The 57671-nt window shown below is 32.0% G+C and carries 49 protein-coding genes; 14 read left to right on the top strand and 35 right to left on the bottom strand.

From position 1 onward, the window contains the following. Positions 1–75: 75 nt before the first annotated feature. The 12 genes from RCH18_RS04345 to rplU all read right to left on the bottom strand — a co-directional run bounded on the left by RCH18_RS04345 (position 76) and on the right by rplU (position 9378). Positions 76–309 carry a hypothetical protein gene (locus RCH18_RS04345; protein WP_326935526.1) on the bottom strand — a complete coding sequence of 78 codons (234 nt, stop codon included), beginning with the start codon at positions 307–309 and terminating at the stop codon, positions 76–78. After that, positions 309–620, bottom strand: a complete 312-nt coding sequence (locus RCH18_RS04340; RefSeq protein ID WP_326935525.1) for a hypothetical protein — start codon at positions 618–620, stop codon at positions 309–311. The genes RCH18_RS04345 and RCH18_RS04340 overlap by 1 nt, the downstream gene beginning before the upstream one ends. A gap of 190 nt (positions 621–810) precedes the next feature. Beyond that, on the bottom strand, positions 811–1275 hold the full coding sequence (locus RCH18_RS04335; RefSeq protein WP_326935524.1) for a hypothetical protein: 465 nt from the start codon (positions 1273–1275) through the stop codon (positions 811–813). Between the two features lie 20 nt (positions 1276–1295). Further along, positions 1296–1778: a hypothetical protein gene (locus tag RCH18_RS04330; RefSeq protein ID WP_326935523.1), complete on the bottom strand. Its 483-nt coding sequence runs from the start codon at positions 1776–1778 to the stop codon at positions 1296–1298. 63 nt (positions 1779–1841) lie between these two features. Further along, positions 1842–3638: a DUF6371 domain-containing protein gene (locus RCH18_RS04325; RefSeq protein ID WP_326935522.1), complete on the bottom strand. Its 1797-nt coding sequence runs from the start codon at positions 3636–3638 to the stop codon at positions 1842–1844. A 112-nt stretch (positions 3639–3750) separates the two neighbouring features. Further along, a complete protein-coding gene (locus RCH18_RS04320; protein WP_326935521.1) occupies positions 3751–5136 on the bottom strand; it encodes a DUF3987 domain-containing protein in 1386 nt (461 codons plus the stop codon). Positions 5137–5140: 4 nt separating this feature from the next. Further along, a complete protein-coding gene (locus RCH18_RS04315; protein WP_326935520.1) occupies positions 5141–5410 on the bottom strand; it encodes a helix-turn-helix domain-containing protein in 270 nt (89 codons plus the stop codon). Positions 5411–5520: 110 nt separating this feature from the next. Then, complete coding sequence (locus tag RCH18_RS04310) at positions 5521–6390, bottom strand: hypothetical protein (RefSeq protein ID WP_326935519.1); 870 nt, start codon at positions 6388–6390, stop codon at positions 5521–5523. Continuing rightward, positions 6383–7690, bottom strand: coding sequence for a phage integrase SAM-like domain-containing protein (locus RCH18_RS04305; protein ID WP_326935518.1), 1308 nt, complete (start codon positions 7688–7690; stop codon positions 6383–6385). The genes RCH18_RS04310 and RCH18_RS04305 overlap by 8 nt, the downstream gene beginning before the upstream one ends. Positions 7691–7931: 241 nt before the next feature. Further along, entirely contained in the window at positions 7932–8414 is a 483-nt protein-coding gene (locus RCH18_RS04300; protein ID WP_326935517.1) for a hypothetical protein, read from the bottom strand. A gap of 278 nt (positions 8415–8692) precedes the next feature. Next, positions 8693–8959, bottom strand: coding sequence for a 50S ribosomal protein L27 (gene rpmA / locus RCH18_RS04295; protein WP_072990347.1), 267 nt, complete (start codon positions 8957–8959; stop codon positions 8693–8695). A gap of 23 nt (positions 8960–8982) precedes the next feature. Next, a complete protein-coding gene (rplU, locus tag RCH18_RS04290; protein ID WP_326935516.1) occupies positions 8983–9378 on the bottom strand; it encodes a 50S ribosomal protein L21 in 396 nt (131 codons plus the stop codon). Between the two features lie 226 nt (positions 9379–9604). On the opposite strand from rplU, the gene RCH18_RS04285 reads away from it, so the two are divergent. After that, positions 9605–10930, top strand: a complete 1326-nt coding sequence (locus RCH18_RS04285; protein WP_326935515.1) for a M16 family metallopeptidase — start codon at positions 9605–9607, stop codon at positions 10928–10930. Positions 10931–10941: 11 nt separating this feature from the next. Next, the gene (locus RCH18_RS04280) at positions 10942–12990 is read left to right on the top strand and encodes an insulinase family protein (protein ID WP_326935514.1); all 2049 of its coding nucleotides are present in this window, start codon (positions 10942–10944) and stop codon (positions 12988–12990) included. Between the two features lie 371 nt (positions 12991–13361). Here RCH18_RS04280 and RCH18_RS04275 read toward each other — a convergent pair whose 3' ends face one another. Continuing rightward, positions 13362–14228 (bottom strand): DMT family transporter, encoded by an 867-nt coding sequence (locus tag RCH18_RS04275; RefSeq protein ID WP_326935513.1) that lies wholly within the window; start codon positions 14226–14228, stop codon positions 13362–13364. Between the two features lie 105 nt (positions 14229–14333). Between RCH18_RS04275 and RCH18_RS04270 the strand changes: the two genes are divergently transcribed. After that, positions 14334–14720 carry a heavy-metal-associated domain-containing protein gene (locus RCH18_RS04270; RefSeq protein ID WP_326935512.1) on the top strand — a complete coding sequence of 129 codons (387 nt, stop codon included), beginning with the start codon at positions 14334–14336 and terminating at the stop codon, positions 14718–14720. Between the two features lie 60 nt (positions 14721–14780). Here the strand turns inward: RCH18_RS04270 and gldD are convergent, their stop codons facing one another. Genes gldD through mutY form a run of 4 tightly spaced genes read right to left on the bottom strand, consistent with a single transcriptional unit; the run spans position 14781 to position 18196 of the window. Further along, positions 14781–15344, bottom strand: coding sequence for a gliding motility lipoprotein GldD (gldD, locus tag RCH18_RS04265; RefSeq protein ID WP_326935511.1), 564 nt, complete (start codon positions 15342–15344; stop codon positions 14781–14783). 6 nt (positions 15345–15350) lie between these two features. Next, complete coding sequence (locus RCH18_RS04260; protein ID WP_326935510.1) at positions 15351–16646, bottom strand: gliding motility-associated protein GldE; 1296 nt, start codon at positions 16644–16646, stop codon at positions 15351–15353. Between the two features lie 23 nt (positions 16647–16669). After that, entirely contained in the window at positions 16670–17110 is a 441-nt protein-coding gene (locus tag RCH18_RS04255; RefSeq protein WP_326935509.1) for a single-stranded DNA-binding protein, read from the bottom strand. 45 nt (positions 17111–17155) lie between these two features. Continuing rightward, the gene (gene mutY, locus RCH18_RS04250; RefSeq protein WP_326935568.1) at positions 17156–18196 is read right to left on the bottom strand and encodes an A/G-specific adenine glycosylase; all 1041 of its coding nucleotides are present in this window, start codon (positions 18194–18196) and stop codon (positions 17156–17158) included. A 103-nt stretch (positions 18197–18299) separates the two neighbouring features. Between mutY and RCH18_RS04245 the strand changes: the two genes are divergently transcribed. Next, positions 18300–18620: an HU family DNA-binding protein gene (locus RCH18_RS04245; protein ID WP_262706551.1), complete on the top strand. Its 321-nt coding sequence runs from the start codon at positions 18300–18302 to the stop codon at positions 18618–18620. A gap of 397 nt (positions 18621–19017) precedes the next feature. After that, on the top strand, positions 19018–20562 hold the full coding sequence (locus tag RCH18_RS04240; protein WP_326935508.1) for a ribonuclease E/G: 1545 nt from the start codon (positions 19018–19020) through the stop codon (positions 20560–20562). A 623-nt stretch (positions 20563–21185) separates the two neighbouring features. Here RCH18_RS04240 and RCH18_RS04235 read toward each other — a convergent pair. From RCH18_RS04235 to RCH18_RS04210, 6 genes are all read right to left on the bottom strand, one after another. Then, positions 21186–21812, bottom strand: a complete 627-nt coding sequence (locus RCH18_RS04235) for a metallophosphoesterase family protein (protein WP_326935507.1) — start codon at positions 21810–21812, stop codon at positions 21186–21188. A gap of 143 nt (positions 21813–21955) precedes the next feature. Continuing rightward, positions 21956–22717, bottom strand: coding sequence for an ABC transporter ATP-binding protein (locus RCH18_RS04230; RefSeq protein WP_326935506.1), 762 nt, complete (start codon positions 22715–22717; stop codon positions 21956–21958). Continuing rightward, complete coding sequence (locus tag RCH18_RS04225; RefSeq protein WP_326935505.1) at positions 22714–23463, bottom strand: MlaE family ABC transporter permease; 750 nt, start codon at positions 23461–23463, stop codon at positions 22714–22716. Before RCH18_RS04225 ends, RCH18_RS04230 begins: the two co-directional genes overlap by 4 nt. Positions 23464–23531: 68 nt before the next feature. Next, complete coding sequence (locus tag RCH18_RS04220) at positions 23532–24380, bottom strand: glycosyltransferase (RefSeq protein WP_326935504.1); 849 nt, start codon at positions 24378–24380, stop codon at positions 23532–23534. A gap of 109 nt (positions 24381–24489) precedes the next feature. Next, entirely contained in the window at positions 24490–25014 is a 525-nt protein-coding gene (locus tag RCH18_RS04215; RefSeq protein ID WP_326935503.1) for a methyltransferase domain-containing protein, read from the bottom strand. Between the two features lie 283 nt (positions 25015–25297). Continuing rightward, positions 25298–26356 (bottom strand): 3-oxoacyl-ACP synthase III family protein, encoded by a 1059-nt coding sequence (locus tag RCH18_RS04210; protein WP_326935502.1) that lies wholly within the window; start codon positions 26354–26356, stop codon positions 25298–25300. A gap of 372 nt (positions 26357–26728) precedes the next feature. On the opposite strand from RCH18_RS04210, the gene RCH18_RS04205 reads away from it, so the two are divergent. Further along, entirely contained in the window at positions 26729–27226 is a 498-nt protein-coding gene (locus RCH18_RS04205; RefSeq protein ID WP_326935501.1) for a hypothetical protein, read from the top strand. Positions 27227–27292: 66 nt separating this feature from the next. On the opposite strand, the gene gcvP is transcribed toward RCH18_RS04205, so the two are convergent. Beyond that, a complete protein-coding gene (gene gcvP, locus RCH18_RS04200; RefSeq protein ID WP_326935567.1) occupies positions 27293–30142 on the bottom strand; it encodes an aminomethyl-transferring glycine dehydrogenase in 2850 nt (949 codons plus the stop codon). A 146-nt stretch (positions 30143–30288) separates the two neighbouring features. Here gcvP and RCH18_RS04195 point away from each other — a divergent pair, with 146 nt between their 5' ends. Further along, entirely contained in the window at positions 30289–31101 is an 813-nt protein-coding gene (locus tag RCH18_RS04195; protein WP_326935500.1) for a hypothetical protein, read from the top strand. 61 nt (positions 31102–31162) lie between these two features. On the opposite strand, the gene RCH18_RS04190 is transcribed toward RCH18_RS04195, so the two are convergent. The 4 genes from RCH18_RS04190 to RCH18_RS04175 form a co-directional block, all read right to left on the bottom strand. Further along, positions 31163–31624, bottom strand: coding sequence for an SRPBCC family protein (locus RCH18_RS04190; RefSeq protein WP_326935499.1), 462 nt, complete (start codon positions 31622–31624; stop codon positions 31163–31165). A gap of 5 nt (positions 31625–31629) precedes the next feature. Then, positions 31630–32337 (bottom strand): YqjF family protein, encoded by a 708-nt coding sequence (locus RCH18_RS04185; RefSeq protein WP_326935497.1) that lies wholly within the window; start codon positions 32335–32337, stop codon positions 31630–31632. Positions 32338–32473: 136 nt separating this feature from the next. Further along, positions 32474–36142: an SNF2-related protein gene (locus RCH18_RS04180; protein WP_326935496.1), complete on the bottom strand. Its 3669-nt coding sequence runs from the start codon at positions 36140–36142 to the stop codon at positions 32474–32476. A 24-nt stretch (positions 36143–36166) separates the two neighbouring features. Continuing rightward, entirely contained in the window at positions 36167–38194 is a 2028-nt protein-coding gene (locus RCH18_RS04175) for a M3 family metallopeptidase (RefSeq protein ID WP_326935495.1), read from the bottom strand. A gap of 226 nt (positions 38195–38420) precedes the next feature. On the opposite strand from RCH18_RS04175, the gene RCH18_RS04170 reads away from it, so the two are divergent. After that, a complete protein-coding gene (locus tag RCH18_RS04170; RefSeq protein WP_326935494.1) occupies positions 38421–39092 on the top strand; it encodes a hypothetical protein in 672 nt (223 codons plus the stop codon). A gap of 128 nt (positions 39093–39220) precedes the next feature. Here RCH18_RS04170 and purE read toward each other — a convergent pair whose 3' ends face one another. The 6 genes from purE to RCH18_RS04140 all read right to left on the bottom strand — a co-directional run bounded on the left by purE (position 39221) and on the right by RCH18_RS04140 (position 43579). After that, positions 39221–39706 carry a 5-(carboxyamino)imidazole ribonucleotide mutase gene (gene purE / locus RCH18_RS04165; RefSeq protein WP_326935493.1) on the bottom strand — a complete coding sequence of 162 codons (486 nt, stop codon included), beginning with the start codon at positions 39704–39706 and terminating at the stop codon, positions 39221–39223. Positions 39707–39715: 9 nt separating this feature from the next. After that, on the bottom strand, positions 39716–40312 hold the full coding sequence (locus RCH18_RS04160) for a hypothetical protein (protein ID WP_326935492.1): 597 nt from the start codon (positions 40310–40312) through the stop codon (positions 39716–39718). Position 40313: 1 nt separating this feature from the next. Continuing rightward, positions 40314–41615 carry an AAA family ATPase gene (locus RCH18_RS04155; RefSeq protein WP_326935491.1) on the bottom strand — a complete coding sequence of 434 codons (1302 nt, stop codon included), beginning with the start codon at positions 41613–41615 and terminating at the stop codon, positions 40314–40316. Positions 41616–41686: 71 nt separating this feature from the next. Further along, positions 41687–42844: a 5-(carboxyamino)imidazole ribonucleotide synthase gene (locus RCH18_RS04150; RefSeq protein WP_326935490.1), complete on the bottom strand. Its 1158-nt coding sequence runs from the start codon at positions 42842–42844 to the stop codon at positions 41687–41689. 71 nt (positions 42845–42915) lie between these two features. Continuing rightward, the gene (locus RCH18_RS04145; protein WP_326935489.1) at positions 42916–43338 is read right to left on the bottom strand and encodes a type II toxin-antitoxin system VapC family toxin; all 423 of its coding nucleotides are present in this window, start codon (positions 43336–43338) and stop codon (positions 42916–42918) included. Next, positions 43328–43579 carry a DUF6364 family protein gene (locus tag RCH18_RS04140; protein ID WP_326935488.1) on the bottom strand — a complete coding sequence of 84 codons (252 nt, stop codon included), beginning with the start codon at positions 43577–43579 and terminating at the stop codon, positions 43328–43330. Before RCH18_RS04140 ends, RCH18_RS04145 begins: the two co-directional genes overlap by 11 nt. A gap of 442 nt (positions 43580–44021) precedes the next feature. Here RCH18_RS04140 and hpt point away from each other — a divergent pair, with 442 nt between their 5' ends. The 4 genes from hpt to obgE all read left to right on the top strand — a co-directional run bounded on the left by hpt (position 44022) and on the right by obgE (position 47715). Next, complete coding sequence (gene hpt / locus RCH18_RS04135) at positions 44022–44552, top strand: hypoxanthine phosphoribosyltransferase (protein ID WP_326935487.1); 531 nt, start codon at positions 44022–44024, stop codon at positions 44550–44552. Positions 44553–44564: 12 nt separating this feature from the next. Beyond that, positions 44565–45137, top strand: coding sequence for an adenylate kinase (locus RCH18_RS04130; protein WP_326935486.1), 573 nt, complete (start codon positions 44565–44567; stop codon positions 45135–45137). Between the two features lie 272 nt (positions 45138–45409). Further along, positions 45410–46630, top strand: coding sequence for a hemolysin family protein (locus RCH18_RS04125; protein WP_442788143.1), 1221 nt, complete (start codon positions 45410–45412; stop codon positions 46628–46630). An 83-nt stretch (positions 46631–46713) separates the two neighbouring features. Continuing rightward, a complete protein-coding gene (gene obgE, locus RCH18_RS04120) occupies positions 46714–47715 on the top strand; it encodes a GTPase ObgE (RefSeq protein ID WP_326935484.1) in 1002 nt (333 codons plus the stop codon). A 61-nt stretch (positions 47716–47776) separates the two neighbouring features. Here the strand turns inward: obgE and RCH18_RS04115 are convergent, their stop codons facing one another. Beyond that, positions 47777–54361, bottom strand: coding sequence for an MG2 domain-containing protein (locus tag RCH18_RS04115; RefSeq protein ID WP_326935483.1), 6585 nt, complete (start codon positions 54359–54361; stop codon positions 47777–47779). Between the two features lie 256 nt (positions 54362–54617). Here RCH18_RS04115 and RCH18_RS04110 point away from each other — a divergent pair, with 256 nt between their 5' ends. Both RCH18_RS04110 and RCH18_RS04105 read left to right on the top strand, forming a co-directional pair. After that, entirely contained in the window at positions 54618–56762 is a 2145-nt protein-coding gene (locus RCH18_RS04110) for a S46 family peptidase (protein WP_326935482.1), read from the top strand. A 122-nt stretch (positions 56763–56884) separates the two neighbouring features. Further along, positions 56885–57562, top strand: a complete 678-nt coding sequence (locus RCH18_RS04105) for a tetratricopeptide repeat protein (RefSeq protein WP_326935481.1) — start codon at positions 56885–56887, stop codon at positions 57560–57562. Positions 57563–57671: the final 109 nt, after the last annotated feature.

Here is a 57671-nt window from a genome sequence, read left to right as displayed (position 1 = left end):
TTAACCCAGCTATTTGTTCGGAATTTACGACTATCTGTTCACGCACGAACAGATAGTAATGAACTTTTATTTTTATTAAGATTCATATTCTATCTGATCAGGATTGATGCCTTTACCTAAAATAATTCTTTTATTTTCGTTTTGGCTATTGTCATCAATTGTTTCTATTAATTCAGCTACGGTGTCAAAGTTACCAAGTATTGCAACATTTAAACATCGGTTGATAATTGTTATTTTATCGCTTATGCTTACATCTGAATTTAATATAAAATCTTTTAATTCGTCGATATCGTTTATTTGAATTTCCATTAATACTGATCGTTAAACTCGTTAATCATTCGCTTCACGTCTTCAGGTGTTGTAATATTAACAACAATAGGAATAAATGCGTTTTCAGTTGTTGTACTTAATTCTGTTGCCTTTAATGTAGGTAGTACAAATTTTGATAATTCTAAAATAACTTTAATTCGCTCAAATGGTTTGAGTTCTTTTAAATCGCTTTCTAACTGTTCGAGGTTGTTCTCTATAAGATATTGAAAACTGTTTCTTATTTCCGCTGTATCTTTGTTTGTTACTCCTTTGGTTCTCCCTCCAAACTTTTGTCCTGTGTTGTTTGCCATTTGATTCTATTTTAAACTATAATAGGTTAAACAAATTTAATATTTATTTTCAATAGATAATACTTATAGTTATATTTGTTAAGGTTTTACGCATTGCCTGTGGAAAACTATTTGAACAAAAAAAAAGGCGTTCCGTTATGGTTCGCCTTTTTAGATTAAATTCTCAAACTAAAACTTGCTTTAGTAAATTTTAATTCACTACAAATTCAAGTTCATTATCTGCAAATAGTTTTGCAAAAGAAAACATAGAATTAAATTGATCTTTGAAAATCGACCCTTTCATTCCTTTGTTAATTATTTTTTCATATTCCTCTGGTATGTTTGCAAAATTTGAATTTATTCTTGACTTTGCAAATCCAGTTAAGACAATCAAATTATCTTTAGCAACCAACTTCAAAATATAGGTGCTCGTTTTATCATTACTTAGCTTTGGAGCTGTTTCGATAATAAAAAATTCATTGTCTTTTTTATCAATTGAAAAATCATTATCAATAATAGTCTGTGCTATTAAATTAAAGTTAGAAATTTTATCACTTGAATTTTTGATAATTATTTTAACCGTATTTTTAGGCGGAGTAATGTTTGATTTAGATTGACTTGAAACAATTCCATAAACAAAAAAAATGCAAAGTAAAATAATGTATTGTGCTCTCATAGACGTTTTATTTTTAAAAATTACCAATTTTTACTTTCTTGTTTTTTGATGGTAAATAAATTTACTAAATGCGGATTTAATGTTTCTGTTAAATTATAGCCCATATAGGTCTTTCTTATTGAACCGTCACTTTTAATTAGTGATTGTTCAATTGAGTATTCTGTCACTGTTTGCATAGACAAACCACCTCCATATAAATTCATTGGTTCAGCATAAAATTTGACATTAAAAACTGTAACTCTATACTTATTTTTCTGCGTTTCAATTTTAAATTCAGCAGTCAATTGCCTTAGTTTTTTATCATTAAAATTTGTCTTTTTTACAAAACCTGTCGAATCGGTTTTAAATTCCAACAACTGATTATTTTTAAGCTGTAGTGTATTCAATGAATCAGAATAAACATTTTTCCAATTTATTAAACCATTATCAATTTTAAAGTTTACATTCTGCGATATAGCAAAATTAGTAAATGACATAAAAATAATAAAAAGTAATTTTTTCATTTGGCGTAATATTAAATTTACTCAAAGATAATTTTTACTTTCAGGAAAACCATAAGTAAATACTTATTTAACATTTAGCGTTTTTCTTATTTCATTTCCATTTGGATCAGTTAAATCAAAAGTTTCAATCAATAGCAATATTTCGGGCGTGTGTTCCGCTATTCTATTAACTGTTATTTCGGTGGGTGTTTGTTCTCTTATTGTTTCGGGTGCTATATTTGCAACTTCATCAATTAAAACGTCTGCGAGGTCTGTGCCGTCCTTATAATCTGTTTGCTCCAGCCAATCGCTTACATTAATCTTAAACCCTACTGCATTTAATTCTATTGCTTTATCGTGCCAATCGTTAAACTCACTTTTATCTGGAAACGCTATAATTTTATAATCTTTGATAGGCTTCAAATTTTCGTATTTAAACCCGCCTTTCATTCCTGTTGCAACCCAAATATATTGAGGTTTAAAAACACTCATTATAACGGCTGTTTTCTCGCTTTCAACTACTGCAATAGTCTTTTGGTTACATTCATTAATAAGGTGCAAACCAAATAAGCATTGATTAAGATGAAAATTTTCAAGTTTCAAAATACTACGAACACTATTAATATACGCTTTGCCGTCTGCTCGCTTTTGCCGTTTGCCTGTTTCAGGATCGTATAACATAACTTTTCCATGCCTTACCTTCTCGTTGTTATCAATTTGCCAAAATACAGTTGCACCGCTCCAATGTTTTGAATTACCTATAAGATATTTCAATATTGCATTTTTTACTTCATAATCAGTAAAGTATTTTCTAAGAAATTGAATAAAATTATTTTCTTTGAAATTCTGACCGCTTTGGCTCACAAGTTCGTAATTGTGAAACGAGGGTTCTGGTGGTGCAATATATTTGACTTCACAGGAATTATTATAATTTCTTTCTAATATAAAATTTATAGTATCGTTTTGAATTGCCTCCGCATTTTGCCAAGCGTGTTTTAAAGACTTGTAAGCGTTACTTATTTTAGCTTGTGTACTACCTCCATACATTCCAATTATACTGCTTTCAAGTGCGTTGTATACTTCGCTTTCAATAGGTAGATTATATGCTTTTATCATTCCAGCAATATTTTTAACTTTTGCGATTGTATCATGCCTTGCTCCTGTATGATTTCCGTAAAATTTACAAAGGTTTTCGGTTGCTTTCAGAACGTAATTAATAACTGCTTTTAGTTTGTCATCTGTTACCTTTTCATTCCAAACTATTGAAGGAAATATATTTTTAATATTTTCGGGTTCTTTATACATTTCGAGTTTTATCTCCAGCGGTACGGCTTGAAAATTATAATGTATTTCTGCATCATAACTTATAAACATCGGTTGACTTAATACAAATTGGCGCAAATCCAAATAAGGTTTAAATTCAGCTACACCAATCAAATTAAGTAGATTGTCTGCATTGTGTTTTAACGTGTCGTAATGCTTATTTAATGGTATTACATCGCTTAGTAAAAAGAAGGCTTTAACGCCTTTCTGACTGCCTGAAATTGTAGCGAGCATACAACTTTTATTGTTAGACAATATTTGTTTTAAGTCTTTTGCTTTGTTCTGCTCTAGTTTGTCAAAATCAAAGGCTACTAAATTACTATTGTGATTAATTATGCTTTTATTCTCTCGATACGAAAATGTTCCATAAGGTGTGATAAACGGCTGTTGGTTTTTTAAAATTGTCTTTTCAATCGGATCTGTGCATTTTATCATTTTTGCCGTTAAATTTTTTATGTAGTTTGATCTGTATAATTCTATCAAATCATTAAAATTATAAACGGCTGTTGGTGTTACTATTTTTGAACCTCCAACAAAATAAGAGAATTGTATATTCATCGCTATAAGATTTTATAGTTTTGCACTTTGCATTTTCGTCACTTTCGTCACTTTCAAAATGACAATAATGACAATAGTGCAAAGTGCAAAAACTTAATTAGTTTAAATTATCTCATTCGGGTTTTATGGTTTTCTCATACTTTCCGTGTTTTACTTTCTTAAATAGTACGGTATCTTTTAAAAAATCCATTACACGTCGTGGTATAAATTCAAATCTTAATCCGACCGCTAAAGCTTCGGCTGTTGTGAAATTTTCTGCAATAGCTCTATAAAAATCTTTCTTATTTTGGTTTAATGTTTCCAAATATTCAACGGGGTTTTGAATAACTGCCAAAACTTTAAAGGCACAATTCATATAATATCTACACAATTCTTTTGCACCTTTCACGGCTGTAATGTCAATACTTTCGCTTTGCGGGTCAAACATCAATTGAAGCAATAAGGACAAACGAATAAAATGATTATCATATTTTGAAGCAATTTCGCCCTTAATATTGTTTTGAAATTCATCGACTACATCGCAATTTTCAGCTTGCCAACTATAGAAAAATGCTTTTGCTTCGGGCGTCCATTTTAAAATTTTGCTTTCAATTTTGCCGTCCACTTCATAAACCGAATAGGTGTTAAAATAATTTTGAATAAAGTCTTTGTATTTATTATACATTGCTTCATCGTTTTCAATATCATTAATTGGCTGTTTGGAATTGGATTCAGGAAACGCAAATAAAAATCTTTGAAAAAATCCGTTATTTAGTTTCTGAATAGGAAACGAAGTACTTAGCATTCGAGGTTGCAACCCGCCAATTATTGACAAATAAGGATTCGTAATAAATAACGGTATCGGGTTTCCTACACGGTCAATGGTGGTGGGTTGGTTGCTCCAAAATGAAAGATACACACTAACCTGATCGCCCTTTGAATATTGATTCATTCCCTCAAAAAAAGTAGCCATTTCATCACTTACAACCGTTAAACCTCTCAAATTTTCGTCTAATCTTTTGTATAATACTTCAGGTGTGAAATTGTTTATTAAACTTTTGCTTAAAATTGGTTTTGGTTTCGGCGGTTCTATTGATTCGGTTTTTTCTGCTTTACTTAAATTGCCATAAGCAACATATTCGTTAAATTTTTCAACATATTCATCGTGCCTTTTTTTATCGAGTTCTCGTATCGCTCCAAATATCAAATTTATCGGGTGGGTTTTATTTGCTCCAGCGTTGCCAATTACACAACTATAAATTGAAGCATATTCAAACCAATTATTTTTAACTCTTACTTTTGCCGTTGTTCCGACCGCTGTGGCTACGGCTGTTAAAATTGCTGTTCCTACATAGTCAATAGGAAATTTTAAGGACGTGTTTAAATCCGTTGCTAAATCTCTAAAAAGTAACGGGAACACTTCAATAGGAAACGGGTTTAAAGTTGCCGTTTGTTCTGTGGTCATAGCGTTATCAATTGCATCGCTTAACTGTTTCGCCTGTGGTTTACTATCTTTCATCTTATTAATGATTAATAGGTTTAACCGCTTGCAATACTTCATCTCTACGATACAAAACACGGTTGCCAATACCGTACGATTTTAACCGCCCGCTTTTGGTGTGTTTCCAAAGTGAAGTTTTATTTATTGAAAGTAATTCGCACGCCTGTTCTCTTGTGATAAATTCGTTTTCGGGTTCGGTGGGTGCTGTTGGTGTAGAGGTTACCAATAATGGTTTTAGTGCATCTGCCAGCTGTTCTAATGTGTAGCCTTGAATTAAAATTTGTGAAGTCATTGTACTTACTTTTAAAGTGAAGTCCAATATTCAAAAATGATTAGGGTGGCAAAAAAGGGTTGTAATAGGTATAATTTAGGTATAATTCAGGTATAATGTACTAATTTGAATTATCGACCGTCAAACTGCTGTTCGTGTGAATTTAAAAAAGGTATTTCATCGTATTCATAACCGTCTGCAACTGCATATTTTTTGATTTCAATTTTATAGTTTAAGAATATAAAAGCGGTGTATTTTTCTTGAGTAAATTTAAAAGCGTATTTCTTTTTATCAATTGATTTTTTCATAAATTCAAAGATATTGATAAATTTAATTTTGCCTTTTTTTTCGTAATTTTCTACTAAATACAAAAATAAATCATAGCCTTTTTGGTTAAAATGGTTCGGGTCAAACTTATTATTGTTTCGGTTCGGCTGTTGAGGTTCTGAAATTGCCGATTCTGTGGCTTTGGTATCTCTTAAATCTTTTCTTATGGGTTCCATTGCTTCAAGCTCGGGTTGCTTAATGTCTATTTCAAACAAACTTTTTATGTCTCTTAATCTTAAAACCAATAATCCAATATTAAAAGCGTTTATATATTTAAAGTTTGGTTCTTTTTCGTCAAAAGTTTTATTGTCTGATTTTAAAAAACTCCCTTTGACTACTAATATAAATTTAATTCCGCCGTTGCCAGAAACACACCCTTTGCCCTCGTACTCATATTTATAATTACAATCTTCAATAGGTAATTTTCTATAACTTTTTTCTAAATCTAAACAAGCATCTATTTTATTTATCAGGTTATCAATCTCTTTTTTCGCAAAATCATTTAATTTATTTTCAATCAAATAGTTTTTTAATAGTTCGATGTCTAGGATGCGTTTTTGCGATAAAAGTAAAAATGTTTTTTTATAGTCATTTAATACAATTGCCGACAATAAGTGGTGTTTGAAAAAATGAACTTCTTTTATAGTTTTAAGTACTATGTTATTTTTATTCATTCGTGCCTGTGTTGTGGATTACTTCTAATTGTGCCGTCTTTGGCTTCGGTGCTAATTTACTAAAATATTCTAGCATTTGATAAGCGTTATCGTATGTAGTTTTACCAATATAAGCTAAAAATACTTTTTCTGTTCCGTGAGCCGTTATATTCATCAAAACGGGTGTTGGAATACGTCCGTAGAAATTTGTGGCAAAGGAACGTCTGCAAACGTGGCTAGAAATGAAATTATACTTCGCTTTAGTTTCCATTTGTAGAGGATTTCGGCTTGTTACTTTTACTTTGGCTGTTGTTGGTTCATTTAGTTCAGCAATTTTACAAATATCTTTTAGGTATTCATTAAACTTCACTAATGAAATTTTATAAGGTAAACCACTTTCAACAATTTCAAGTGCATCAGGTAATAAAGGAATAGCAACTAATTTACCCGTTTTCTGTTGCTTTAATTCAATTATTTTAATGCCGTTAATGTCTTTTATATTATTGGCTGTAATGTTCAGCAAATCGCCTCCACGTTGTCCAATTAAACAACCTAATAACAACCATTTGCGAGCGTTTACTAATGCTGTACGTAATAGTATAGCATCTTTAATTTTATCCTGTTCCTGTTCCGATAAGGTTATAATTTGTTCAGCTGCTTTTTTCTCTGATATGCTTTTGATGTTTTTTAATTGTGTCGAGGTTTCAATATCATTTTTTGAAGCATCAAAACAAATAGTTTTTAGGTTATTGATATTTTTACCTACATAATTCACTGAATATTTTTGATCGAATAACCAAAGTTTGAATTTTTCAACAAACTGCAAATTAATATCTTTTATGATAATGCTTTTACCTTTTAGGTTTTGATCTTCATAGCGTAAAATTGTGTTTTTAAATAATTTGATATTTTGAACACGTCCCGAGCTTAATCCCGTTTCTTTTTTTTGGTTTTGTTTATAAGGTGCGTCGTCAATGTACTTTTGAATATAGGTAGTTAAAATATCTAATTCTATAACGGGCGTTTTATTATTAAAAATATCAATTTGAAGTTGCAACCATTCGCCCGTAAAATCTTCGCCTTTGTTAACTGAATTATTGTAGGCGGTTTCAAGTGACACGGATAATTTGTCAAGTTTAGATTTTAACGCTTTAAGTTCATCGTTCTTTTGGATTGGCTGTGCTTTGGGTTCGCTCCAGTATTTAAAGTCTATTACAAAACCCGTTTTTTGAATTAAACGTGTATTTCTGTCTATAGAATAACGAACAAAAATATTTGAATTTTCATTTTTTGCACGAAGTATATACTTTATAGTTGCCATAAGTTGTAAAATTTGAACAATCAAATATACAGCTATTATATAATCCGTGCAACATCCGTGCAACCAAAAGTGTATTTTAATGAATTTTGGCGAATTACTATAAATCTTATTTTATGTAAATCCTTTTGTTTGCAGTACTTTAAGAGTTTTATTGGTTTGTCAAAATACACGGGTTTAAGCCCTGTCGCGGTCACTTTAAAACGTTAAAGGCTTTTAAGCTTTTAACGTTTTTTTTATACTGTTACCAATCGTTTTTTGGTTCTTTATTCATTGTGAATAACTCAATAAAATGAGGGTTTAGGATTTCAGTTAAATTGTACCCAAATGATGAACCCTTTATCAGTCCTTTTCTTGATAATAATTTCTGCTCGATCGTATATTCATTAACAACTTGAAGTAATAAACTGTCTTTATTTATAACTGTTGGTTCTCCAATAAATTTTATATTATAAACGGATACTCGGTATTTATCCTCTTTGACTTCAATTTTGAATTCCGCTTCTAATTTTGCTAATTTTCGATTATTGAAATTTGTCCTTTTAATAATACCAGTTGAATCTGTTTTAAAATCTAACCTTAAACTATTTTTAAGGCCTAAAACACTTTGCTTATCACTATAAATAAATCGCCAAGTAATAAATCCTTGATCGATAACAAAATTTTTGTTTTGAGCTAATAATGAAATAGATGAGAAGATAAAAATAATAGGTAGAAGTTTTTTCATAAGTTAGATTTTAAGGTTTTAATAAGGTTTTATCTTGAAGGTTTAAATTATTATCCTTCTACATTTCATACTATATGAAATTTTCATAAAAAAAGTCAGCAAATAACGTTCCTAAAAGTTTCAATTTATAATAGCTTCTCTTGATAATTTGAATTAATAAGTTTTAAATGTTTATGATAGATTCTATTTTTAAATTTATGCAGCTATCGCATTTAGATCTTTCACAAAAAAAACCTTTAGATTTCTCTAAAGGTTTTTTTATGTTGAAAACAGTTTGATTATGCCTGAACTTCGAATGGAAGTATAGAAACATAAGATTTGTTATCTCTTTTCTTTTGGAACTTAACAACTCCATCTACTCTTGCGTGTAGCGTGTGATCTTTACTGATGTAAACGTTTTCACCTGGATTGTGTTTTGAACCTCTTTGTCTTACGATGATGTTTCCAGCAATAGCAGCTTGACCACCAAAAATCTTAACACCTAAACGTTTTGATTCTGATTCTCTACCATTCTTCGAACTACCGACACCTTTCTTGTGAGCCATGACGTATTAGTTTTATTTTGTTATTATTCTTGAGTATCTTCTTTTTTTGCTTTAGCTACCTTCTTCTTAGGGGCTTCAACTTCTTGTGCAGTTGTATCATTAGATCCAAGACCTGTAATACCTTCAATTACAATTTGAGTAAGATATTGTCTATGACCGTTTCTTTTTTTGTATCCTTTTCTTCTTTTCTTTTTGAAAACGATAACTTTATCTCCTTTTAAGTGTTGTAACACTTTAGCTTCTACTGAAGCACCTTCTATAGCTGGGGCGCCTAAAGTGATAGTCCCATTGTTATCTAATAAAAGAACTTTGTCAAAAGAAACTTTTGAACCTTCTTCATTAGTCAAACGGTTAACATAAACCTTTAAGTCTTTGCTTACTTTGAATTGTTGCCCTGCTATCTCTACGATTGCATACATACTGAATTGTTTTAATAATTTTTAAGGTTGCAAATATACAATTATATATTTAAATTGCAATTTGTTATAAAAAAAATAGTAGGTATTGTGTTTACATAAATCTAAAGCAAGAAAAGAATAACAATAGATAGGAAATCTGATAAAGTTTTACTTTTAGTTAGTCCATTTTTGTAACAATAATAAGGAATAAACTACTTACATTTATATCAACTAAATTATTAACCTTATGAAAAAATCTTTAATGGCTTTAAGTGCATTGATTATGTTAGGAGGAGTTGCCTCTGCTCAAAAAGTGGCATTTGAGGAATACAAATTAGATAATGGACTACATGTAATCCTACACAATGATTCATCAGCTCCCACAGTGATTACATCGGTAATGTATCATGTAGGCGCTAAGGATGAAAATCCTGAACGAACAGGTTTTGCCCATTTCTTTGAACATTTATTATTTGAAGGAACTGAAAATATTAAACGTGGTGAATGGTTTAAAATTGTAACTAGTAATGGTGGGGTAAATAACGCTAATACTACTGATGACCGAACTTATTATTATGAAGTGTTTCCTTCTAATAATCTTGAGTTAGGATTATGGATGGAAGCAGAAAGAATGTTGCATCCTATTATTAACCAAATTGGTGTTGATACGCAAAACGAAGTGGTCAAGGAGGAGAAAAGACTACGTGTTGACAACCAACCTTACGGAAACTTTTTAGCTGAAGTAAAGAAGAATATTTTTAAAAAACACCCTTATAGATGGGCTACAATTGGTTCTATGAGTCATTTAGATGCTGCTACTTTAGAGGAGTTTCAAGCTTTTAACAAAAAGTTTTATGTGCCAAATAATGCTGTTTTAGTTGTAGCCGGTGATTTTAAAAAAGAACAAGCTAAAGAATGGATTCAGAAATATTTTGGACCAATAAAAAAAGGAGCCGCTATTAAGAGAGAATCCTTTGTTGAAGATCCAATTACTACAACAATCAAAGCGCAATTCGAAGATGCTAATATTCAAATACCTGCAATTGTAGCTGCTTACAGAACACCTTCTATGAAAACTAGAGATGCACGGGTTTTAGATATGATTTCATCCATTTTAACGGATGGAAAAAGCTCAAGATTATACAAGAAGATTGTTGACGATAAAAAAATGGCATTACAAATAGGTGCTTTTAGTAATAGTCAAGAAGATTACGGTAGTTATATTATCTATGGTTTGCCACAAGCGCCTAACACTACAGAGGACATTCTTAAAGAAATTGACGCTGAAGTTGTAAATCTACAAACAGAATTGATTTCCGAAAAAGATTTACAAAAACTTCAAAATAAATTTGAAAATCAATATGTAAATAGTAATTCAACAATTGATGGTATTGCTGATAATCTGGCTACTTATCACTTATTATATGGTGATATAAATCTAATTAATACTGAAATTGAAATTTATCAATCAATTACTCGCGAAGAAATTAGAGATGTAGCTAAGAAATATTTGAATCCTAATCAACGATTGATTTTGGATTATATTCCATCTAAAGATAAAGCTCAAAACTAAGATATATCCCTATGAAAAAATCAATATTAATTTTATCAAGCGTGTTCTTTACAATTATTATGCAAGGACAAATCATACCTCAACCAAAGCCAGGAGTAGCTCCAGTAGTAAAAATAGGTAAGCCATTAACCTTTGAATTGAAAAATGGATTAAAAGTAATGGTCGTTGAAAATCATAAGTTACCAAGAGTTACTTTTAGTTTGACATTAGACAATGATCCGTATGCGGAAGGTGATAAAAAGGGCGTTTCAACCATGACCAGTACATTAATGGGTAGCGGAACAACCAAAATAGCTAAAAATGCTTTTAATGAAGAAGTAGATTTTCTAGGAGCAAATATTAATTTCAGCTCCAATGGTGCTTCAGCTAATGCATTATCAAAATATTCGGGTAGAGTGTTAGAATTAATGGCCGATGGAGCCTTAAACCCAAATTTTACTCAAGACGAATTTGATAAAGAAAAAAGCAAACTTATTGAAGGCTTGAAAGCCAATGAAAAAAGTGTGTCAGCAGTTGCAGCTCGACTGGTGAATTTTTTAACTTTTGGTAAAAATCATCCATCAGGTGAGTTTGTTAGTGAAACTACTGTTAAGAATGTGACACTTGAGGATGTAAAAACTAATTACAATACGTATTTTGTTCCAAGCAACGCTTATCTAATTATTATAGGTGATGTGAAATTCAAGGAAACTAAAAAAATGGTAGAAAAATATTTTGGTGCATGGAAAAAAGGAACTGCACCTACTATTTCTTACGAGGATCCAAAAGATGTTACAACCACTCAAATTAATTTTATTGACATGCCAAATGCAGTTCAATCTGAAGTATATGTTGGAAACATTTCTAACCTAAAGATGACTGATCCTGATTATTTTGCGGTGTTAATTGCAAATCAAATTTTGGGAGGAGATTTCAATAGCTACATAAATATGAACTTACGTGAAGTTCATGGATGGACTTACGGTGCAAGAACAGCGATTGGTGGAGATAAACGTGTTTCAAATTTTAGCGCTTCAACACAAGTTCGTAACGCAGTTACAGATAGTACAGTCGTAGAGATCATGAAAGAATTCAAAAAAATTAGAACTGAAAAAGTATCTGATGATATGTTAGCAAGCGTAAAAGCAGGTTATATAGGAAGATTTGTGATGCAAATTGAAAAACCACAAACTATAGCGGGTTATGCATTACGTATTCAAACTCAAGGTTTGCCTGCTGATTTCTTTCAAAATTATATAAAAAACATAAGCGCAGTAACTGCTGACGATGTTTTAAGAGTAGCTAACAAATATTTCTTAGCGGACAACAGCAGAATTATAATTGTTGGCAAAGCTTCAGATGTAGCAACAGGATTAGAAAAATTAAATTTGCCAGTGTCTTATTTTGATAAATATGGTAATTCTATTGATAAACCAGAATTTAAAAAGCCAGTTCCTGCAGGAGTAACCGCTAAGACTGTTATTGATAATTATATCAAGGCCATAGGTGGAGAAAAAGCAGCCAAGGCTGTTAAAACAATTGCAATGACTGGATCTACCACTATTCCTCAAGCACCATCGCCATTGAGTTTTACTTCCAAAATAGATGTTAAAGGCAAGCTTATGGTTGAACTAGCAATGGGAACTATGAGTTTAATGAAACAAGTAGTAAATGATAAAGTGGCTTATGTTATGCAACAAGGACAACGTCAAAACGTAGAAGGAACAGCGCTTACTGATATGAAGGCAGCTGCAACCCCATTCGAAGAACTTTCTCTTTCTAATAAACAAGATTTGACTTTAGAAAATATAGAGTCTATCAATGGAAAAGATGCCTATGCTGTTAAAAACGGAAAAACAACTTATTTCTATGATGTAACTTCTGGATTGAAATTAGCAGAGTCAAAAGTTATCGAGCAAGGCGGTCAAAGCATTACTCAAACAACTAATTACGGAGATTATAAGGAAGTAAAAGGAGTTAAAGTTCCTTTTAACATTATCCAGAATGTTGGTTTTGAACTAGATATCAAAATGTCCGAGATTAAAATCAATGAAGGTGTTTCAGACGCCGATTTTAAATAATAATAAAATCTTATTAAGTAACAAAGGCTATCTAATTTAGGTAGCCTTTGTTACTTCTCGCTGATTTTATAAAACTAAAAGTAATGCAGATTATCACACTATCTATTGAACTCTAATTACTAATTTATAAACACTTTTCAATAAGTATTTGCTACCCATCACCAATTACGCGTCACCAATCACCCATCACGCGTCACCAATCACCAATCACAGCTAACCAATCAGCAGTCACAATTCACGTTTCACGTTTCACGACTCGCGATTCACGACTCGCGATTCACGTTTCACGACTCACGACTCGCGATTCACGTTTCACGTTTCACGTTTCACGACTCACGACTCGCGATTCACGTTTCACCAGTCACTAATTACTACTTTCTAGCCGATAAATACACGCCAATTAAAATAATAAATGCTCCAAAAAACTGAACAGGAGTTAGCATTTCATTATCAAAAATTCCCCAACTAAAAGCAACTACTGGAATTAAGTATGTGACTGATGTTGCAAAAACAGGCGACGACATCTGGATTAATTTAAAAAACAGAATATTAGCAATTCCAGTGCCTACAACGCCAAGAATTATGATAAAAAGTAAAGAATGCTGAACCTTAATTTCATATATAACTTCAAAAAAGCCTGAAAAAAAAAGAACCAAAAGCGCTGGTGTAAATAAAACCATGAAATTACCTGTAGTAATACTCAAAGGACTTAAATCAGATAGATATTTCTTGATTAAATTTACATTGATAGCATAGCATATAGAGGCAATAATTACTAAAATAGCATAGTAATAATTTTGTTCAGGATGGTTCATTGCCCCATTCAATATTAGTAAAGCACTACCCAGTAAACCAATTAGAATTCCTATAATTTGATTTCTCTTAAACTTTAAACTAAAAACTAAGGCGCCTAAAATTAATGTATTCAAAGGAGTAAGTGAGTTTAAAATTGAACTGATTGAGCTGTCAATCTCTGTTTGTGCAATAGCAAATAAATAGGCTGGAATAAAGGTTCCAAATAATGACGTTATGGCTATATATTTCCATTTCTGAGTTGGAATTTTCGACAGTGTTTTAAAACCGATTATTAAAAGAAAAACGGCAGCAAAAATAATTCGTAATGATCCAACTTGAAAAGCACTCAAACCAACTAAACCCTTTTTTATTAAAATGAATGAACTGCCCCAAACTAAGGCAAGTATACTTAGATATAACCATTTTAATTGCTTTGATTCCATAATAAAGATTTTGACAAAATTGTAATTATTTTATGAATTACACCTTCTTTTTTTGATTATTTTTGCAGTTAAAAAGATCGATTATAAACCTTAAAAAATTATATTATGAATTTCAAAAAATCAATACTGACTCTAGCACTTGCAAGTATCTTATTTATAGGATGTAAAGACAAAGCAAGCAACTCAGTTTCTAATGAAAATGTAGAATCAACAGAAGTTGTGGCTCCAAAAATTAATAAAGAAATAGCTACTGCTAATCTTCAAACGGCCACATTTGCTGTCGAAGGAATGACTTGTGCAATAGGTTGTGCAAAAACAATACAAGAAGATTTAACAGCCTTAGATGGTGTTCAAGAAGCCAAAGTTGATTTTGATACTAAATTAGCCACTGTAACTTTTGACAAAACCGTTCAAGATTCACAAAAATTAACCAAAGTTGTGGAAGCTTCAGCCGATGGTAAGACCTATACAGTAAAAGATATGAAGATCTAAAATTGTGATAATTGATAAAAAAAAGCATTCGTTTGTCGCGAATGCTTTTTTTATGTGTTATTATTTCCATTTTAAGGTTTCCATAAGACGCTGCATATCGTTTTTTATATAACTAGCCGCTGGCATTATAGAGTCATAATTAGGCTTAGCATAGAAATATACAGATCCAGTTACAAAGTGTTTTGTGCTATCAGTAACATAAAATTGTGCATTTGTTGCTGCATTTCCCTCTACTTGATAGAACATTCCATAAACTTTTTTATTTGGATTAAGGTATGGTTGCTCAAGAATATCATCTGCCTTAATTACGTGCTCGTAAGTTAGTTTTTGTGCATCACGTAAAAGTTTGTCTATATTTTTATTGACAGGTTTGTAAGTTAAATAAATGGTTGCCTTCATTTTTGGGTAAGTAATAGTAAGATCGCAATCTTTTCCTTTTTTGACAATAGCATCTGAGTTCATTTCAAAAGCGTATGAACATTCATTATCAAAATTGGCATATTTAGCCTCTGGGTAATCAAGTCTCAAATAACTAGATGGTTTTGGTAATACGTCATCTTTACAGCCCCATGATGTGGTTATAAGTATAACTATGATCGAAAGAGAGAGCGTTTTTTTTATCATTTCTACTTAATCAATTGTTACTTTAATTTGTTTAATCCTTTTTTGATCTACCGTTTCAATAATAAAAACACAATTTCCTAATACAATTTTCTGGTTCTTTTTTGGAAAATTACCTAAAATTTCTAATATAAAACCGGCTAATGTTTCTGCCTCACCTTTTTTATCTTCAAATAATTCTTCATCCACTTCAATTATTCGATAAAAATCTTTTAAATTTATTTTACCTTCAAATACAAAGTTTTTCTCATCAATTTGAGAGAAACTGCTATTTTCATCGTCAAACTCATCGCTGATATCACCGACGATTTCCTCTATAACATCTTCTAGTGATACTAAACCTGAAGTACCACCATATTCATCTACCACTATAGCAAGATGACTTTTCATGCTTTGAAAATCTTTTAATAAGTTGTCTAATTTTTTATTTTCAGGAACAAAAAATGGTTCTCTCAGTAAAGAAGTCCAATTAAATTCAGTGGTATTAATATGTGGTAATAGATCTTTTACATATAACACACCTTCAATTTGATCAATATTATCTTTATAAACTGGGATTCTAGAATATCCGTTATCAATTATTTTAGGGCAAATAGAAATAAATGATTCTGATATTTCTAAGGCAAAAATATCAATTCTGGGGCTCATTACTTGTCGTGTATCTGTATTTCCAAAACTCACAATTCCCTCTAAGATTTTTTGTTCTTCAGTGGAAGTTTCATCTGAAGCCGTAAGCTCTAATGCTTGCGACAATTGGTCAACGGAAAAATTTGTTTTTTGTTTTCCAAATTTGTCATGTAAGTAAATCGTAATTGCTCTCATAGGAGAGCTGATTGGTGAAAGTGCTTTATTTAAAAACGCAATAGGATAAATCACCGCTTTAGAGAAATTACTATTATTTCGACTGGCATATACTTTTGGCACTACTTCACCAAAAAGCAAAATCAGAAACGTAATTACAATTATTTCTACAACAAATTTTAGTAACGGTATGTCTATTGTTGCAAAAATATTTTCACCAATAAAAGAGAAAAATAATATTATTGTAATATTGATAAAATTATTGGCAACCATTAAAGTAGCCAATAGCTTTTTAGGCTTTTCTAAAAGTTTAATTATGAGTTTGCCTTTTGAATTGTTCGTAGTAGTGATATCTTCAATGTCTTTTTGTGACAACGAAAACAAAGCAACTCCAGCACCTGAAATTAAGGCGGAGCAAAATAGTAATGTTACTATTCCTAAAATTCCAAATGCTAGATTGGTGTCAAAAGCATAGGTAAAAAGCAAACTGGGCTCTGGGTCCAAATTGATAAAAATTAGTTAAACAATTAAAATGGCAAGTCGTTTATAGGCAAGACATTTTTTTCTGGTTCAAAATTAGTGTTTTTTGTAATATCAGCTGCAGGAAATTGTTTGTTGTTATCACTCTCCTTTTTTGTGGTAAGAAAAGTAAATTCGGTAACTTGAATTTCGCTTGTGTACTTAGTACTACCATCTTCCGCTTGCCATTGTCGCGATTTAATTCTGCCTTCGACGTATATTTTATCTCCTTTAGTCAAGTATTTTTCACAAATCTCAGCTGCTTTATTGCGTACAACTAAATTATGCCACTCCGTAGAAGTGATTTTTTCATTGGTCGTTTTGTTGATATAAATTTCATTGGTAGCTAACTGGAACCTTCCTATACAATTGCCACCGTCAAAATAATGCATTTTGATATTGTCGCCTAGAAAACCGATTAGCATAACTTTATTTAGTGTTCCGTTCATTATAATTTTAAGTATTTTATCAAAGGTACAGTTTTTTGGAAATATTTAATTTAATTCCTTTTCTATGTAGTTATGAATCACAATAGGGAAAGGAAAAGTTTTTAATGTTTCTTGATCAACTCCGTTTTCAATTATTCCATTTACTGCTACTTTCCAAAATTTAATATGTAAATGTTGATGGGATAATTTATGGATAATGCCCTTATCGTTTGTTTCTAATATGCTTTCGATCCTATTGTCTTTAAAATATTCATTTTGTATTTGTTCAGAAACAAAATCAAAATTTTCTTCTTTTTTTGTTTCTAATAATGGAAATTCGTATAGATTCTGCCAGATTCCTTTTGCAGTACGTTTTTGAATTAGTGTGTTTTCATTTTCATCATTTGCTACTATATAATTAAAGTAGCGGTTACGCACTTTTAGTTTTTTAGATTTAATAGGTAATCTTTCTACTTTCTTCTTTTGTAAAGCGGCACAACTTTCATTAAAAACGCAAACGGTACAATTTGGACTTCTAGGAACACATTGTAAAGCACCAAACTCCATTATCGCCTGATTAAAAATAGCTGGATTATCTTTTGGCATTAATTCAAAAGCTAAAGCAGAAAATTCTTTTTTTGCGGAAGTCTGAGCAATATCGGTTTCAATATCAAAATAACGTGATAAAACCCGAAATACATTTCCATCTACCACAGGAACTGCTTCATTATAGGAGAAAGAAGCGATTGCGGCAGCGGTGTAATCACCAATTCCTTTTAGTTTAAGTAAGTCATTATAATTATCAGGAAATATTCCTTTTAATTCAGTTGCGACATATTGAGCGGTTTTATGCAAATTTCGAGCACGAGAATAATATCCCAAACCTTGCCATAATTTTAGCACTTGCTCTTCATTGGCTTTCGCCAAATCAAAAACGGTTGGAAAAGCGGTTGTAAAAGATAAAAAATAAGGTGTTCCTTGCGCTACTCGTGTTTGTTGTAACATGATTTCTGAAAGCCAAATAGGGTAGGGATCAGAGGTGTTTCTCCAAGGCAAATCTCGCTTATTTTGTAAGTACCATTTTATCAGTAAGTTAGAAAAATCCATCATTAAATATTAGACTACAAAAGTAAAAGTTTATGTGATTAAAATTTAATGAATTAGCTTGAATAATTGTTTTTTAAATTCCTATATTTGCAACCTCAAAAAAATAGTACAACATAATATAATAGGGAAGAAAATGACGAAAGCAGATATCGTAGCAAAAATTTCAGAGAAATTAGGTCTTGAAAAAGGGGATGTTCAGGCGACTGTAGAGACTTTTATGAATGAGGTTAAGAATTCATTAGAGACTGGCGACAATGTATATTTAAGAGGTTTTGGAAGTTTTATTGTAAAAACTAGAGCTGAAAAAACAGGTAGAAACATCTCAAAAAATACCACAATAAAGATTCCTGCTCACAACATACCTGCATTTAAACCTGCAAAAGTTTTTGTAGAAGGAGTAAAAACAAATAACGAAGCAAAATAATATATTAATTAATCATAAAATCGACAAGATATGCCAAGTGGTAAGAAAAGAAAGAGACATAAGGTAGCAACGCACAAACGTAAAAAAAGAGCGAGAGCTAACCGTCACAAAAAGAAAAAGTAGTTTTAAACTACTTTTTTCTTTTTAAAAGTTCATTGAAATTGAGATTGAAGAATGTTGATCAACGATTTAAGATTGCAGATTTCATAAAGCTGAAATCAAGAATCAAATTTCATAAATTTAAAATCTCCCCGGGTACAATACCTGTTAAATTATTGTTTAATCCATCCTTACAATTAGCCATGAGCCATTAGCCGCCAGCAATTAGCATTGTTATCTTTGCCAAAAGCCAAAAGCTAAAAGTCAGAAGCCAAAAAGTTCGGATAAAAATTTACAAATGAATAAAGAATTAATCATTAGATCTAGTTCTGAAGCAGTAGATTTTGCCTTATTAAAAGATGGAAAACTAATTGAATTGCACAAAGAAGAAGAAAAAAGCAATTTCCAGGTTGGCGATATTTTTATTGCCAAAATCAGGAAACCAGTTGCCGGACTTAACGCGGCTTTTGTAAATGTAGGATTTGAAAAAGATGCTTTTTTACATTATCACGATTTAGGTCCTAATTTAACTTCCCAATTGAAATTCATAAAACTTGTAAGCGCAGGTAAATTAAAAGATTTCTCCCTAAAAACCTTTCAGTTTGAAAAAGAAATAGACAAAGATGGTACCATTACTGATGTATTGAGTTCCAATCAATCTGTTTTAGTACAAGTTGTCAAAGAACCTATATCGACCAAAGGGCCAAGAATTAGCGCTGAGCTGTCTCTGGCTGGTAGATTTATAGTTTTGGTTCCGTTTTCTGATAGAGTTTCTATTTCGCAAAAAATAGAAGACAAAAAAGAAAAGGATCGTTTGAAACGTCTTGTGCAATCCATCAAACCAAAAGGATTTGGTGTTATTGTTCGCACAGTAGCCGAAGGCAAAAGTACAGTAGAATTAGAAAAAGATTTGCAGAACCTGCTTAGCAGATGGACTGCAATGTGTAAAAAATTACCAACTGCTCATCATCCGTCTAAAGTATTAGGAGAGCTCAATAGAGCTTCCTCCATTTTGAGAGACGTATTTAATGATACCTTTAGCGGTATTCAAATTGATGATGAAGAGTTGTACAATCAAACAAAGGATTATTTGCAAGAAATTGCACCGTCCAAACAATCAATTGTTAAGTTTTATCAATCAAAAGACACACCTATTTTTGAGAAATATAACATAGAGAGACAAATCAAAACTTCTTTTGGGAAAACAGTATCCATGAGTAAAGGTGCATACCTTATTATAGAACACACTGAAGCATTACACGTCATAGACGTAAATAGCGGAAACCGTTCTAATAAGGCCACCAACCAGGAAGATACAGCAATGGAAGTAAATATGATCGCTGCAGCTGAAATAGCTAGACAATTGCGTTTACGTGACATGGGCGGAATCATTGTAATTGATTTTATCGATATGTCGAATCCCGAAAACCGTAAGGTTTTGTTCGATTTCTTAAAAGAAGAAATGAGCGATGATAAGGCAAAACATAAGATCTTACCTCCGAGTAAATTTGGATTAGTTCAAATTACAAGACAAAGAGTACGACCTGAAGTTAATATCAAAACTAGAGAAGAAGATCCAAACAATGAAAGTGGCGAAATTGAAGCGCCAATTCAAATCATTGATAAAATCACTTTTGATTTAGAAAGAGCATTAAAAAACCATAAAGAAGTTGTGCTTAATGTTCATCCATTTGTGGCCGCATATCTTACTAAAGGATTTCCATCATTACGTTCAAAATGGTTTCTTGAACATAAAAAGTGGGTGAAAATTATACCTCGTGACGCTTACACGTATTTAGAATACCATTTTTACGATAAAAAAGAAAATGCTGTTATAGAATAAAACAAAAACCGCCTCTCATAAGATTGGCGGTTTTTTTATGGCTTGTCGTTATTATATCTATTAAAGTCATTACGATAGTGCAATAATTGTGATAAAATTTTAAGTGCGATCCTTACAGCCTTTTGAAGGCTGGAAGGATTAATAATAGGTATAATTAAAGTGTACTCAAGTATTACATTACTTTGTAATTGTAATGCTTCCAGCCTTTTTAAGCCTGGAAGCATTTATAATAGGTATAATTAAAATGAATTTAATATTGAATTACTTTGTACGTGCAATGCTTCCAGCCTTTTGAAGGCTGGAAGCATTAAAAAAGGAGTTACTAATATGACTTAATTATTAAATTATTTTTTAGGTGCATTTCTTAAAACCTTAATTTATAATGTATTTTAGATGCAGTTGATTGTAAATTTAAAGTTTTATTATTTAAAGTATTGTCGTAATAATTTATTTATTTCGCTGCTGCTTACTTTACTAAATAGAGTAAATTGAAAGGTTCAATAAAATAAAAGGTATTAAAAAACTATTATTATAAATATTGAGAACTATAGATTTCAAGGTGTATGGGAAATAAAATTATAGATTTTAGTATCTATAAAAATAATACATTTCTAACCCCAATCTCATATTTCTATTATAATTGGAGCATTCACCATTTGATATTTTAAATTTAATAAAGATGCATTAGCAAAAATAGTTTTACCTTTTTTAATCATTCCGTAATCCTCGTGGATGTGTCCAAAAACATGTAGTTTTGGTTTAATTTGATCCACTTTTTTTAGCAATATTTCACATCCAGCATTATAATCAGACGCTGTTTTATCCAATATACCGAGCGGTGGACCATGTGTAATTAAAATATCAGTGTCTTTTGGGATTAATTTCCAATGTTTGTTTATTTCAGGTCCTCGCTTTCTATTAAAAGCCCAATCATAAAATGTAGGTTGAATTGGTGAACCCCAAATTTTTAATCCTTCGATCTCAATACCTGAATCATTTAAGTAGTGAATGCTTGGCGGAATTATTTTATCTATAAAGGATTTACTATGTCCCTCGAAAAACCAATCGTGATTACCAGCTATAAAAATCTTGTGTTTATAAGGTTGTTCTTCAAACCATCTTAAAAAAGCTAATACTTCTCCCTCAGTGCCATGACCGCATAGATCACCTGAGTGAATTAGCATATCACCACCAGCCAGTTTTAATTGATTATGTTTAAAATGGGTGTCAGAGATTAAGGTTAAAGTCATTGGTTATTAAAAATTGTTTTTGCAATAATTAAATTAAAATTTCTTATGTATAAAATACAAAAACCAAATGCAATTAAATTTTTTTAATGACTATCACTTTGCTTTTATAGATTTAAAATGCAAATTAGAATAGTTCATGCTAGTTACTCTTTTAGATAAGCTTCTCTAACTTTTTTAAATAAATTTGAAGAATAAACAAAGTCAATGATATCTTGATTGTCAGTTTTAAAAATCTCTTCTTTTGTTCCCTGCCAAGCTTTTAATCCATCTTTTAAAAATAAAATATTATCGCCTATTTCCATAACCGAGTTCATATCATGTGTGTTAATCACCGTTGTAATATCATACTCTTCAGTAATTTTTTTGATAAGATTATCAATTAATATAGAAGTATTGGGATCTAGACCAGAGTTTGGTTCATCGCAAAAAAGATATTTTGGTTTGTTTACAATAGCTCTTGCAATGGCTACTCGTTTTTGCATTCCACCTGATATTTGTGAGGGAAGTTTATTATGAGCATCTGTCAAGTCTACTCTTTCTAAAACGAAATCAACACGTTCTTTAATTTTTGCTTTATTATTTTTGGTAAACATACGCAATGGGAAAGCTACATTTTCAGCAACTGTCATCGAATCGAATAATGCGCTTCCTTGAAAAACCATACCAATTTCAGTTCTAAGTTCACGCTTTTCATCAGGTTGCAGCTCTGAATAAACGCGGCCATCAAAACATATTTGACCCGATTCAGGGGTGTGAATTCCTAACAAACTTTTTAATAAAACTGTCTTTCCAGATCCACTTTGTCCAATAATCAAGTTTGTTTTTCCAGTTTCAAAAATGGATGATATTCCTTTAAGAATTTTATTGCCACCAAATGATTTCTCTATATTTTTTATTTCTATCATGATCCTAGTAGCAATTGTGTTAATATATAATTAAAAAGAATTATCGAAACTGATGTCCAAACAAAAGCTACTGTACTCGCTTTTCCTACTTCAAGTGCGCCGCCTTTCATATAATAACCATGAAACGATGGGATAGTGGCAAGTAACATCGCGAAAATTAAAGTTTTTATAAAAGCGTAAGCAATGTGAAATGGAATAAAATCCATTTGAGTTCCGTTAATAAATTCGGCACTTGAGATAAATCCACCATAAACTCCTGCCATCCATCCACCTAAAATCCCTAAAAACATAGCAATCCCAATAAGAAAAGGATATAATAAAAGAGCGATAATTTTTGGAAAAACTAAATAGTTCAACGCATTTACTCCCATAACTTCCAGCGCATCAATTTGTTCTGTCACCCGCATTGTCCCAATACTAGATGTAATAAAGGAACCCATTTTCCCGGCCATTATGACAGAGATAAATGTGGGGGCAAATTCTAAGATAACTGATTGTCTGGTGGCAAAGCCTATTAGATATTTAGGTATTAAAGGATTTGTTAAGTTTAATGCTGTTTGAATTGCAACCACACCTCCCACAAAGAAAGATATAAATGCTACAATTCCAAGCGAATCAATAATCAAGTCATCAATTTCCTTAAATATCAGATTCCGCATTACAGACCATTTGGTTTGTTTATTGAAAATTTCTTTCAGCATAAGGAAATATCTTCCTATCTGAGTTATATAACGAATGAGCATCATAGTTTTTTGAATATGGGCTAAATTACAAAATTAGTTCTGAGTTTTGAGAGAACACTTAATGCTTTTAGTTAGAAAAGTTTCTCTTTCATTTTTTTTAAACGATATCTTCGAATGAATTTGGCTTGTTTTGCTGAAACCATAAGCGGAGTTTTTGCTGATTTTGCCTTCCAAAACCCTCTCATATAATCTAAAAAAAGAAATGGTCTTTTTTTCATCAATGCTAATTTAGCTGATGCTATGGTAGTAATTAAAATACCATAACCTAAAGTGTAAAAAGCTTCACCTTGTTTATACCTGGAGACTTTATTATAGTTAGCACCTGTAGGTTTAAGATGTTTTACATGCAAAGAGGAATCAGTAACAACTTTCCAATCATAGAATTTACAAAGTAATTCGTCAACTGTGTCCCAACCCATTTGAGGTTTTAACCCGCCAATTTGTTTAAAAGCTTCTTTTCGATATGCTTTTAATGCTCCTCGAATATGGTCTTTATCAGTTAAATTTTCAAGAATCCATTTGCCATTTTTCTCTATGTAGCAAAATCCACCAACCATGGCTATAGTGGGATCTGATTTGAAATATTTATCAATACTTTCGAAATAATCAAGTGGGAATATTAAGTCAGCATCAATTTTTACAATCACATCATAATTTTCATCCAAAGTTTCAAATCCTGTTTGAAAAGCTTGAATTACTTTGCTTCCTGGTAAATGAATAGCACTTGATTTTTTATCAACTAAAGTTATAAAGGGATTATCTTTGGCAAAAGCCAAAACAATATCCGCTGTTTGATCGGTAGAATTATCATTAACAATCACTATTTTTTTAGGCAACAGTGTTTGCGAAATTAAAGACTCCAGTGTCAGTGCAATAAATTGCTCTTCATTATGAGCTGGAATAACTATATAGTAATTCATTATTTGTATGTTTGACTTTTCAGCTTTGTCAAAGTTTTGAACTTTGACAAAGCTATGTTTAACTTTTCAGCCTTGTCAAAATTTTGAACTTTGACAAAGTTTCCAAAGCTTATTTTATTCTTTCAGCATAAACAATATAATACCTTGGCGTGAATTTTCGCAACAAAGGACGAATACCAAATTTCTTAACAGGATTTGTCCATTTTTGGCGATCTATGATTTTCCAACCTGTTTTTTCTAATAGCCAGTCGAGTTGCCAGTCTTCAAATTCATGGTAATGTCTGTCCCACATATCAGTTGTGCTGCGGTAAGCAGGCGAAAACCACAAGCGTAACGGAATCGAGATAAAAAGTTTTTCCGCTTTGATTTCGTTTAAAATGGTATAAGGATTCAGCAAGTGTTCAAATATTTCAAAAGCGGTGACAACATCTGTTTTTTGTGATTGAAAAATCGTTTGATTGTTATCTAAATCTTCGCCAGTGGTATTCGTAACTACAAATCCTTGTTCTTTCATGATCGAAGAAAAAGGATTTTCGACGCCTAAATCTAAAATAGTGGATGTAGTGCTGATGTGTTTATTTAGAAATTCTAAGGTATGTTTGAATCTTTTATTAGGAAACGTTTTTTCGTACATGATCTTTGCGTGGAACGAGGCAAAATGTCGCTCTTTATCTAGGTTAAGGTTGCGCAAGAATTAATTTGCATCAATATTCTTGGTGCAAATATACTAATAAAAGTGTTTTTGATTTATGTTTTTTAGTTCTGATGGTCCCGATACATCGAGAGAAAGTCTCGGATCCTCAAGATGTAGTTTTTCAAGGAGCAAAAAGCGAATAAAAGAAGCTTTATTGCTCCTTTGAAAAACAAGTTTTGTAGTGAGGAATTGCAATGAACAGCTGGATTGGCTTCAGTTAAAATTAATATCTGTAAATAAAAGCGTTGACATTCATTCCAGCTCCAACTGAAGCAAATAAAAGAATATCGCCTGTATTGATTTTTTGATCTTTTATTTCACCTCTAATAAGCAAATCAAATAGTGTAGGTACAGTTGCAACGCTGCTATTACCAAGCTCATGAATACTCATAGGCATTATGTCTTGAGGTACTGATTTATTGTATAATTTATAAAAACGCTGAATAATGGCCTCATCCATCTTCTCATTGGCTTGATGTATTAAGATTTTTTTAACATCATCAATTTCTAGTCCACTTTTGTCCAAACAGCTTTTCATTGCTGCAGGAACAGTTGTCAATGCAAATTCATAAATTTTTCGACCGTACATTTTAATATATCGCGTGTCTGGATCTAATTCAGGGTTATAAGATTTGCCAAAAAATAAATAGTTAGCTTCATCCATTGCATAAGTCCCACTTTCATACGATATCAGTCCGGAATCATCATTAGATGCTTCTAAAATTGACGCTCCAGCACCATCGGAGTAAATCATAGAATCTCTATCATGTACATCAACTACTCGTGATAATGTTTCGGATCCAATGACTAAGCAACGCTGAGCCATACCAGATTTGATAAAGGCATTAGCTTGAAGAACGCCTTCAATCCAACCAGGGCAACCAAAAAGGATATCGTAAGCGACACATTTTGGATTTTTTATCTGTAATTTATGCTTTACTCTAGTGGCTAAACTTGGTAACATATCTGATTGAATAGCACCTTTTTTTACATCGCCAAAATTATGAGCAAAAATAATATAATCAATAGTTTCTGGATCAATCGCTGCATTGTCAATTGCTTTTTGAGCTGCGAAAAAAGCTAAATCAGAAGAACTCAATTGGTCTTCAGCATAACGCCTATGTTCAATCCCAGTGATTCCTTTAAATTTATTAATAACCACTTCATTAGGATAGCCAAAAGCAGTACCATCTTCATTTAAAAATACGTGATCACCAAAGTCTGAATTGCTAATCTTTTTCTCAGGAATATAACTTCCTATTCCAGTTATCTTTATTTTCATTATGTTAGTTTCCAAATTTGAGGCTAATTTAAACATAAAAAAATTATTAATACTACATTAATTACTATGCGTGCATATAATTATTAAAAAAATTATTCTCAGCTAAAAAAATGATAATATCTCACTTTATCTATAATAGTAATGGGATTAATTTCGCAAAATATAGGGTATCAAATGTGTTAGCAAATAATGACTAAACTATCTAATTTGTATTCAGGTATTTATTATAATTATTTTCTATTGTTAAAGATAATTTTTGATGATAATAAATATTTTATTTTAATTATCAATATAATAGGTTTTTTAATATTTTTGGTAAGTACAAAATCTTAAACCTATAAATAATGAAAATAAAATATTTTTTTACTTTTTATGATGTTAACATCTTCATTACTAGTTGCCCAAACAGATGCTATTACTAAACATAATGGCGAGATTGTTAATGGAAAAGTATTGAGAGTTATAGAGTACGCTGTTGTTTTTAAATATGATGGCGAAGATGCTGAAAATTCAATTGGTAAATACGCTACTGAAAAAATTGTTTATGGTAAAAGTGGTAGAGTTCAAGAAATTATTGAAAAAATTGTAGTTACAAGCGAGGCTGACTGGGAGAAAGTAGTAGTTCTTGAAGAGAAATCGTATATCGCTGGTTTGAAAAAAGGTGGTGAAGTAAGAGGGAAAACAGGAATGATTAATTTACAAACTGGTAATACTGGAGACAAAAAAGCGGAGAAAAAGTTAAAAAGGGCTGCTGCTGCTCTTGGTTGTCCTTTTATTTTAATGACTTCTGACAAGACCACTGTTGGATCAAGTTCTAATCAATTTGGTGGAACACAAGCTATAAAAACAGGTTTAGGTTATAAATACTAGATCTATTATTATTTAAATGAAAAATGCCTCGAATCATCGAGGCATTTTTTTTAGATTTCTAATCACTTAGCTTTCAATATAAGCTTCAATAGGTGCACATGAACAATTTAAGTTTCTATCACCATACGCTTCATCTACTCTTCGCACTGTAGGCCAAAATTTATTTTCAGCAATATATTCTAATGGAAATGCTGCTGCCTCACGACTGTAAGGGAAAACCCAATTATCACTAGTTACCATCATTAAAGTATGTGGTGCGTTTTTCAGCACATTATCTGGATTTTCAATCGTTACCGTTTCTATTTCTTTTCTTATCGCAATCATGGCATCACAAAAACGATCTAGTTCTTCAAGATTCTCGCTTTCTGTTGGTTCGATCATCATGGTTCCAGCAACAGGGAAAGAAACTGTTGGAGCGTGAAAACCATAATCCATTAATCTTTTTGCGATATCAGTTACTTCGATTCCTTTTTCTTTAAATGGACGACATTCTATAATCATTTCATGAGCCGCGCGACCCATCTCTCCAGAATATAGAGTGTCATAATGACCGTTCAATTTCTCCTTAATATAATTTGCGTTTAAGATTGCATATTCAGTCGATTGTTTTAATCCTTCGGCACCAAGCATGCAAATATAACCGTAAGAAATTAAGCAAACCAGGGCTGAACCCCAAGGTGCAGCAGAGATAGCAGTAATTGCATTTTCTCCGCCTGTAGGTATCAATGGATTTGTAGGTAAAAATGGAACTAATTGTGGAGCGACGCATATAGGTCCTACTCCTGGTCCACCACCGCCATGAGGAATGGCAAATGTTTTATGTAAGTTTAAATGACATACATCAGCACCAATTGTTGCAGGATTTGTTAAGCCAACTTGTGCATTCATATTAGCACCATCCATATATACTTGACCACCGTTATCGTGAATTAATTGTGTGATTTCTCTAATGGCACTTTCAAAAACACCATGAGTTGATGGATAAGTTACCATCAAGCAAGAAAGATTATCTTTGTGTAAAAGCGCTTTTTCGCGTAAATCATCTACATCTATATTACCGTTTTCTAATGTTTTAGTCACAACCACTTTCATTCCAGCCATAGTTGCAGATGCTGGGTTTGTACCGTGAGCGGATGACGGTATTAATGCAACATTTCTATGATGATCGCCTCTTGAATGGTGGTAAGCACGTATAACCATCAAGCCTGCATATTCTCCTTGAGCTCCTGAGTTAGGTTGCAAAGTTGTTCCTGCGAAACCTGTAATAACATTGAGCTGTTGCTCAAGTTTAGTAAGCATTTCTTGATATCCCACTGCTTGATCTAAAGGTGCAAAAGGGTGAATATTATTCCATTGTCCCATGCTTAGAGGTAGCATTTCTGAAGCTGCATTTAATTTCATCGTACAAGAACCTAGTGAAATCATAGAATGATTCAATGCTAAATCTTTACGTTCTAACATTTTGATGTATCGCATCAAAGCAGTTTCTGAATGGTATTTATTAAAAACATCATGCTGTAAAAAAGTTGATGTTCTAAGCACGCTTTCTGGAAAGTGATTTGTTTCTGATAGTGCGTTAATGGCGGTAGCTTGTATTGATTTTGCGGAAGCAAAAACTGAAATGATAGTATTTAAATCAGCAATACTTGTTGTTTCATTTAAAGAAATAGAAACGGAATTCTCATCAACATAATAGAAGTTAATTTCATTTTCTTCTGCAATTGCTTTTACTTTTTTAGCATCAGCCTTAATCACAATTGTATCGAAGAAAGCAGTATTTGTCTGCTCAAACCCGAGTGTTTTTAAGGAATTTGATAAAGTTGCCGCTGAAGAATGTACTTTATTAGCAATATATTGCAACCCTTTTGGACCATGAAAAACAGAATACATTCCTGCCATCACCGACAATAAAACTTGCGCAGTACAAATATTTGAAGTGGCCTTGTCGCGTTTTATATGTTGCTCGCGAGTTTGTAGTGCCATTCGAAGTGCACGGTTGCCGTCAGTGTCAATAGTTACACCAATGATTCTTCCTGGCATGCTTCTCTTATACTCAGCTTTAGTAGCAAAAAACGCAGCATGAGGACCACCATAACCTAACGGAATACCAAAACGCTGGGTAGTTCCCAGAACAATTGCAGCACCCATTTCTCCTGGAGGCGTTAGTTTTACCAAACTTAATATATCGGCTGCTACTGCAACTTTGATTTCATTTTCATTTGCTTTAGTTATGAACGCTTTGTAATCGTGAATTTGTCCATATTTTCCAGGATATTGAAGAATTGCACCGAAAAATTCTGATGAAAAATCAAATGTTTCGTGGTTCCCAATTACTAACTCAACCCCAATTGGAGTAGAACGTGTTTGCAGGACTGATAAAGTTTGCGGTAATATTTCTTCTGAAACAAAAAATTTGTTGATATTACTTTTCTTTTGATCGCGCGTTCTTACGTCAAATAAAAGAGACATTGCCTCTGCAGCAGCAGTGCCCTCGTCTAATAAAGATGCGTTTGCGATTTCCATTCCGGTTAATTCTATAACCATGGTTTGAAAATTTAAAATCGCTTCTAATCTACCTTGCGCAATTTCAGCTTGGTAAGGAGTGTAAGCAGTATACCAACCTGGGTTTTCAAAAACATTTCGTTGAATTACAGCAGGGATAATAGCTGCATTGTAACCTAAACCAATGTACGATTTAAAAACTTTATTTTTATTCCCTAATTTTTGAATATGATTTGCAAACTCATATTCAGTCATTGCTGGTTCTAAGTTTAAATCAGCATGTAGTCGAATATCACCTGGAATCGTTTCATCAATCAATTGATTCAGAGTATCTGCGCCAATTGTTTTCAACATGTGTTGTAAATCATTTTCCCTTGGACCAATGTGTCTTAATGCAAAAGCGTCTGTTTTCATTATATAATAAATAGGTTGTGTGTTTCTTACTTTCGAAGCGGTAAAATTAAATATTAAATTGCTATTATTAGCCATTTTTAACTTGATTTTCTATCAATTTTTCAACCAAAAGCCATTCTTATTAACACTTTGATTAATTTTGTCTAATGAAATTTTTTAAATTAATATTCGATTTTTATATAAATAGTAGTATTCACGTGGCTTTATCGTGTTATGCTTTAGTTCGAATGACGCAACATATGTTCCACATTCCTTATGAAAATTCGATTGCATATTTCGTATTTTTTGGAACAGTTGTAGGATATAATTTTGTGAAATACGATGCCTTAGCTAGAAAACAAAAAGTTCAAATGCGTTATGAGTTGAAAGCAATCGCTTTATGGAGTTTTTGCTGCCTTCTATTGGTTGGTTATTATTTTTTTCAATTAGAACTTATCACTCAAATTGTAGCTTTTGTGTTTTTAAGCTTCACTTTACTGTATACACTTCCTTTTTTCCCTAATAGACGAAATGCTAGAAATTGGGCTGGTGTAAAAATTTATATTGTGGCTTTATGTTGGGTTGGAGTTACTTTAATATTACCCATTTTAAATGCTGAAGTTACTTTTACAACTGATTTTTATTTAAAATGTATGCAAAGGTTTATTCTCATTTTTGTACTGATTCTCATTTTTGAAATTCTTGATTTAGCAAACGACGATCCTCATCTTCAAACAGTTCCACAACAAATAGGAGTAAAGCGAACAAAAAATTTAGGATTAGCACTGATTATTTTGTTTTTCTTTTTAGAATTCTTAAAAAGTAATTTTGAAAAGAATCAAATAATTGTAAATGTTATTTTAATTGTTTTAGTTGGTCTTTTTTTGATTTTTGCTAATGAAAAACGTTCCAAATATTACACTTCTTTTTGGGTTGAGAGTATTCCAATTCTTTGGTGGTTGATGGTAGTTTTTCTTTAGATAGGATGATAAGGATGGATAGAATAAGTGTTTATGGCAATTAAGATGTTTATGAAAATCTTCAAGCATCAATTTTTTTTTCAGCTAACCCCTTTAAAACTTTATTCCTCGCCAAAACGAAGTTAGTCATGTGCCTTTTTAAAAGTAAAAAATCAAATAGCTTTCCAAAAAATCCAAATGGAGTTTCGTAAAGTATTTTATCCTTCATTACCGTTACACCATTTTCATGAGAAAAAAAATGTTCATGTTTGAAAGATTTAAATTTTCCTTCTTCCATTTCATCGACAAAATAATCGTACAAGTTCATTGCCGTTATTCGGCTTTTGTGTGTAAGGTAGAAACCAAAATGTTTTCCACGCCAAGTAACCGTTTCATGCAAATTAATTAGGCCAGAAGTCACGCCAGCAATCGCAATTTCGTTAGTGGGACTTGCTGATTTTTGATGAACGTCAATATCTCTGGAAATGTCAAAAACGATTTGTTGCGGTGCATTAATTTTAGTTTTTACTTTGAATTTAGTCATCGAAACTATATTTTTCTCTTGTCTTCGATAGTTATAGCGGAGCCAACCGCCACAAAAACTGAAGTTGGTTCTAAATCCTTGATAAATGCAAATTCTTTTCCGTAAACTCCTTCAATGTCAATTACAGAAGTGTTTTTTATAACTTGATATTGCTGCCATCTGGGATGAGTGACTTGATACTCAAAACTTTGATTTTCATTAATTTTAGTGTAACCAAAATAATGCTCCGTAATAAATTCAGCCTCTGAATCAATTTCAATTTCGATAGGATTTTTTTCAGTTTCTACGTGAATTGTATTCCAATTATTATTTACTTTCCATTGATAAATAAATTCTCTCGAATTTTCGTTAACCGTCAACGTATGTTTCATTGGCAACGTGCTGTAATGCTCATTATAGAATGTATTGGCTACAAATGAAATGGCATGTTTTGGAACAATTTCGCTAATAAAAACAGCACCTCTTTTCCAAACTCCGTTCTCAAAACGCCTAACATAAAAGCGCAAATTCACTTCTTCAAAATCAGAGTGAAAAGGGATTTTAATTCCTAAGACGCGTACTTTTTCGAAAAGAAAACCAATAAAACTGACATAACATTTGCCATTCCAGAAATCAAGTTCGGTTCCTTTTGGGACATATTTTTGTAGAATTTCTGGATTAACTTCGTAATTAATCATCGCTAGATTATTCCATTCGGCTTTTAAAAAACTCATCTTTTACTTATTTTTATATATTTTGTGCTATGCTTATATTTTATTAAATGCTTATTATTTCAGCTATTATTTCTTGCTTTTATTTTTTTTCAATTGACATAAAACTTTTATTGAAAACAATACAATTGCAATTCAATTATCGAAACAATTCCTTTACTTCATTAAGATCAAATGATTTCTTCTCATCATCTATTGAGATAATACTTGAAGCTACTTTTTTCTTTTTTTGTTGCAACGATACAATTTTTTCCTCGATGGTATCTTTACAAATCATCCGATATGCCATTACTTTTTTAGTTTGACCTATGCGATAACAGCGATCTATAGCTTGATTTTCGACGGCAGGATTCCACCATGGATCAATGATAAAAACGTAATCAGCCTCGGTAAGATTCAAACCAGTACCACCAGCTTTTAAACTTATAAGAAATACTCTAACATCAGCATTATTCTGAAAATTCTCTACTCTTTCTTGTCTATTGGTAGTTTGTCCGTCCAAATATTCGTAATGAATTTGGTCTTCTTCTAATCGTGTTTTTACAATTTGCAACATTTTTACAAATTGGGAAAAAACTAAAATTTTGTGATTTCCTGTTTTCTCTTTGATGTTTTCCATTAGTGCTTCTAACTTCACTGAATAATTTCCAAAATCCTCTTCGGAGGGAATTAGCGCTGTCGAATTGCATATTTGCCTCAATTTAGTCAAACCTTCTAAAATGTACATTTGTGATTTCTCAACGCCGTTTTCATCAATTTTGTTCAGTAAATAATCACGGTATTTGTTTTTAAAAGTAGTGTAAACAGCACGCTGTTCTTTTTCCATTTCACAAAAAATAATGCTTTCGGTTTTTTCAGGTAATTCGGTTGCAACTTGCTCTTTAGTTCGTCGCAACATAAACGGCGTTATTATTTTACTTAATATTTGCGAAGCATCAACATCTTTATCTTTATCAATTGCATCCGAAAAGTTGTTTTTAAAATGTGTCATATTACCTAATAATCCAGGATTCAAGAAATTAAGTTGTGCATATAAGTCAAACGTATTGTTTTCTATAGGAGTTCCTGTAAGCGCGATTCTGTTGTAAGAATGCAGCAATCTTACTGCTTTGTAACGCTTTGAATTTGGGTTTTTTATGGCTTGACTTTCGTCCAAAATAACATAGTTAAACTTAAAATCTTTTAAAAATTCAATATCATTTAGTAAAGATCCGTAAGTCGAAATAATTAAATCATATTTAGTAAAATTATCTTTGTTTTCTAATCGGCTCGCACCGGTAAAAGTGAGCATCTTCAAGCTAGGGCAAAATTTTTCTATTTCATTTCTCCAATTAAAAATTAGAGAAGTGGGTGCAATAATCAATGAGGGTTCACTCTTTGGATTGCTTATTTTTAAATGTTGTAAAAACGCAATAGTTTGTAAAGTTTTACCCAATCCCATATCATCAGCTAAACAACCACCTAGCTGATTTTTATCCAAAAAAGCAAGCCAGTTTAAGCCGTGATGCTGATAATCTCGCAGTTTTGCTTTTATTCCTTTTGGTATAGCAATTACTTCAATTTCAGAAATGTTTTGCAGGCGCATTTTTTTATTATATAATTCTTCAAGGAATGCCGGTTTACTGTCCATTTCTTGATACAATTCGTCTATAATTCCAAATTGATAATTTGACATTTGGATTCCGTTTTTCTTGATCTCACCAGATTTAAAATAATTGGCAAATTTCTTCATCCAATCTTCTGGCAGAATTCCTAACGTTCCATCGCCAAGTGTAACATAATTTGATTTTTTCAGAAAAGCCTTTTGTAACTCCTTAATATTTACTTTTTGATTGCCAAAGCTAATATCGATTTCAATATCAAACCAGTCAATATCTGATTTTAAATTGACACGAATAACGGGTTTGTTTAAATTGAATTTGAAGGATTTTAATTCATTTGCACCAAAAACAGTAATGCCTAATTGCTTCATTCTTTCGGTGGCGTGTAACATCCAATAGTTCTCAAAAAGTTCCTCGGGTGTGAGAAAAAATAGATTTTCTTGAGTTTCAAATTTTGGATGTAAACCTCTAAATTCTTCAATAAAATTATCCTCAAAAGATTGGTTTCGTTCCTTGTATGTGATTTTTGTGTCTTCGGCGGCTTCGAGCAATAATTCATTTGAAAATACAGGAACGAGTGTTTTATCGTATTGAATCACAGGTTTAAAAACAATATATTGTCCCTCTAAATCGGACATATAAATTTGCTTTTCAATATTTTCTGTTTCTACTTTGGTTTTAGATTTCTTGAAAATAGTTGTTTGAATTTCAAATTTCTTAGATAGTGGTAAGACTACCTTTTCAATAAAATTAGGCACATCTTTCTTAAAGTAATTAATTTCTGCTTTATTTACAAAATTACTTATGTGTGCCGCTACACTGGCATTTGGAATGGGATAAGCGTTACCCTCGAAAAAAATAAACAAATTACTTACAATTATTGATGGACTATTGAGGTTAAAGTCTTTATCTCCAATTGCTATTTTTGCTTTGAGTGTATAGAAATATTTATTTTCGCTTATCGTAAAAAACAATCTTATTTTTGTCTCTTCTATTTTTGTTAAAGTTAAATTTTTCCTTGTTAAGCTAGATGTATCGTCATGTTTAAAGACTAAAAGCGTTTTCCATAATGGTAATAAAATTTCTAAATTTTCAAATGCTCTAGTCAAATAGCCTATTTCCCTTTTTGATTCGTAAGTCTCAATTAAATCATTTAACTGTAACGATTTTATAATTATAGTTTCATTTTTTTCATGAAGGAATAAGTGCATAGATTCATTTATGCTATAATAATTAAGTTCGGAAATACTGGATGCAAAATCGTTTTTTGCCTTGTTATATTTAGCTTGAAATGGGATTACTCCGGTAAATTTTTTCCCTCTAAAGCCAAAATAAATCCCTAATCCAAAGTCGAGATCAAAATGATCTGGTGTAGGTAGTCGAGCACTTAACTCTACTGCTTCATTTGTATAAATATTAGAAAAGTCTTGAAATCCATGCTGAATATTTTTGTACTTTGAAGTTGCTTGAAATCCTTTTTTAGTAATTTGAAAATCAAATATTTCCTCGATCCCAGCAGTTTCAGTTAGATTATATTGTTGTAAAAATGCTTTAATTTTTTGTGCTAAATAAGTGGTACTAAAGAAATTTTCGCCCAGTTTCTTTTTTATAATTTTTAAGCTAAAACCTACATGGTCGCATGGTTTTTCTTTATTAGAACAAGTACAGCTAGTTTCTAAAATCTTAGTTTCACTATCAAAACTTATGGTTTGTTGGAAGTTGCCCCAGTCTGAGAATAATGTTTTTACCTCCGTTTGTGAGGCACTGCTAACTTGTATGTGATTTTCATAATAACTATTATAGCGCGACGGAAATCGAGATAGAACGACATCCGAAAGAAGCTCGTTCACTAAATGCGCTTGATTTAATTTCAAGATTTTTACATCTGTAAAATCATTTAGATTATTTAAAATACTATTTGTTTTTTTAATAATGACTTTACAAATGTCGTTAAGAGCTGCAATTATATGTTTACAAAGACCTCCATGATCGTAGGGACAGCTGCAATAGGTTTGAATTTTTTTTGGATTAGAGATATTAATTTCTATCTGATATGGTGCAGTAGCTCCGCCAAGATACTCAAACTCAAACTGACCAAAATAAGTATTTGTCAACGTGGGACTTATGTTTTTTGCATTAGTCGTAGCCCTTTCGATACTATTTTCTTTTAGGTAATCTTGTATAAATTTTAGGTCTGTTAGCTCCATTTTTAAACGAAATAAATCAATATTTTAAATTAATCCTGCTCTTTTTAATAAAGCGTCAGGTTTTGGTTCTTGGCCTCTAAAACGTTTATATAATTCCATTGGTGGTTCAGTTCCACCTTTAGAAAGTACGTTTTCTTTAAATTTGGTTGCGACCTCTTTATTAAAAATTCCTTTTTCTTTAAAGTATTCAAAGGCATCTGCATCTAAAACTTCTGCCCATTTGTAGCTATAATAACCCGAGGAATAGCCGCCTTGAAAAATATGTGAAAAAGCAGTACTCATCGCGTTTTCAGCAACTTCAGGATACAATTGCGTAGCGGAAAATTGTTCGGTTTCGAAAGCTTTGACATCTGTAATATTCGAGGGATCATGGCCATGCCAACCCATATCTAGCAATCCAAAACTCAACTGACGCATTGTTGCTAATCCTTCTTGAAAACTCGCACTTTCTTTGATTTTGTTTACGTATTCTTGCGGAATCACCTCGCCGGTTTCATAATGAGTTGCAAATAAAGCCAGAGCTTCGGGTTCGTAACACCAGTTTTCCATCATCTGACTCGGCAATTCGACAAAGTCCCAATAAACAGAAGTTCCTGATAAACTTGGATAAGTGGTGTTGGCTAACATTCCGTGTAATCCATGTCCAAATTCATGAAATAAAGTAGTTACTTCATTAAAAGTTAATAACGATGGTTTCGTTTCAGTGGGTTTAGTGAAATTACAAACGTTCGAAATGTGCGGTCTTTCGTTTACGCCATCTTTAACATATTGTGATTTAAATGAGGTCATCCAAGCGCCGTTGCGTTTCCCTTTTCGAGGAAAAAAATCAGCGTAAAATATAGCTACTAAATCCTTTTTTTCATCTGATACTTCATAAGTCATTACATCAGGATGGTATTTGTCAATATCAAATACTTCTGTAAAAGTCAGTCCGTATAATTTATCAGCAATCGTAAAAGCACCGTTTAGAACTTTCTCTAACTGAAAATACGGTTTTAATTTTTCATCGTCTAAATTAAAAAGCTTTTGTTTTAATTTTTCAGAGTAATAACTGCCATCCCATTTTTCTAACTGTTTAATTCCGTCTATTTCTTTGGCGAAAGCCGATAATTCTTCGAATTCTTTTAGTGCTGCAGGTTTGGCTTTTGCCAATAAATCATTGGAGAACGAAAGTACTTTTTCTGGGCTTTGCGCCATTCTTTCTTCCAAAACAAAATGAGCGTGCGTTGCGTATCCTAATAATTGAGCCCTTTGAAAACGTAATTTTGCAATTTGCAAAACGATCGCCTGATTGTCAAATTCATTGTTTTGAAAACCTCGAGCTCCAAAGGCAATTGCTAATTTTTTACGCAGTTCACGATTGTCGGCGTAAGTCATAAAAGGTACGTAACTAGGATGGTCTAGTGTAAATATCCACCCTTTTTTGTCCTGGGCTTTCGCCAAAGAACGAGCTGCTTCAACAGTGCCTTCTGGTAATCCTGCTAAATCTTCTTCATCTGTCAAATGCATTTCGAACGCATTGGTTTCAGCCAAAATATTTTCGCCAAATTGCAAACTTAATTTTGATAGTTCTTTGTCAATTATGCGTAGTTCATTTTTTTTATCTTCAGGTAGATTTGCTCCGTTGCGTGAAAAACTTTTATATTTCTTGTCTAGTAAAGTGCTCTGTTCAGGAGTGATTTGGAGTGATTCTCTCGAATCATAAACCGCTTTTACTCGTGCAAATAACTCAGGGTTTAATCGGATGTCGTTTCCAAATTCAGATAAAAGTGGGGAAACTTCTTGTGCAATTTTTTGCATTTCATCATTGGTTTCAGCTGAATTTAAGTTGAAGAAAACACTCGAAGCTCGATCAAGAATATCGCCAGTGTAATCCATTGCTTCAATGGTGTTTTCAAAGGTTGGAGCGTCAGTATTATTTACAATAGAATCAATTTCGGCTTTGGCCAAGGTGATTCCTTGCTGAATAGCAGGTAAAAAATCTTCGTTTTTTATTTGTGAAAAAGGAGCTGTGTTGTGTTTAGTAGAAAAGTATTTTGTTAAGATATTCATTGCTAGTGTAATTGTTCTTATTAATTATTTTGAATTTTTTATTTTCACAAAGGTAGCGATTTATAAAAAAGACAATGATAAAATAGAGGGGATTATCTTTCCCTAATTTTAAAGGATCCGTGTTATAGTTATGTTATTTATTTTTTTGAAAGTTTTTAAAGGCGTAATTTCGAGTAAAGGTTAATTATTGTAAAAAATTAGTCAAAAATCATTTTAAAATAAGATTATGAATTACCAAATTATAATAAAGCGAGTAGATACCGTGAATGAACTCGAAGGATATTGGTCAGATGAAGATTTAATTCAATTACTAGAAAAATTCAATTATCCAGACGGCGCAACTGCTGAGAAAAAGAATTTACCAGAACTTTTAGAAATGGCTATTTCGGATTACGAGCCCAGTGAAGCCGCCGAAATTGTCCTGACCTATAAATTGTCGGAGGAGTTAAATGAGGGACAAATTCAGCAAATTTCACATAACATGTTAATCGATAAAGTATGCGAGGAATATCCTGAAATTCACATGCAGGGAAGATTATTTCATACGAACCAATTACTTTTTAAGGCATATAACGGAAAGTTTCCAAATGCAAAAGCTTCAGTGGTGCATTTTTCAATGACACCTGATGAAGCTGATACGGCAAAGGTTTTGACTAAAGAAAACGTGTTAAAATTATTAAATAACGGATTGTCTGATAGAAATCTTATCAAACGATTGTTTGATGATCAAATCTCTCAAAACATTCCTTTTCCAGAAGCTGAAGGAATTATTTGGGAATTAAAAACAGACGACAATATAAATTATACTTTAGTGACTTCAGAGAATTGGATCAATAATGAAGATTTAATTAGTTCAGAATTTGAAAGTGTATTGGAGGAAATTATCGAAGAAGTTTAATTGTAGATCACAAAGCTATAAAACGTCAAAGGCCTCCTGAAAATGGAGGCCTTTGACGTTTGTGTTTTTTTCCGATACGAATTTCACGAAGTGGCACAAATTAATAACAGAGCTTTATGTCGTAATTTCTATTTTTTCAAACTTTCCGAAGCTTTATTTACGGCTTCTTTCAATTCTAACTTATAAGCAATTATGCGTTTTAAAACTTCTTTGTTGCTGCTTCCAATAATTTGAGCCGCGAGAATCCCAGCATTTTTCGCCCCATTTAATGCTACAGTTGCCACAGGAACGCCGCCTGGCATTTGTAAAATAGATAAAACCGAATCCCAACCATCAATAGAATTACTTGATTTTACTGGAACACCAATCACTGGTAGTGGTGACATCGATGCAACCATTCCTGGTAAATGCGCCGCGCCTCCAGCTCCAGCAATGACCACCGAGATCCCTCTTAAATGAGCGTTTTGACTGAAATCAAATAATTTTTCAGGTGTTCTGTGTGCCGATACAATATCAACTTCCACCTCGATTTCAAATGATTTTAATATATCTATTGCTTCTTGCATTACTGGCATATCTGAGATACTTCCCATTATTACGGCTACTTTGCTCATTGTTTTTGTTTATGTAAGTTGAGGAATCACATTCCAAATATCAATTTTAAACTCTTCTTGAATGGCTCTTAAATATGAAATCTGTTTAATGTCATCTTCGATTAAGATTTTAAAGAATTCTTCCGCTGATTCGCCGAATTTTTGAATTTCTTCCCTTTTTCTGCGAATATATTTTTTTCTTTCTTCGGCGAGAATCAAGTCATCTAACTTAATTAAAGAGATTAAGTTTTGAGCTTGTTTATCTACTGAATCTGAAACTCTATAATCGCCGTAATCATAAATTATCCTGTCGTTAAAGTGGTCATCTGTTGGTAATAATATAGGTTGAAAATTTTCCCATTTTGTTGCTTTCTCTTTGTTCCACTGATGTTTTACAAGAAACCAGTTTGAATACGAATCTTTATCAGTTCCTTTTAAATTCGGATTAAAATGTTCGATGTCTCGTGCATCTGCTCTTCCTAAATACTCTTCTGTGTAACAACAAAATCCTTTTTGCTCGTGGTATAAGATCTTCGAAATTTTCAAATTGTTGTTTGAATTACCTTCTATGTAATTGAGATTATTTGTAATGATTTCAGAATTATCATTTTTATGTACTCTACTCATATTAGAAATTGTAGGTATCACCGAGTTTAACTGTCTTTAACAGTAATTCTTTCTTTCTTTTAGGATCATTTTCACTAGCCATTTTCTGTTTTAAGCTAATGTACTTTTGATATGCTTCCTTTGCATGCTTATTGTAATAATTGACACCAAAATCATTATTTAAAATATCATTAGGATCATCGCCAATTGGAGATTCACCTCTCCGAACAGCTACCTTTCCTTCTTGATCAAAATAAAGAATAAAGCGTTCTTCGGGTTCAAAGGACGCTGCAATAAATGGCGAATGTGTAGCTACAATAAACTGTGCATCGGGAGCTAAATTTTGATAATGATCCATCAAATCCATTTGCATATCTGGATATAAAGAACGTTCAGGTTCGTCAATTAATATGATTGAATCTTTTGTGTCTAATTTGAACAAAGGTAAAAATGAAAGTAAAAGTCCTTTGGTTCCAGTACTGGTACTTTGAATTGGAATTATTTCGTCTGTCTTCTTATTTTTTATAGGTATTGAATATTCGGTGTTGACCAAATCAACTTCTAAATTTAATTTTTCTAAAATTGGATTAAATTTTTTGGCAAAATCGGCTATGGCATTAGGATTCTCCTTTTGCCATTTTTTATATTCTATATCAAGCTTCTTTTGATCTCCAAGTAGCCCTTTATGTATTAGTTCAGACATTTTTTGAGTAAAATTTTTTCGATAGTATAATATTTTGCTCAGTAAAGAAAGCCATATTTCGGTATCCACTTTATCGTCAAAAACTGTTGAAGGAAGAGTGTAATCATTTTTTTTTCCTAATCTGGGAATATTTTGTTCTGGATATCTTTCAAATAAGTCAATTGGATTTTTAGAAAAAATATCGATGTTTTTATCCGATATTATATTGGCTTTAAAGTAAAAAACATCTTTTTGATTTTGATATGGAATTAATGGGGTTATTGTTCCTCCCTTATTTTTAAATTTATAGTTTTGGTTTTTGAAATCGATTTCACCACCCCTTAATTTAAGGATTTCATCATCTATGAAAAGATTGATCTCTCCATTTAAATCTTTTATAGGGTTACTTAATCCTGCTAAATAAGTATTGTCAATCAATTCTAAAGCGAAAATCTTTAAAATATGTTCAAAAATCAACTCCAACAAACTGGTCTTCCCCGTAGCACTTTGCCCAATTAAACAAATTTTATCCAACGGTTTTCCGCGTTTTTCTTCAATGTGAAAATCTTCAGGATACGTAAAATCAAAATCTAGATTCTTTAAATGTCTAAAAGTATCAATATGTAGTTTTGAAATTTTCATTTACTGGTTTTTTACAAAGCTAATTAAAAAATTATTGTTATCTTATGATGTAAACTGAGACTAAAAACTGTTTACTGAACACTAATCACTCTTATACTATTCTTTACTTCCTCGGCAATTCGTCTGGCTTCATCAATATCTTTATTTACAATAGTAACGTGCCCCATTTTTCTAAAGGGTCTTGTTTGCCTCTTTCCGTAAATATGAGGAGTAACGCCGTTCCAAGCTAATATCTTTTCGATATTTTCGTAAACAACATCTCCAGAAAAACCTTCGGCGCCAACTAAATTCACCATAATCCCAGCCACTTTACTATCTGTATTTCCTAAAGGCAAATCTAAAATAGCTCTCAAATGATTTTCAAATTGTGAAGTATAACTCGCCTCAATAGAATAATGTCCAGAATTATGTGGTCTAGGTGCCACTTCGTTTACAATAATCTCATCATCTTCTGTCTGGAACATTTCTACCGCTAAAAGTCCAACATGATTGAATTTTTTAGAGACATTCAATGCAATAGCTCTTGCTTTCTGGGCAACTTCATCGTCGATTCGAGCGGGACAAATCACATATTCAACTTGGTTGGCCTCGGGATGAAACTCCATTTCAACTACAGGATACGTTTTTATTTCGCCAGAAGGGGAACGACAAACAATCACCGCTAATTCATTTTTAAAAGGAATCATTTCCTCTGCAATGCATTCAACATTTGCTAGATTGTCTAAATCAGATACTTCTCTAACGACTTTTACACCATTTCCATCGTATCCAAATTCAGTACATTTCCATACAAATGGCAATTCAACCTTAGATTCTAGTATAGCAACGACTAAACTTTTTAAATCATTGAATCTTGTGTAATTTGCTGTTGGAATAGCATGTTCTGTGTAAAAATCTTTTTGAACACCTTTGTTTTGAATCAGTTTCAACGTTTTAGGCGAAGGATAAACTTTTAATCCTTCATCTTCTAACCTTACTAAAGCTTCTAAATTAACTAATTCAATTTCGAAAGTCAATACATCAACTAATTTCCCAAAATTATAAACAGTTTCAAAGTCCATCAAATCTCCCTTGAAGAATTTATCGCAGGCTATTTTGCAAGGAGCTTCATCACTAGGATCCAAAACATAAGTTTGTATGTCGAATTTGCGAGTGTCAAACAACATCATTTTGCCGAGTTGACCGCCGCCTAATATGCCGAGTTTAAAATCAGAAGAAAAATAATTCATTTGTTTTAGTTATTGTTTGTTAACGGTCAAATGCAGTCGCTACGCTCGTGTCATTGTGTAGTTGTAGTTTTTTAGTTTAATGCGTTTAAAAATTCATTAGGTGTAAATATCCTAATCTCAGCATTTTTGTAATCTTTTAAATCTCTAGTCACAATACAATTCATATCGGGGATAGATTGAGCGGAAATTATTTGAATAGCATCTTCAAAATCTTTATGGTTGGATTGTAGACTTTTTCTCAGGATGTCCTCAGTCACAGGAATTATTAAAATTGTATCTAATAAATCCTCGATGATAGAACGTAATTCGACTTCGTTTACCATTTTTTTTACAATATAATGTAGTGTTCCAATGGAATGAGAAGTGGAGTATGTATTGATTTTGTTGTGCTGGCAATAATCAAAAATTGCTATTGATGATTCTGCAAAAGGTTTTCTGTTGGCTACAATGTCAACTAAAACATTAGTATCTAAAAAAATATTTTTATATACCATATTTTTCTTTGTAATATTCTTCTTTAGCTTTTTTAATATCAAAGTCAGCTGGAAGGGTAATACGACCAATCAATTTTCTAATTTTTGGATCAATATCTTTATAATCCAAATCTCTTTTCGATGTCAAATTTCTAAAATAACTCTCTACCATTTCAGATAAACTTCTACCTGTTTCTTTGGCATAAATTTTAGCTTGTTCAATGACTTCTTTTTCTAACGATAAAGTGAGTTTAGTATTCATGTACGTATAGTTTTTACAAATGTACGTAATTTTTATAATTGGTTACCAGTTTTCTTTAAAATTTCCTTAGCAACAGCCTTGTAAGCATAAGAATGTTTCTGGTAATCATCAATAAGAATACGTTGTAATTTAGGGTAAATCCAATCGTGTTTTTCGCCTATTTCATATAGTGTTAGCAGCCTTTATAATGGTTTTTATCCTCTGAGTTTAGAAGTAACATTATCGCTATAAGAAATAGGTTTTCTTGAGGTACAATAAGCTAAGCCATAGCATCTCTACTTTTACGGTCTGCACTGGTATTTACTATATTTTTGTAAAGATCGTTATTCATATAAAGTATTAAAAACAGAAAATTTGTAAATATACAGCATTCTTATGCTTTTAAATCTAAAATCTAAATTCAGAAATTGCTATCTTTGCCCATTATTTTAAACATCAAATAATGATACAACTTCACGATAAACAATTTGTTCCGTTCATTTCTGCTAAAGAAATTGAGTTTGCCTTGACAAAAATGGTTGCCCAGATACAAGATGATTTTGCAGATGAAATTCCCGTATTTGTCGGTGTTTTAAATGGTGCTTTTATGGTCGTTTCTGATTTTATGAAGTTATATAAAAAACCTTGTGAAGTCTCTTTTATAAAAATGGCTTCCTATGAAGGAACATCTTCTACTAATGATGTTAAGCAATTAATAGGTCTTAATCAAGATTTAACGGGGCGTTCTGTTATTATTATTGAAGATATTGTCGACACTGGAAATACTCTTGTGGAGCTAAAAGATTTATTTAAAAAACAAAATGTAAAACATTTTAAAATCGCAACGCTATTCTTTAAACCAGAGGCCTATACAAAAGATGTTAAAATTGATTATATTGGAATCCGCATTCCTAATAAGTTTATCGTAGGATATGGTTTAGATTATGATGGTTTGGGACGAAATTTATCAGAAGTTTATAAATTAAAAGAATAACTACACAACAACATGACTAACATTGTTTTATTTGGAAAACCAGGAGCTGGCAAAGGCACACAAGCCGAATTTCTTAAAGAAAAATATAAATTAACACATATTTCAACTGGAGATGTGTTCCGTTTTAATCTAAAAAACGACACTGATCTTGGCAAGCAAGCTCGAGTGTATATGGATGCAGGCGATTTAGTGCCAGATGAATTAACTACTAAAATGCTGATTGATGAGGTAAATAAACATCCTGATACTAATGGAATTTTGTTTGACGGTTACCCTAGAACATTATCGCAATCTGAAGCGTTAGATCAATTCTTAACTTCTATTAATTCAAAAGTGGCAGCAACAATCGCCCTTGAAGCTAATGATGAAATTTTAATCCAGCGTTTGTTAGAAAGAGGTAAAACAAGCGGCAGAATAGACGATCAAGACGAAGAAAAAATTAGAAATCGTTATCAAGAATACAATGAAAAAACAGCACCATTAATGGACTATTACAAAGCGCAGGGAAAATTTTTTCCAGTAAATGGCATTGGTTCTATTGCTGAAATTACAGATAGAGTAAGTACAGTTATTGATAATTTATAGCAGCTATTTCCAGCTGTACGTTGCAAGTCCTCACTTATAAAACTTATTTTCTAAGCCATAAAAGGAGCTTCCTCCGGTCGCTCTTTTCTGTCAAGAAAATGATGTTTTATAAGTTCCGGGCTTTCCACTACCATCTGGGCTAAAATAATAATTAATTAGAATATTCGATTTTAAAAAATGAAAAATCGAACTAGAATACCTAAACGAATCAAAATAATAACTTGGAAATAGTAATAATATTTTTTCTGATACTGCTCAATGGGGTTTTCTCCATGTCCGAAATTGCCTTAATTTCAGCACGAAAAAATAGATTAGAAACAGCAGCAAAAAAAGGAAATAAGAGTGCAAAAATAGCGTTGGATTTGGCAAATTCGCCAAATAAATTTTTGTCAACTGTCCAAATAGGAATCACGTTAATAGGGATTCTTACCGGTATTTATAGTGGAGATAAGATAACCACTGATGTACAAACATTTATTCAAGGTTTCGAGATACTGAAACCATACGCGCCTGCTATTGCAGTAGGATTAGTCGTTGTTGTTTTGACTTTTTTCTCACTAGTGCTTGGTGAACTATTACCTAAGAGAATTGGATTAAATCATCCCGAGGCAATTGCTAAAGCCGTTGCAATGCCTATGAAAATAGTTTCCATAGTAACAGCACCTTTTATATGGTTGCTAACGCAATCGACTGAGTTTTTATTAGATGTTTTACGAATAAAACCTACTGCGGACGGACGCGTAACGGAGGAAGAGATTAAAGCCATTATTAAGGAAGGAACAGAAGGTGGCGAAGTGCAAGAAATAGAGCAAGATATCGTTGAGCGCGTTTTTCATATTGGTGATCGAAAAATAAACTCATTAATGACACACAGAAAGTCAGTAATGTTTTTACCACTTTATGCTAATAAAGAAGAAGTTAAAAAGTTTATGCTAGAAGAACTTCATTCTATATATCCTGTTTACAATGGCAATTATGATGAAATTGTGGGAGTTGTAAACTTAAAAAATATTTTTGCTCATATAGACAATGAAAATTTTAATTTAAGCGATATAATGACCGAAGCTCCTTTTATGATGGAGCAAACAACGGCTTATGTGGCACTTGAAAATTTTAAGAAATCAGGAATTCATTATGCTTTTGTATCGGATGAATACGGAGTTTTTCAAGGAGTAATCACTTTAAATGATATTCTAGAAGCTTTAGTTGGAGATGCTTCTGATTTTTATAAAGATGATTTTCAGTTGGTAGAACGTGAAGATGGAACATGGTTAGTAGATGGCCATTATTCATTACATGATTTCTTGACATATTTTGAATTAGACGAACTCATAAATGATTATGAAGTGACCACAGTAAGTGGTTTAATAATGACTGAACTCTCACGTATTCCAAAACAAGGAGAAAAGTTAGTGTGGCAAAGATTTGAGTTAGAAGTAATCGATATGGATGGTGTAAAGATTGATAAAGTATTGGTTAAAGCAATACACTAATAGTGTAAGGTATTTGGTGTTTGAAGTTTCGAGAAGTTTATTGAAACGAACTAAACCAAGTCCTAAGCACGAAAATAAGAATTATGACAGAAGGAAATTTTGTAGATTACGTTAAAATATATGTTTCATCCGGAAAAGGAGGAAAGGGCTCTACGCATTTGCATAGAGAAAAGTTTATTGAAAAAGGTGGACCTGATGGAGGAGACGGTGGTCGTGGTGGTCACGTTTATTTAGTTGGAAATAAGGGTCTGTGGACGTTGTTTCATCTAAAATTTGCAAGACATATTAAAGCGGGTAATGGTGGTGATGGTAGTGGTGATAGAAGCACAGGTGCTGATGGCGATGATAAGTACATAGAAGTTCCATTAGGAACGGTTGTTAAGGATAAGGAAACAGGCGAAATTCTTTTCGAAATTACCGAAGAAGGAGAGAAACAAATTCTTTCACGAGGCGGTAAAGGTGGTTTAGGAAACTGGCATTTTAGGAGTTCTACAAATCAAACTCCAAGATACTCGCAGCCCGGTTTACCAGGAGCAGAAATGGATGTGATTTTAGAATTAAAAGTCCTTGCTGACGTAGGTTTAGTTGGTTTTCCTAATGCTGGAAAATCTACCTTGTTATCAGTGTTAACTTCTGCTAAGCCTAAAATTGCTGATTATCCGTTTACCACGTTAAAACCCAATCTTGGCATTGTAGCGTACAGAGATTTTCAATCTTTTGTAATTGCTGATATTCCTGGAATTATAGAAGGAGCTGCTGAAGGCAAAGGATTAGGTCATTATTTCCTACGTCACATTGAGCGCAATTCTACTTTACTATTTTTAGTTCCTGTTGATACATCCGATATAAAAGCTGAATATGATATTTTAGTAAATGAGTTGACAAAATATAATCCTGAAATGCTTGATAAGGAACGTATGGTGGTCATATCTAAATGTGATATGCTTGATGATGAATTGAAAGCAGAACTCAAAGCCGAATTAGATGTGTCATTTAAGGGTGTTCCTTACATGTTTATATCCTCTGTTGCCCAACAAGGATTAACAGAATTGAAGGATAAGTTGTGGAAAATGTTGAATGAGTAGAGATTTTATATTTTAAAAGTAAACCGTTTCGAGAATTTGAAACGGTTTTTTTATACCTTCTTTAGTGCTTTACACTTATCTTTATTCCCTTAGTGTGACTTGCAAATTCAGGAGCGTACAAGCTTTGTATTGTGGTAATTCCATTAGAAAAATTTCCGCTGTTATTTACCTGAATATCATATTCTAAAACATAAGTGCCTTTATTGATTTTATCAAAAAAGAAATGAGTCGCTGCGTCTTTAGTACTTTTATAAAACCCTAAATTATCTGTGTATTGGTAAGCTGATAATACATCGATAGGCTCAAAGCATGACGCTCTCATGTCTTTTAAATGGACAAATTCCATATCTTCTTTTGTATTAATAATTAGCCGCACCGTTACGAGATCGCCAATAGTTAATGCATTGTTAGTTGTTATTTTTTGTAAAACGGTTCCTTTATCGGTAAATTTCTTTAAATACAATTCTTTAGAAACAGATAAGCTGGTGTCTGAATTGCTTTTTATTTTATCTAAATCATCAAAATATTGCCAATAAACACCACCATAGCCGGGAACTTTAGATCTGTTGTCAATTGTAATAGCTGCCATTTCTGTATTGATTTCTTTGGCTTTCCAGTTCATTTTTACATAACCTGTTTCTGCTTCTTTTTCATTTGCAGTTAGTTTCTTAGTTAGAATTTTATTATCTCCTATTTTGATTATTGTATTGTCTTTGATACTTAACCAATCTGAACCCTCCATCAAGAGAGCGTAGACAGCTTCAGTTGTAGATTTTGTAGTTGGCCAGTTTTTAGCTTGCTTGTTTTTTAACAACCATACTTTCATAGCATCTACTGATTGACTATCATTTCCTACTTCCGTAAAAGCTTCAATTAATAAAGCTTGAGTTTCTATTGGTGCTTGATACCAATACCACCCTGATTTATTTGCGATCCAATACATTCCCCAATCATCATTATTAGATGAGGTTTCTCTTAAACTTTCAATTATTTTTTTGGCGAAAGCTTGTTCTCCAAAACGATTTAGCACTACTGTTGCCAGTGCTTTTTCATATAGTGTAAAACTCAGCCAGTTTTCTTTGATATTTTCAATATATTCTTTTGTTGCTTTTTTTACACTATCGCTAATTGAATGACTTTCTAAATAAAAACTACGGGTATAGAGATAATGCAATTGCGAATAAGGCTGTATGCAAATAATTTTCTCATTGTTTTTTAAATTTCGAATGCTTTCCTGATAGTTTTCTAAAAACTTTCGATCTATAAAAGGAATTCCGTTTTTAGAAATTTCATTTATCCTAGTTTTAGTACTATTATCAGAATTCAGTTGCATTAAATGTCCTAAACCAGCTAAAATATGCCTTGTGATGTACTCGTTTTCTACAGTGCCACCATACCAAGGAAAGCCACCAGATTTTTGTTGTTTCTGTTTTAATTTATCAAAAGATGCTTCTTGCTCGCTTTTCATTTTTTCTAAATCAAAAAGTAAAGCTAGTTTGCTTTTTTTATCGGCTTCACTTTGCGCATCATTCACCCAAGGAGTTTCAGCAAGGAGTATCGATTTTAATTCTTCGTTAGTTTGTAATTTTGAATTTAACTTTCCATTTTTCCTCCAACTTTCAAATAATGAGGCAATTTTTGGATTGCTATTTATAATTTTGCTAGCTAAGGAATTAGCATAAAAGCGCGCAAAAGTTTGTTCAGCTCCTTCGAGTTCACCTTCAATTAAATAAGGTAATGATTGCAAGGCAAGCCAAGCGGGATTTGAAGTGTATTCTAAAGTAAATTGATGATTTCGTAAGCTTATAGAAACATTGTTTTTTAGATTTTCAAAAATATATTCTTTCTTTGAATTTCCTCTAACCCATAAAGGAATACTTTCTGTCACGAGTATTGTGCTTGTCAAAACAGGAATTATGTTTTCCTCTCCGTCCGTATAGTTGTCGGATTTAGCCAAAACCTTGTATTGTACTCCTTGCATCCCCTCAGGAATATATATATTCCAGCTTACAGTTGTGTTTCCAAATGCTGGGATTGAATAATTCTTAACACTTGAATTGTTTAACATTTTTATGTCAGCGGATTCTACTGTTGTCGCGTCAAATAGTTGTAAAGCTGCAATTCCTATTTTGGTTTCACTAGTCATATTGACAATTTTAGCAATGATTTGAATGCTATCCTTTTCTCTTAGAAAACGAGGAAAATTAGGAATGATCATTAGATCCTTCTGTGTAAATACCACTTTTTCTAACCCACCAGTAACTGCCTTTTTATTATGCGCTAGTAGTCGAAGTTTCCAAGAGGTTAAAGCTTCTGGAGAAGTAAAACTAAAACTTATTTTTCCTGATTTATCCGTTTTTAAATGTGGGTAAAAGAATGCAGTTTCGGATAAATTAGCGCGACTTTTAATCTCAGATAAGGCTTGTAATGATTTGTTAGTGGTGATTAATACCACTGCATTCTCTCCTTTTTTTCCATAAATAGCCGTAGCTTTTTCTTTAGTTAAAACTTCTATTGAGAGAATATTTAAATAGTCAACTAATATCGCTTGGTTTCTTGATGCGGTAATACCATCAATTATAAAAATAGCATTTGTAATGTCTTTATTTATTGCAGCATATTTTATCATATTTCCTACAATTGTTCCTTCCATTACTATCTCAACGCCAGCGGTATTGTAAATTTGATTATCCTCCTCAACAATAACAGAATTTGCAGCATCTCTTAAATTTATTGCACTTGATTTTCTATCAAAAGCAGGCTCCTCAGCAGCTACCGCCTCAGGATCTCCTTTTATGGACTGAGCACTCATTTTTTTATCCATTACTTGAACCGAGCCTGCCATAAAAGTTTTTTTATCGGAACCAAATGCGACCACAACAACTTCATTTATAGTGCCCGATTCTGTTTTCAGCTTAACATTAATTTGTTTGTTTTTATCAAGATTAAGGGTTTGCGTTTGATATCCTATATATGAAAAAACTAAAACGTCAGATTTTGACGCTTTTATTTCATAATAACCTTCATAATCACTTACGGCAGTTGTGCTAGTTCCTTTAATAGTAATGTAAACGCCTTCTAAAGGAGATCCGCTTTCGTCACTTACAATACCAGATAGTAATTCTGAATTGTGTCCTTTCTTATTTATTTTAGAAAGGTATTTATCATACTTCGCTAGTGTTGCATGGTCATTTGGATTAGAAAAATTAAAACCAAACCACATTAATTTTGTTGCAGTATCACTCAAAAATGGTCCATAAAGAGACGTGTTCATGTTTCGTAACGAAACACTCGCTTTGTTAAAAAGTAATGACTTACGATATGGAATTGTATTATAAACAGCGTGATCCAGGTTTAACGAACTCCATTGTCCTACAGCAAACTGGTCTAAAGAGCTATCGTACATTGAAGCTAGTATTTCTGATTCTAGATCAGTATTGAGTGCATTTAATTTAAAAGACCAATTTTCAGTACTTCCGGGTTGAATTTTGTTTCTAAAACTTTCAGTTGTAAAATTCAAACTTTGTTCTTCTGCTTTTAAAAACACCTCTAGTTCTCTAGTGAAAGATTGATTATCAAAAATAGATTCCAATCCAATTTTTATAGAATTGATAAAATGCTTTTGCAACTGAATTTTAAGTACAAGTTCACTATTGTCTATTGTCTTGTTTTCATCGTAAAAAAGTTGATTAGCATGGGAAGCCATTATTCTAAAATAAACATCTGGAATAATTGATTTTATTTTCAGCTGTACAAAACCATCTTTTCTTGGATTTTCATTTAATTGTTCTATCGTTAGCAAATTATTAAAATTAAATTTTTCTGACTGCTGATTGACTTTTACAACAACTTGTTTTTCAGGAATAGTACTACCTAGATCTTTAGCCGACAACACAACTTTGTAATATCCTGATTTATAATTTTCTATAAAGTCGAGAGGAAGTATTCGATCTTTAGCCGTGTTTATTTTTTTTGAATAAACTAATGTTCCAATTTCATTTTCATCTACTGGTTTTTCATTATTTTCTAAAGGAAATAAACGTGCAAAATTTGTTCTGGAAATCCCTTCTATTTCAGGTATAGGCCAAGTTCTGGGTTTAATTTTGTTTGGAAAACCTTTTAAAAAATACATTTTCAGTTCGCCATCAACAGTTACCACTTGGTCATTGAGGTTCTTGGCACCTAGTTCAAGTACATTTTTATCTTCTGCATTGATTTCTGATGGAACTTTTATACTCATAGCTATTGCATGATAACCTACATTAATAGTTTGAGTTGCAGTATGAGTTTCTCCATTGCTATCCGTTACATCAGCAGTAATACGGTAACTAAATATTGGAAAGTCATCTTTTGAAGTACGTAAATCAGCTTTGGCTATAAAATCGATATTGAATTTACCGTAATCATCAGTTTTTGTCTCTCCATTACTAATGAGTCCGTCCTGACCACCTCTAGAAGCATACCTATTTTTATAAGTAGTATAAGTTGCGTAAGTGATTCTGTATTTGACTTTAGAATTTGCTATAGTAGCGCCTGAAAATGATTTTGCCATTCCCTCTGCTCGAATATTTTGATCGATTGTATAGCTTTCTTTTATGGGTTGAAAAACAACTTCAAATTTTGGACGTTTATATTCCTCAACCTTAAAATAAGTTTCTGAATAATAAAATTGCACGGTATCCCAAAAAGAAGATCCATCATTTGAAACCTTATCGGATTTTAGAGCTTGTATTTTAAAAGTACCCATTAAGCCCTTTTTTGGGAGTTGAAATTCACCAGAAAAAGAGCCAAAAGAATTGCTCGTTGCTTCAAAACTTCGTATTTCTTTATTGTTGTTGTCTTTAAGAACAATTTTAACTAACACATTAGGTACAACAGAATTTTCATTTTCTATTTTTTGAAAAATAATTCCTTTATAAAAAACAGTTTGTCCTGGTCTATAAATCGCTCGATCGAGATAAAACTCGACCTTAGCTTTATTTTTTACTTCAATTGAAGTTGTATTATTGTAATAATTATTTATACTTGCAACTACTAGAGTATCGCTGCCTTTTGTCATCGATATATCAAAGTAGCTTTTGATCTCAGGGTCTAAATCAGAAAAAGCCATGCCGTTTTTGTCGCTTTTCAATTTAGAATTCAAAAATTTTATGTTAGCATTTTCAATAGGTTTTCCTGTTTTTCGATCTAAGACTTGATAAGTAGTAATACCATTTTTTAAGTCTTTTAATAAAGATAGATTTGTAACAGTAATGGTTTGATAAGCGAATGCTTTTGTATTATTTTTATCAGATTCACTCTCAAAATAAACTAAATAACTGCCTATCTCAAGTTGTGGTAAGAGAATTTCAGTAGAATAATTAAAGTAGTCATTCTTGTTTAGCAATGTACAAGAAAGAGTTTTTACTAAGGGTTTATTCTCGATTATAGTAGCAGCAATACTATCTCTTTTTCTATAAATTCTCCAATCATTTAATTTGGAAAGTATTTTTTGATCAATTTTGAAATAAGATATTGTAAGTGTATTTACATTTTTATACTTTACGTAAGCTCGTGTGTTTTCGTTATTATAAATTTTATCTAAAAGATTAATTTCTAATTGTTTTTGTTGTAATTTATGTTTGTTATGAATAGCTAAGTTGTAGGCATTAGATCTGCTTTTTGCGTCCAAAATAGTATCAAGCAATGCAATAGCTTTTTGATTATAATCGGGATGAATGTCTTTTGAAGCAAGTTCCATATATAACTTTGTCTTTTCAAGCTGAATATCTTGTAACAAAAATATATTGCTACTTTCATCGTCTATCTTCTGTAAAACATTCAAGAAATAGTTGGAGTCTTTGATCAAGTACTTGTGACAGAATTGCATACGGGCGAATCTATTTTCTAAGGAACTATTGTTTCTTTCTTTTTTTTGATAGAGCGTAAGTAGTTTTTTTAGATTTTCATCTTTTATAAAATCAAAATTAAAGGATTGAAAAACAGTTGCTTTGCCGTATAAAGTGTCTCGTGCTGCAGTAAAAGCTGTATTGTATATGTTAGAATAATACAGATTTTTAGTAAAATAAGCTATGTTTTCATTAACTAAATATTCATATAAATTTTCCTCTTTTACATTTTTTAAAGAATTAGTTTCAAATAAAGAATTATAGGATTTCAAAGATGTCTTTTTCAAAATTGCTTCATTGGCAATACTATTTTCAAAGGCAAGCTCAATTTGTTTTTTTAGATTGTCATTTGACCATAATAGAAAATTAGTTTCAAGACTGTCAGTGGAAGTTCTGGCATTTCGGCTGTATCGGTTTTGAAAATAATAATCGTTCAAACATTTCCCGTAAACAAAATTAAGTATCGCTTTTGAAGCTTCAGAAACGCTACTAATTTGACTTCTGAGATTGCTCAAAATTTTAGTTTGTGCATTCTCTTCTAATGTTTGAATGTATTTTGATTTATAAAAAAAGCATCTAATAATTTCAGTTTCATTACGTTTAGCAACGGCATCATTATAGATTTTATCCACTAATTCACTCGCAGATTTAATTTTACCTTCTTTTTCTAATTCAATTACGGCATCCCATTTTTTATCGAATTTTTGAGCAAACAATGGTAAAGATGCAAGCAGTAAGAGTAATACTATTTTTTTCATGAACTATGGATAATTAAAGTGAATGTAAGATATTTTTTTAAGCAATAGATAAAACTGACATTTCAAATTAATCAAAAATTAAATTTTCCTTATTCTATAAAGATAACAAAGAGTTAAAACTACTGCTTTTAGTTTCATATTTATCGAATTCCTAAATTTGAGTTAAAAAACAAAGTATAGTTGCTGTTTTTGAATCAAATAAAAGACACGATTGCGAAAATGATTTATATTCGCACAACTAAAAAATAATTTCATTATGAAAAAAATAATTTTATTCTTAACCATGTGCTTAATGGCTTTTCCAGCAAAGGCAGATGAAGGAATGTGGTTCTTGATGTTTATTGAAAGATTAAACCATAGAGATATGGAAAAAATGGGTCTGCAACTTACAGCCGAAGAAATTTATAGCATTAACAATCATAGTTTAAAAGATGCTGTTGTTCAGTTCAATGGAGGTTGTACTGCTGAAATGGTTTCTAAGGAAGGTTTGCTACTCACTAATCATCACTGTGGTTACGATGCAATTGCTGAACTTTCTTCAGAAGAGCAAAATTATCTTAAAAATGGTTTTTGGGCAAAAGATAAAGCTGCTGAGATGAAACCAAAATCATTGTTCGTTCGTTTCTTCGTTCGTATGGATGATGTTTCTAAAAGAATTTTGTCAAAAGTAAATGATAAAATGACCGAAACAGAACGTAATAAAGCGATTCAGCAAGAGATGTCGTTGATCGAAAAAGAAAATAGCGAAGGTGGGAAATATACCGTTTCTGTTCGTCCTTTCTTTCAAGGTAATGAATATTACTATTTTGTTTATCAAGACTACAGAGATGTACGTTTAGTGGGTACACCTCCAGAGAGTTTGGGAAAATTTGGTGGTGATACTGACAACTGGGAATGGCCAAGACACACAGCTGATTTTTCTATGTTTAGAGTTTATGCTGACGCTAATGGAAATCCAGCAGAATATGCTACAAGCAATGTGCCTTTAAAACCAAAACATTATTTACCAATAAGTTTAAAAGGCGTTGAAGAAAATGATTTTGCAATGATTTTAGGTTATCCAGGGCGTACCAATCGCTGGATGCCTGCAGGTGGAATTGAGCAAAATGTTCAGTATGCTTATCCTGCTTGGGTTGAAGGTGCAAAAACGGGCATGGATGTCATGAAAAAGTACATGGACAAGGACGAAAAAGTAAAGTTAGAGTATGCTTCTAAGTATGCCTCAACAGCTAATTACTGGAAAAACCGTCAAGGAATGATTGATGCGTTGACTAAAGCGGGAACTGCGAAAACTAAGGCAAAAGAAGAAGCTAAATTTAATGTGTGGGCCAATAAAAAAGAAAATAAAGCTAAATATGGTTCTGTAATTGCCACGATAAACGATTATTACGCGCAAACAAATCTAAAAATGCGTCATGATAATTATTTATCTCAATTAATGCGAACAGCTTCTTACGGAGCCGCTCCTGCTAATTTAGGAAATGCGCTAATTTCGTATTATAAAGAAAATGAGGCAAAAAGACAGGAAATACTTCCTAGATTGAATCAATTAATTGATAATGTTTATGGCAAATTCTCTGCGCCTTTAGAAAAGGACGTTTTTGCAGCTCAATTAAATTTATATACTTCCAAAGGGAATGGGTATGGATTACCTGAAAATGTCGCTAAAATAAAAGAGGAGAACAAAGGAGATTTTACTTCTTATGTAAATATGGCTGTTGCCAAAAGTATTTTTGCAACTAAAAAAAGTGTTTTGGCATTTATGAAAGATCCAAAACCGGAAAGTATTACTAGCGATCCTTTGTATGTTGTTTCAAGTGAACTGCTGACAAAAATGAGAGCTAGAACTCCAGAACAAACTAAGGCAGATGATGATTATGCGATAGCATTTAGAAATCTTGTTGCAGGATTACGTGAATCTAAAATGAATTCTATTCAATATCCTGATGCTAACTCTACCCTGCGATTGACGTATGGAAAAGTACGTGCTTTGCCAGCCGATAAACGAAATGATGCCGCTGTAAATAATTATACTACAATGACAGGTATGGTCAAAAAGTATAAAGCAGGAGATGCTGAATTTGATCTACCAGCTCGAATCTTGGAGCTGAGTAAAGCAAAAGATTTTGGAGAGTATGCTGATAAAGATGGCTACATGCCCATAAATTTCTTGACTGATAATGATATTACAGGAGGAAACTCAGGTTCGCCAGTACTTAATGGTAAAGGAGAACTTACTGGAATAGCATTTGACGGAAACATTGAAGCTATGGCTGGAGATGTAATTTTTGATAAAAAATTACAAAGAACTATTAACGTAGACATTCGATACGTACTGTGGATCATCGATAAATATGCTGGTGCTAAACACATTATTGACGAAATGACAATTGTGAGATAAACTGCCGTCATAACATCTAAAAGCCTCTTACCTTGAAATTAAAGCAAGATAAGAGGCTTTTTTTAGTTAAACCTTTTAAAACGAAGTTAGATTTCAATAGTAAATTTCGTTATTTTTGAGGAATGAAAAATATATTTTATTTACTAATTTTTTTGCCAATGGTGATCTGGTCGCAATCTAATTTTGAAAAAGCAGAAAATTTATTCAAGACAGAAAAATTGGATCAAGCACAAGCTGCTTTTGAAGCAATTTTAAAAGCTAATCCTTCGGATATAAAAACAATAGAATATCTCGGTGATATTGCAGGACAAAAAAAATCGTGGGATCAAGCAATAGAATATTATAAAAAACTTAAGGAAAGTAAACCTAATGAAGCTAATTATTATTATAAATATGGAGGTGTATTAGGAATGAAAGCCAAAGAAGCTAATAAGTTTAAAGCTCTAGGAATGATAGATGAAGTAAAAACTTCCTTTTTAAAAGCTGTAACTCTTAATCCAAAACATATAGAGGCGCGATGGGCATTGATAGAATTGTATATTCAGCTTCCTGGAATAGTAGGAGGTAGCGAATCTAAAGCCATAAAATATTCAAATGAGCTTGCACAATTGTCAGCTGTAGACGGTTTTTTATCAAGAGGACACATTGAAGAATATTTCAAGAGATATGAATCTGCTGAAAAGCAATATTTAAAAGCATTCGAGATTACAAAATCAAAAGTGGCATATCAGAAATTATACAACTTGTATGTGTATAAAATGAAAAATCTGGAAAAAGCAAAGCAATTAAAATCTTTATAAATTTTCAGTATGATCTTTTAGTCACTATAAAACATTAAATCAATACAATCATAAAGTAAAGTATGAATTCTAATATTAATAAGAATGTAGTTAAATCTTCTTCGGAGGT

It is taken from the genome of Flavobacterium sp. PL11, assembly GCF_035985025.1.
Classification (GTDB): Bacteria; Bacteroidota; Bacteroidia; order Flavobacteriales; family Flavobacteriaceae; genus Flavobacterium.
The sequence above is the reverse complement of the archived record's forward strand: the minus strand, read 5'-3'. Positions and strand labels throughout refer to the sequence as shown.

Bases quoted from the DNA above. Each gene is read 5' to 3' on its own strand.
- RCH18_RS04345 (WP_326935526.1), bottom strand. From the start codon at position 309: ATGGAAATTCAAATAAACGATATCGACGAATTAAAAGATTTTATATTA.
- RCH18_RS04340 (WP_326935525.1), bottom strand. From the start codon at position 620: ATGGCAAACAACACAGGACAAAAGTTTGGAGGGAGAACCAAAGGAGTA.
- RCH18_RS04335 (WP_326935524.1), bottom strand. From the start codon at position 1,275: ATGAGAGCACAATACATTATTTTACTTTGCATTTTTTTTGTTTATGGA.
- RCH18_RS04330 (WP_326935523.1), bottom strand. From the start codon at position 1,778: ATGAAAAAATTACTTTTTATTATTTTTATGTCATTTACTAATTTTGCT.
- RCH18_RS04325 (WP_326935522.1), bottom strand. From the start codon at position 3,638: ATGAATATACAATTCTCTTATTTTGTTGGAGGTTCAAAAATAGTAACA.
- RCH18_RS04320 (WP_326935521.1), bottom strand. From the start codon at position 5,136: ATGAAAGATAGTAAACCACAGGCGAAACAGTTAAGCGATGCAATTGAT.
- RCH18_RS04315 (WP_326935520.1), bottom strand. From the start codon at position 5,410: ATGACTTCACAAATTTTAATTCAAGGCTACACATTAGAACAGCTGGCA.
- RCH18_RS04310 (WP_326935519.1), bottom strand. From the start codon at position 6,390: ATGAATAAAAATAACATAGTACTTAAAACTATAAAAGAAGTTCATTTT.
- RCH18_RS04305 (WP_326935518.1), bottom strand. From the start codon at position 7,690: ATGGCAACTATAAAGTATATACTTCGTGCAAAAAATGAAAATTCAAAT.
- RCH18_RS04300 (WP_326935517.1), bottom strand. From the start codon at position 8,414: ATGAAAAAACTTCTACCTATTATTTTTATCTTCTCATCTATTTCATTA.
- rpmA (WP_072990347.1), bottom strand. From the start codon at position 8,959: ATGGCTCACAAGAAAGGTGTCGGTAGTTCGAAGAATGGTAGAGAATCA.
- rplU (WP_326935516.1), bottom strand. From the start codon at position 9,378: ATGTATGCAATCGTAGAGATAGCAGGGCAACAATTCAAAGTAAGCAAA.
- RCH18_RS04285 (WP_326935515.1), top strand. From the start codon at position 9,605: ATGAAAAAATCTTTAATGGCTTTAAGTGCATTGATTATGTTAGGAGGA.
- RCH18_RS04280 (WP_326935514.1), top strand. From the start codon at position 10,942: ATGAAAAAATCAATATTAATTTTATCAAGCGTGTTCTTTACAATTATT.
- RCH18_RS04275 (WP_326935513.1), bottom strand. From the start codon at position 14,228: ATGGAATCAAAGCAATTAAAATGGTTATATCTAAGTATACTTGCCTTA.
- RCH18_RS04270 (WP_326935512.1), top strand. From the start codon at position 14,334: ATGAATTTCAAAAAATCAATACTGACTCTAGCACTTGCAAGTATCTTA.
- gldD (WP_326935511.1), bottom strand. From the start codon at position 15,344: ATGATAAAAAAAACGCTCTCTCTTTCGATCATAGTTATACTTATAACC.
- RCH18_RS04255 (WP_326935509.1), bottom strand. From the start codon at position 17,110: ATGAACGGAACACTAAATAAAGTTATGCTAATCGGTTTTCTAGGCGAC.
- mutY (WP_326935568.1), bottom strand. From the start codon at position 18,196: ATGGATTTTTCTAACTTACTGATAAAATGGTACTTACAAAATAAGCGA.
- RCH18_RS04240 (WP_326935508.1), top strand. From the start codon at position 19,018: ATGAATAAAGAATTAATCATTAGATCTAGTTCTGAAGCAGTAGATTTT.
- RCH18_RS04235 (WP_326935507.1), bottom strand. From the start codon at position 21,812: ATGACTTTAACCTTAATCTCTGACACCCATTTTAAACATAATCAATTA.
- RCH18_RS04230 (WP_326935506.1), bottom strand. From the start codon at position 22,717: ATGATAGAAATAAAAAATATAGAGAAATCATTTGGTGGCAATAAAATT.
- RCH18_RS04225 (WP_326935505.1), bottom strand. From the start codon at position 23,463: ATGATGCTCATTCGTTATATAACTCAGATAGGAAGATATTTCCTTATG.
- RCH18_RS04220 (WP_326935504.1), bottom strand. From the start codon at position 24,380: ATGAATTACTATATAGTTATTCCAGCTCATAATGAAGAGCAATTTATT.
- RCH18_RS04215 (WP_326935503.1), bottom strand. From the start codon at position 25,014: ATGTACGAAAAAACGTTTCCTAATAAAAGATTCAAACATACCTTAGAA.
- RCH18_RS04210 (WP_326935502.1), bottom strand. From the start codon at position 26,356: ATGAAAATAAAGATAACTGGAATAGGAAGTTATATTCCTGAGAAAAAG.
- RCH18_RS04205 (WP_326935501.1), top strand. From the start codon at position 26,729: ATGATGTTAACATCTTCATTACTAGTTGCCCAAACAGATGCTATTACT.
- gcvP (WP_326935567.1), bottom strand. From the start codon at position 30,142: ATGAAAACAGACGCTTTTGCATTAAGACACATTGGTCCAAGGGAAAAT.
- RCH18_RS04195 (WP_326935500.1), top strand. From the start codon at position 30,289: ATGAAATTTTTTAAATTAATATTCGATTTTTATATAAATAGTAGTATT.
- RCH18_RS04190 (WP_326935499.1), bottom strand. From the start codon at position 31,624: ATGACTAAATTCAAAGTAAAAACTAAAATTAATGCACCGCAACAAATC.
- RCH18_RS04185 (WP_326935497.1), bottom strand. From the start codon at position 32,337: ATGAGTTTTTTAAAAGCCGAATGGAATAATCTAGCGATGATTAATTAC.
- RCH18_RS04180 (WP_326935496.1), bottom strand. From the start codon at position 36,142: ATGGAGCTAACAGACCTAAAATTTATACAAGATTACCTAAAAGAAAAT.
- RCH18_RS04175 (WP_326935495.1), bottom strand. From the start codon at position 38,194: ATGAATATCTTAACAAAATACTTTTCTACTAAACACAACACAGCTCCT.
- RCH18_RS04170 (WP_326935494.1), top strand. From the start codon at position 38,421: ATGAATTACCAAATTATAATAAAGCGAGTAGATACCGTGAATGAACTC.
- purE (WP_326935493.1), bottom strand. From the start codon at position 39,706: ATGAGCAAAGTAGCCGTAATAATGGGAAGTATCTCAGATATGCCAGTA.
- RCH18_RS04160 (WP_326935492.1), bottom strand. From the start codon at position 40,312: ATGAGTAGAGTACATAAAAATGATAATTCTGAAATCATTACAAATAAT.
- RCH18_RS04155 (WP_326935491.1), bottom strand. From the start codon at position 41,615: ATGAAAATTTCAAAACTACATATTGATACTTTTAGACATTTAAAGAAT.
- RCH18_RS04150 (WP_326935490.1), bottom strand. From the start codon at position 42,844: ATGAATTATTTTTCTTCTGATTTTAAACTCGGCATATTAGGCGGCGGT.
- RCH18_RS04145 (WP_326935489.1), bottom strand. From the start codon at position 43,338: ATGGTATATAAAAATATTTTTTTAGATACTAATGTTTTAGTTGACATT.
- RCH18_RS04140 (WP_326935488.1), bottom strand. From the start codon at position 43,579: ATGAATACTAAACTCACTTTATCGTTAGAAAAAGAAGTCATTGAACAA.
- hpt (WP_326935487.1), top strand. From the start codon at position 44,022: ATGATACAACTTCACGATAAACAATTTGTTCCGTTCATTTCTGCTAAA.
- RCH18_RS04130 (WP_326935486.1), top strand. From the start codon at position 44,565: ATGACTAACATTGTTTTATTTGGAAAACCAGGAGCTGGCAAAGGCACA.
- RCH18_RS04125 (WP_442788143.1), top strand. From the start codon at position 45,410: ATGTCCGAAATTGCCTTAATTTCAGCACGAAAAAATAGATTAGAAACA.
- obgE (WP_326935484.1), top strand. From the start codon at position 46,714: ATGACAGAAGGAAATTTTGTAGATTACGTTAAAATATATGTTTCATCC.
- RCH18_RS04115 (WP_326935483.1), bottom strand. From the start codon at position 54,361: ATGAAAAAAATAGTATTACTCTTACTGCTTGCATCTTTACCATTGTTT.
- RCH18_RS04110 (WP_326935482.1), top strand. From the start codon at position 54,618: ATGAAAAAAATAATTTTATTCTTAACCATGTGCTTAATGGCTTTTCCA.
- RCH18_RS04105 (WP_326935481.1), top strand. From the start codon at position 56,885: ATGAAAAATATATTTTATTTACTAATTTTTTTGCCAATGGTGATCTGG.